At 30.0% G+C, this 57,122-nt stretch carries 64 protein-coding genes and 1 tRNA gene (2 of these 65 cut by a window edge); 28 read left to right on the top strand and 37 right to left on the bottom strand.

The window, feature by feature from the left end:
- The 9 genes from mgrA to HGB55_RS05970 form a co-directional block, all read left to right on the top strand.
- Positions 1 to 726, top strand: the 3' portion of a protein-coding gene (gene mgrA / locus HGB55_RS06010; RefSeq protein WP_168815634.1) for an L-glyceraldehyde 3-phosphate reductase. Its footprint begins 267 nt before the window's first position; 726 of the gene's 993 nt are visible here — the last part of the coding sequence; its start codon lies beyond the left edge, outside the window; the stop codon is at positions 724 to 726.
- Positions 727 to 733: 7 nt separating this feature from the next.
- Positions 734 to 2,110 carry a sialate O-acetylesterase gene (locus tag HGB55_RS06005; protein WP_168815632.1) on the top strand — a complete coding sequence of 459 codons (1,377 nt, stop codon included), beginning with the start codon at positions 734 to 736 and terminating at the stop codon, positions 2,108 to 2,110.
- Between the two features lie 137 nt (positions 2,111 to 2,247).
- Entirely contained in the window at positions 2,248 to 2,955 is a 708-nt protein-coding gene (pyrH, locus tag HGB55_RS06000; RefSeq protein WP_168815630.1) for a UMP kinase, read from the top strand.
- A 25-nt stretch (positions 2,956 to 2,980) separates the two neighbouring features.
- Entirely contained in the window at positions 2,981 to 3,535 is a 555-nt protein-coding gene (gene frr, locus HGB55_RS05995; RefSeq protein WP_168815628.1) for a ribosome recycling factor, read from the top strand.
- Positions 3,536 to 3,628: 93 nt separating this feature from the next.
- Positions 3,629 to 6,136 (top strand): DUF5686 and carboxypeptidase-like regulatory domain-containing protein, encoded by a 2,508-nt coding sequence (locus tag HGB55_RS05990; protein ID WP_168815626.1) that lies wholly within the window; start codon positions 3,629 to 3,631, stop codon positions 6,134 to 6,136.
- Between the two features lie 52 nt (positions 6,137 to 6,188).
- On the top strand, positions 6,189 to 8,564 hold the full coding sequence (locus HGB55_RS05985) for an RND family transporter (RefSeq protein WP_168815624.1): 2,376 nt from the start codon (positions 6,189 to 6,191) through the stop codon (positions 8,562 to 8,564).
- Positions 8,565 to 8,657: 93 nt separating this feature from the next.
- Complete coding sequence (gene asnS / locus HGB55_RS05980) at positions 8,658 to 10,091, top strand: asparagine--tRNA ligase (RefSeq protein ID WP_168815622.1); 1,434 nt, start codon at positions 8,658 to 8,660, stop codon at positions 10,089 to 10,091.
- A gap of 81 nt (positions 10,092 to 10,172) precedes the next feature.
- Positions 10,173 to 11,630, top strand: a complete 1,458-nt coding sequence (rpoN, locus tag HGB55_RS05975) for an RNA polymerase factor sigma-54 (protein ID WP_168815620.1) — start codon at positions 10,173 to 10,175, stop codon at positions 11,628 to 11,630.
- Between the two features lie 208 nt (positions 11,631 to 11,838).
- Positions 11,839 to 12,261 carry a hypothetical protein gene (locus HGB55_RS05970; RefSeq protein WP_168815618.1) on the top strand — a complete coding sequence of 141 codons (423 nt, stop codon included), beginning with the start codon at positions 11,839 to 11,841 and terminating at the stop codon, positions 12,259 to 12,261.
- Here the strand turns inward: HGB55_RS05970 and HGB55_RS05965 are convergent.
- The 6 genes from HGB55_RS05965 to HGB55_RS05940 form a co-directional block, all read right to left on the bottom strand.
- On the bottom strand, positions 12,249 to 12,926 hold the full coding sequence (locus HGB55_RS05965) for a porin family protein (RefSeq protein ID WP_168815616.1): 678 nt from the start codon (positions 12,924 to 12,926) through the stop codon (positions 12,249 to 12,251). The two genes, HGB55_RS05970 and HGB55_RS05965, sit on opposite strands and share 13 nt — an antisense overlap.
- Positions 12,927 to 13,008: 82 nt before the next feature.
- Positions 13,009 to 13,482, bottom strand: a complete 474-nt coding sequence (locus HGB55_RS05960) for a biopolymer transporter ExbD (protein ID WP_168815614.1) — start codon at positions 13,480 to 13,482, stop codon at positions 13,009 to 13,011.
- A gap of 9 nt (positions 13,483 to 13,491) precedes the next feature.
- Positions 13,492 to 14,109: a biopolymer transporter ExbD gene (locus tag HGB55_RS05955; protein ID WP_168815612.1), complete on the bottom strand. Its 618-nt coding sequence runs from the start codon at positions 14,107 to 14,109 to the stop codon at positions 13,492 to 13,494.
- Between the two features lie 6 nt (positions 14,110 to 14,115).
- Positions 14,116 to 14,574 carry a hypothetical protein gene (locus HGB55_RS05950; RefSeq protein WP_168815610.1) on the bottom strand — a complete coding sequence of 153 codons (459 nt, stop codon included), beginning with the start codon at positions 14,572 to 14,574 and terminating at the stop codon, positions 14,116 to 14,118.
- 9 nt (positions 14,575 to 14,583) lie between these two features.
- Complete coding sequence (locus HGB55_RS05945) at positions 14,584 to 15,333, bottom strand: MotA/TolQ/ExbB proton channel family protein (protein ID WP_168815608.1); 750 nt, start codon at positions 15,331 to 15,333, stop codon at positions 14,584 to 14,586.
- A gap of 303 nt (positions 15,334 to 15,636) precedes the next feature.
- Positions 15,637 to 16,671 carry an asparaginase gene (locus HGB55_RS05940; RefSeq protein ID WP_168815606.1) on the bottom strand — a complete coding sequence of 345 codons (1,035 nt, stop codon included), beginning with the start codon at positions 16,669 to 16,671 and terminating at the stop codon, positions 15,637 to 15,639.
- A gap of 78 nt (positions 16,672 to 16,749) precedes the next feature.
- Here HGB55_RS05940 and HGB55_RS05935 point away from each other — a divergent pair, with 78 nt between their 5' ends.
- Positions 16,750 to 17,448 carry a zinc metallopeptidase gene (locus tag HGB55_RS05935; protein ID WP_168815604.1) on the top strand — a complete coding sequence of 233 codons (699 nt, stop codon included), beginning with the start codon at positions 16,750 to 16,752 and terminating at the stop codon, positions 17,446 to 17,448.
- A 40-nt stretch (positions 17,449 to 17,488) separates the two neighbouring features.
- Here the strand turns inward: HGB55_RS05935 and HGB55_RS05930 are convergent, their stop codons facing one another.
- The 7 genes from HGB55_RS05930 to pdxA all read right to left on the bottom strand — a co-directional run bounded on the left by HGB55_RS05930 (position 17,489) and on the right by pdxA (position 22,993).
- The gene (locus HGB55_RS05930; protein ID WP_168815602.1) at positions 17,489 to 17,953 is read right to left on the bottom strand and encodes an Lrp/AsnC ligand binding domain-containing protein; all 465 of its coding nucleotides are present in this window, start codon (positions 17,951 to 17,953) and stop codon (positions 17,489 to 17,491) included.
- A gap of 80 nt (positions 17,954 to 18,033) precedes the next feature.
- On the bottom strand, positions 18,034 to 19,386 hold the full coding sequence (accC, locus tag HGB55_RS05925) for an acetyl-CoA carboxylase biotin carboxylase subunit (RefSeq protein ID WP_168815600.1): 1,353 nt from the start codon (positions 19,384 to 19,386) through the stop codon (positions 18,034 to 18,036).
- An 81-nt stretch (positions 19,387 to 19,467) separates the two neighbouring features.
- Positions 19,468 to 19,947: an acetyl-CoA carboxylase biotin carboxyl carrier protein gene (gene accB / locus HGB55_RS05920; protein ID WP_168815598.1), complete on the bottom strand. Its 480-nt coding sequence runs from the start codon at positions 19,945 to 19,947 to the stop codon at positions 19,468 to 19,470.
- A gap of 27 nt (positions 19,948 to 19,974) precedes the next feature.
- Positions 19,975 to 20,970 (bottom strand): beta-ketoacyl-ACP synthase III, encoded by a 996-nt coding sequence (locus tag HGB55_RS05915; RefSeq protein ID WP_168815596.1) that lies wholly within the window; start codon positions 20,968 to 20,970, stop codon positions 19,975 to 19,977.
- A 152-nt stretch (positions 20,971 to 21,122) separates the two neighbouring features.
- The gene (rpmF, locus tag HGB55_RS05910; protein ID WP_168815594.1) at positions 21,123 to 21,317 is read right to left on the bottom strand and encodes a 50S ribosomal protein L32; all 195 of its coding nucleotides are present in this window, start codon (positions 21,315 to 21,317) and stop codon (positions 21,123 to 21,125) included.
- A complete protein-coding gene (locus tag HGB55_RS05905; RefSeq protein WP_168815592.1) occupies positions 21,304 to 21,870 on the bottom strand; it encodes a DUF177 domain-containing protein in 567 nt (188 codons plus the stop codon). The genes rpmF and HGB55_RS05905 overlap by 14 nt, the downstream gene beginning before the upstream one ends.
- Positions 21,871 to 21,949: 79 nt before the next feature.
- A complete protein-coding gene (gene pdxA / locus HGB55_RS05900) occupies positions 21,950 to 22,993 on the bottom strand; it encodes a 4-hydroxythreonine-4-phosphate dehydrogenase PdxA (protein ID WP_168815590.1) in 1,044 nt (347 codons plus the stop codon).
- A gap of 62 nt (positions 22,994 to 23,055) precedes the next feature.
- Here pdxA and HGB55_RS05895 point away from each other — a divergent pair, with 62 nt between their 5' ends.
- The gene (locus HGB55_RS05895; protein WP_168815589.1) at positions 23,056 to 23,640 is read left to right on the top strand and encodes a riboflavin synthase; all 585 of its coding nucleotides are present in this window, start codon (positions 23,056 to 23,058) and stop codon (positions 23,638 to 23,640) included.
- Here the strand turns inward: HGB55_RS05895 and HGB55_RS05890 are convergent, their stop codons facing one another.
- Positions 23,641 to 23,820, bottom strand: coding sequence for a PID-CTERM protein-sorting domain-containing protein (locus HGB55_RS05890; RefSeq protein WP_168815587.1), 180 nt, complete (start codon positions 23,818 to 23,820; stop codon positions 23,641 to 23,643).
- Positions 23,821 to 24,051: 231 nt separating this feature from the next.
- Positions 24,052 to 24,125: transfer RNA gene (locus tag HGB55_RS05885), tRNA-Ile, on the bottom strand.
- Positions 24,126 to 24,226: 101 nt separating this feature from the next.
- On the opposite strand from HGB55_RS05885, the gene HGB55_RS05880 reads away from it, so the two are divergent.
- Positions 24,227 to 24,745 (top strand): hypothetical protein, encoded by a 519-nt coding sequence (locus tag HGB55_RS05880; RefSeq protein WP_168815585.1) that lies wholly within the window; start codon positions 24,227 to 24,229, stop codon positions 24,743 to 24,745.
- Here HGB55_RS05880 and HGB55_RS05875 read toward each other — a convergent pair.
- Both HGB55_RS05875 and HGB55_RS05870 read right to left on the bottom strand, forming a co-directional pair.
- Entirely contained in the window at positions 24,729 to 24,905 is a 177-nt protein-coding gene (locus HGB55_RS05875; RefSeq protein WP_168815583.1) for a hypothetical protein, read from the bottom strand. The two genes, HGB55_RS05880 and HGB55_RS05875, sit on opposite strands and share 17 nt — an antisense overlap.
- A gap of 170 nt (positions 24,906 to 25,075) precedes the next feature.
- Positions 25,076 to 26,047, bottom strand: coding sequence for a polyprenyl synthetase family protein (locus HGB55_RS05870; RefSeq protein ID WP_168815581.1), 972 nt, complete (start codon positions 26,045 to 26,047; stop codon positions 25,076 to 25,078).
- A 138-nt stretch (positions 26,048 to 26,185) separates the two neighbouring features.
- On the opposite strand from HGB55_RS05870, the gene HGB55_RS05865 reads away from it, so the two are divergent.
- Both HGB55_RS05865 and HGB55_RS05860 read left to right on the top strand, forming a co-directional pair.
- Positions 26,186 to 26,656, top strand: a complete 471-nt coding sequence (locus HGB55_RS05865; RefSeq protein WP_168815579.1) for a regulatory protein RecX — start codon at positions 26,186 to 26,188, stop codon at positions 26,654 to 26,656.
- Between the two features lie 96 nt (positions 26,657 to 26,752).
- On the top strand, positions 26,753 to 27,112 hold the full coding sequence (locus tag HGB55_RS05860) for a toxin-antitoxin system YwqK family antitoxin (RefSeq protein ID WP_168815577.1): 360 nt from the start codon (positions 26,753 to 26,755) through the stop codon (positions 27,110 to 27,112).
- Here HGB55_RS05860 and HGB55_RS05855 read toward each other — a convergent pair.
- Together HGB55_RS05855 and HGB55_RS05850 are read right to left on the bottom strand one after the other, a co-directional pair.
- A complete protein-coding gene (locus HGB55_RS05855; RefSeq protein WP_168815575.1) occupies positions 27,109 to 27,636 on the bottom strand; it encodes a nuclear transport factor 2 family protein in 528 nt (175 codons plus the stop codon). The two genes, HGB55_RS05860 and HGB55_RS05855, sit on opposite strands and share 4 nt — an antisense overlap.
- A 3-nt stretch (positions 27,637 to 27,639) precedes the next feature.
- Positions 27,640 to 28,239, bottom strand: a complete 600-nt coding sequence (locus HGB55_RS05850) for a hypothetical protein (RefSeq protein WP_168815573.1) — start codon at positions 28,237 to 28,239, stop codon at positions 27,640 to 27,642.
- Positions 28,240 to 28,377: 138 nt separating this feature from the next.
- Here HGB55_RS05850 and HGB55_RS05845 point away from each other — a divergent pair, with 138 nt between their 5' ends.
- From HGB55_RS05845 to scpA, 9 genes are all read left to right on the top strand, one after another.
- Positions 28,378 to 29,334 carry an NAD-dependent epimerase/dehydratase family protein gene (locus tag HGB55_RS05845; RefSeq protein WP_168815571.1) on the top strand — a complete coding sequence of 319 codons (957 nt, stop codon included), beginning with the start codon at positions 28,378 to 28,380 and terminating at the stop codon, positions 29,332 to 29,334.
- Positions 29,335 to 29,703: 369 nt separating this feature from the next.
- Positions 29,704 to 30,111: a methylmalonyl-CoA epimerase gene (gene mce / locus HGB55_RS05840; protein ID WP_168815569.1), complete on the top strand. Its 408-nt coding sequence runs from the start codon at positions 29,704 to 29,706 to the stop codon at positions 30,109 to 30,111.
- 16 nt (positions 30,112 to 30,127) lie between these two features.
- Positions 30,128 to 31,687: an acyl-CoA carboxylase subunit beta gene (locus tag HGB55_RS05835; protein ID WP_168815567.1), complete on the top strand. Its 1,560-nt coding sequence runs from the start codon at positions 30,128 to 30,130 to the stop codon at positions 31,685 to 31,687.
- Positions 31,687 to 32,046, top strand: coding sequence for an OadG family protein (locus HGB55_RS05830; protein ID WP_168815565.1), 360 nt, complete (start codon positions 31,687 to 31,689; stop codon positions 32,044 to 32,046). Before HGB55_RS05835 ends, HGB55_RS05830 begins: the two co-directional genes overlap by 1 nt.
- Before the next feature lie 3 nt (positions 32,047 to 32,049).
- The gene (locus HGB55_RS05825; RefSeq protein ID WP_168815563.1) at positions 32,050 to 32,469 is read left to right on the top strand and encodes a biotin/lipoyl-containing protein; all 420 of its coding nucleotides are present in this window, start codon (positions 32,050 to 32,052) and stop codon (positions 32,467 to 32,469) included.
- 28 nt (positions 32,470 to 32,497) lie between these two features.
- A complete protein-coding gene (locus HGB55_RS05820) occupies positions 32,498 to 33,823 on the top strand; it encodes a sodium ion-translocating decarboxylase subunit beta (RefSeq protein WP_168815561.1) in 1,326 nt (441 codons plus the stop codon).
- Positions 33,824 to 33,879: 56 nt separating this feature from the next.
- Positions 33,880 to 35,169, top strand: a complete 1,290-nt coding sequence (locus HGB55_RS05815) for an acetyl-CoA hydrolase/transferase family protein (RefSeq protein ID WP_168815559.1) — start codon at positions 33,880 to 33,882, stop codon at positions 35,167 to 35,169.
- 67 nt (positions 35,170 to 35,236) lie between these two features.
- A complete protein-coding gene (locus tag HGB55_RS05810) occupies positions 35,237 to 37,045 on the top strand; it encodes a methylmalonyl-CoA mutase family protein (RefSeq protein ID WP_168815557.1) in 1,809 nt (602 codons plus the stop codon).
- A gap of 4 nt (positions 37,046 to 37,049) precedes the next feature.
- The gene (gene scpA, locus HGB55_RS05805; RefSeq protein ID WP_168815555.1) at positions 37,050 to 39,182 is read left to right on the top strand and encodes a methylmalonyl-CoA mutase; all 2,133 of its coding nucleotides are present in this window, start codon (positions 37,050 to 37,052) and stop codon (positions 39,180 to 39,182) included.
- An 80-nt stretch (positions 39,183 to 39,262) separates the two neighbouring features.
- Here scpA and HGB55_RS05800 read toward each other — a convergent pair whose 3' ends face one another.
- The 11 genes from HGB55_RS05800 to HGB55_RS05750 form a co-directional block, all read right to left on the bottom strand.
- Positions 39,263 to 39,517 carry a hypothetical protein gene (locus HGB55_RS05800; protein WP_168815553.1) on the bottom strand — a complete coding sequence of 85 codons (255 nt, stop codon included), beginning with the start codon at positions 39,515 to 39,517 and terminating at the stop codon, positions 39,263 to 39,265.
- Positions 39,518 to 39,584: 67 nt separating this feature from the next.
- Positions 39,585 to 39,779, bottom strand: a complete 195-nt coding sequence (locus HGB55_RS05795) for a hypothetical protein (RefSeq protein WP_168815551.1) — start codon at positions 39,777 to 39,779, stop codon at positions 39,585 to 39,587.
- A 41-nt stretch (positions 39,780 to 39,820) separates the two neighbouring features.
- Complete coding sequence (gene meaB / locus HGB55_RS05790; RefSeq protein WP_168815549.1) at positions 39,821 to 40,834, bottom strand: methylmalonyl Co-A mutase-associated GTPase MeaB; 1,014 nt, start codon at positions 40,832 to 40,834, stop codon at positions 39,821 to 39,823.
- A 141-nt stretch (positions 40,835 to 40,975) separates the two neighbouring features.
- Entirely contained in the window at positions 40,976 to 41,758 is a 783-nt protein-coding gene (locus tag HGB55_RS05785; protein WP_168815547.1) for an ABC transporter permease, read from the bottom strand.
- Positions 41,751 to 42,458, bottom strand: coding sequence for an ABC transporter ATP-binding protein (locus HGB55_RS05780; protein WP_168815545.1), 708 nt, complete (start codon positions 42,456 to 42,458; stop codon positions 41,751 to 41,753). The genes HGB55_RS05785 and HGB55_RS05780 overlap by 8 nt, the downstream gene beginning before the upstream one ends.
- On the bottom strand, positions 42,445 to 43,683 hold the full coding sequence (locus HGB55_RS05775; protein ID WP_168815543.1) for a nitrous oxide reductase family maturation protein NosD: 1,239 nt from the start codon (positions 43,681 to 43,683) through the stop codon (positions 42,445 to 42,447). The genes HGB55_RS05780 and HGB55_RS05775 overlap by 14 nt, the downstream gene beginning before the upstream one ends.
- Positions 43,684 to 43,685: 2 nt before the next feature.
- Complete coding sequence (locus HGB55_RS05770; RefSeq protein ID WP_168815542.1) at positions 43,686 to 44,132, bottom strand: nitrous oxide reductase accessory protein NosL; 447 nt, start codon at positions 44,130 to 44,132, stop codon at positions 43,686 to 43,688.
- Between the two features lie 91 nt (positions 44,133 to 44,223).
- Positions 44,224 to 44,811, bottom strand: coding sequence for a hypothetical protein (locus tag HGB55_RS05765; protein WP_168815540.1), 588 nt, complete (start codon positions 44,809 to 44,811; stop codon positions 44,224 to 44,226).
- A gap of 172 nt (positions 44,812 to 44,983) precedes the next feature.
- A complete protein-coding gene (gene nosZ / locus HGB55_RS05760) occupies positions 44,984 to 46,960 on the bottom strand; it encodes a Sec-dependent nitrous-oxide reductase (protein WP_168815538.1) in 1,977 nt (658 codons plus the stop codon).
- Positions 46,961 to 46,996: 36 nt separating this feature from the next.
- Positions 46,997 to 47,461: a cytochrome c gene (locus HGB55_RS05755; RefSeq protein ID WP_168815536.1), complete on the bottom strand. Its 465-nt coding sequence runs from the start codon at positions 47,459 to 47,461 to the stop codon at positions 46,997 to 46,999.
- Positions 47,462 to 47,490: 29 nt separating this feature from the next.
- Positions 47,491 to 48,069, bottom strand: a complete 579-nt coding sequence (locus tag HGB55_RS05750) for a fasciclin domain-containing protein (protein WP_168815534.1) — start codon at positions 48,067 to 48,069, stop codon at positions 47,491 to 47,493.
- A gap of 244 nt (positions 48,070 to 48,313) precedes the next feature.
- Between HGB55_RS05750 and HGB55_RS05745 the strand changes: the two genes are divergently transcribed.
- Positions 48,314 to 48,913, top strand: coding sequence for a thioredoxin family protein (locus tag HGB55_RS05745; protein WP_168815532.1), 600 nt, complete (start codon positions 48,314 to 48,316; stop codon positions 48,911 to 48,913).
- Positions 48,914 to 48,959: 46 nt separating this feature from the next.
- Complete coding sequence (locus HGB55_RS05740) at positions 48,960 to 49,442, top strand: ABC transporter ATPase (protein ID WP_168815530.1); 483 nt, start codon at positions 48,960 to 48,962, stop codon at positions 49,440 to 49,442.
- A gap of 7 nt (positions 49,443 to 49,449) precedes the next feature.
- Here the strand turns inward: HGB55_RS05740 and truB are convergent, their stop codons facing one another.
- The 5 genes from truB to mce (HGB55_RS05715) form a co-directional block, all read right to left on the bottom strand.
- Positions 49,450 to 50,133: a tRNA pseudouridine(55) synthase TruB gene (gene truB, locus HGB55_RS05735; RefSeq protein WP_168815528.1), complete on the bottom strand. Its 684-nt coding sequence runs from the start codon at positions 50,131 to 50,133 to the stop codon at positions 49,450 to 49,452.
- Positions 50,133 to 50,930: an undecaprenyl-diphosphate phosphatase gene (locus HGB55_RS05730; RefSeq protein ID WP_168815526.1), complete on the bottom strand. Its 798-nt coding sequence runs from the start codon at positions 50,928 to 50,930 to the stop codon at positions 50,133 to 50,135. The genes truB and HGB55_RS05730 overlap by 1 nt, the downstream gene beginning before the upstream one ends.
- A 2-nt stretch (positions 50,931 to 50,932) precedes the next feature.
- Positions 50,933 to 51,181 carry a DUF3098 domain-containing protein gene (locus tag HGB55_RS05725; protein WP_168815524.1) on the bottom strand — a complete coding sequence of 83 codons (249 nt, stop codon included), beginning with the start codon at positions 51,179 to 51,181 and terminating at the stop codon, positions 50,933 to 50,935.
- 1 nt (position 51,182) lies between these two features.
- Positions 51,183 to 52,061 carry an ABC transporter permease gene (locus tag HGB55_RS05720; protein ID WP_168815522.1) on the bottom strand — a complete coding sequence of 293 codons (879 nt, stop codon included), beginning with the start codon at positions 52,059 to 52,061 and terminating at the stop codon, positions 51,183 to 51,185.
- Between the two features lie 107 nt (positions 52,062 to 52,168).
- The gene (gene mce / locus HGB55_RS05715; protein WP_168815521.1) at positions 52,169 to 52,570 is read right to left on the bottom strand and encodes a methylmalonyl-CoA epimerase; all 402 of its coding nucleotides are present in this window, start codon (positions 52,568 to 52,570) and stop codon (positions 52,169 to 52,171) included.
- A 140-nt stretch (positions 52,571 to 52,710) separates the two neighbouring features.
- Here mce (HGB55_RS05715) and rbfA point away from each other — a divergent pair, with 140 nt between their 5' ends.
- Complete coding sequence (gene rbfA, locus HGB55_RS05710) at positions 52,711 to 53,103, top strand: 30S ribosome-binding factor RbfA (RefSeq protein ID WP_168815520.1); 393 nt, start codon at positions 52,711 to 52,713, stop codon at positions 53,101 to 53,103.
- 1 nt (position 53,104) lies between these two features.
- A complete protein-coding gene (locus HGB55_RS05705; protein ID WP_168815519.1) occupies positions 53,105 to 54,304 on the top strand; it encodes an ABC transporter permease in 1,200 nt (399 codons plus the stop codon).
- Between the two features lie 3 nt (positions 54,305 to 54,307).
- On the opposite strand, the gene HGB55_RS05700 is transcribed toward HGB55_RS05705, so the two are convergent.
- Both HGB55_RS05700 and dusB read right to left on the bottom strand, forming a co-directional pair.
- Positions 54,308 to 55,030, bottom strand: a complete 723-nt coding sequence (locus HGB55_RS05700; RefSeq protein WP_168815518.1) for an SdiA-regulated domain-containing protein — start codon at positions 55,028 to 55,030, stop codon at positions 54,308 to 54,310.
- Positions 55,031 to 55,039: 9 nt separating this feature from the next.
- Positions 55,040 to 56,020 carry a tRNA dihydrouridine synthase DusB gene (gene dusB, locus HGB55_RS05695; protein WP_168815517.1) on the bottom strand — a complete coding sequence of 327 codons (981 nt, stop codon included), beginning with the start codon at positions 56,018 to 56,020 and terminating at the stop codon, positions 55,040 to 55,042.
- Positions 56,021 to 56,323: 303 nt separating this feature from the next.
- On the opposite strand from dusB, the gene HGB55_RS05690 reads away from it, so the two are divergent.
- On the top strand, positions 56,324 to 57,122 hold the 5' portion of the coding sequence (locus HGB55_RS05690) for a PD40 domain-containing protein (protein WP_168815516.1). 302 nt of this gene lie beyond the right edge of the window; only the first 799 of its 1,101 coding nucleotides appear in the window; it begins with the start codon at positions 56,324 to 56,326; the stop codon falls past the right edge of the window.

The following is a 57,122-nucleotide window of genomic DNA, read 5'->3' as shown; positions in this document are numbered from 1 at the left end:
AGAGATGAACTCATCATTTCAACAAAGGCCGGTTGGGGAATGTGGCCAGGACCCTACGGAGATTTAGGCTCAAAAAAATACTTAGTTGCAAGTTTAGACCAAAGTTTACAACGTATGGGATTAGATTATGTTGATATTTTTTATCATCATAGACCGGACCCTTACACGCCTTTAGAAGAAACTATGAGTGCACTCGACTTAATTGTTAGGCAAGGAAAGGCATTGTATGTTGGAATTTCATCTTATAATACTGAAGATACCTTACGAGCTTCAAAAGTTTTAAAAGAACTTGGCACACCTTGTTTAATTCATCAACCACGTTATAGTATGTTAGATAGATGGGTAGAAAATGGTTTACTTGATGTTATTGAAGATGAAGGAATTGGCTCTATAGCTTTTTCTCCTTTAGAACAAGGTATTTTAACCAACAAATACTTAAAAGGCATCCCTGAGAACTCAAGAGCTGCTAAAAGCACCGGATTTTTACAAAAAGAACAAGTAACAAAAGAAGTTATACAAAAAGCGCAGCAGCTTAATGGAATAGCTCAAAAAAGAGGACAAAGTTTAGCGCAAATGGCAATTTCTTGGTTATTAAAAGATCATAGAATTACCTCTGTTTTAGTTGGCGTAAGTAGCGAAAAACAATTATTAGACAATTTAGGCGCTTTAACTAATTTAGAATTTTCGGTTTCAGAACTACAAGAAATTGAAACTATTTTAAAATAAACTACACATGAAAAAACTAACGTTTTATATATTTTTATTAATTGCAAACATTTCAATGGCAAATATATCATTACCATCTGTCTTTTCAGATAATATGGTACTTCAACGTAATTCAACAACCAAAATTTGGGGTTGGGCTTCTCCTGGTGAAGAAATTAGACTTGTTGCTTCTTGGAATCCAACTGATACTTTATCAACAAAAGGAAACAGACAAGCAAAATGGGAGTTAAAACTAAAAACACTTGAAGGTCCGGGACCTTTTACAATAACCATTTCAGGATACAACACTATTGAATTAAAAAATGTTTTGGTTGGTGAAGTTTGGCTAGCATCAGGGCAATCAAATATGGAATGGAGTGCTTCAGCAGGAATAATTAATGGTGAAGAGGCAATTAAAAATGCTAATAATCCTAATATTCGTTTTTTTGATGTACCACGTATAGCTGCAGAATATCCTCAAAACAATGTAAAATCAAATTGGGTAGAGTGTACTCCTGAAACAATGAAATATTTTAGTGCCATTGCTTATTTCTTCGGAAAAAAATTAGAAGAAAGCTTAAATGTTCCTATAGGAATTATTGGTTCTAATTGGGGAGGAACACCAGCTGAGATTTGGATACCAAAAAATGCTTTTGAAAAAGATGAAAAACTAACTGAAGCTGCCTCAAAACTTGTTAAAGAAGAATGGGGTCCAAACGAACCTTCAAGAGCATTCAACGGAATGATTCATCCTCTTGTACCGTACACTATTGCCGGGGTAATATGGTATCAAGGAGAAACCAATACTTCAAACCCTAAATATTATAAATATGTATTTTCATCATTGATAAAAAGTTGGAGAGAAAAATGGGACATTGATTTTCCTTTTTATTTTGCACAAATAGCTCCTTATAATTATGGAACAAATTATGCAGGAGTTCAAATTAGAGATGCTCAAAGAAGAACTTTAGATATACCAAATACCGGAATGGTAATAACCAGTGATTTTTGTGATGTGGAAGATATCCATCCTAAAAATAAAATACCAATTGGTTTACGCTTTGCAAACTTAGCTTTAAAAAATCATTACAAACTAAATACCAATTTAGTTGAAGGCCCATTATTTGATAAAGTTGTTTTTGAAAATAAAAAAGCTAAGGTTTATTTTAAAAATTCGGAAGGTCTTTATTTTAAGCCCGAAAAAATATCATTATTTGAAATTTCAGGTGAAGATTTGATTTTTTATCCGGCAAAAGCTACAATTAAAAACAATACAATTATTGCTTATTCAAAAAAAGTAACCAATCCAAAATATATCCGCTTTGCATGGGGAAACACCAGTATTTCAAACTTGTTTAATACTGCCAATATACCCGCGTCAAGTTTTACAACAAAGAATTACTAATTTAAAATAGTCCAAATTTAATCAGATGATTTTTAACAGTAGAATTACACATCATGCATATTTAGTGTAATTCTACATTAACATAGCATTTATTCTAATAAAGTATTTCTTATATTTGCATAACTTTTAAAAAAATTATGGCTTATAAAAGAATTTTATTAAAATTAAGTGGTGAAGCACTTATGGGCACTCGCCAATATGGAATAGATCCTAAACGTTTAGCTGAATACGCTGAAGAAATTAAAAAAATTGTTGATAAAGGTATTGAAGTTGCTATAGTTATTGGTGGTGGAAATATATTTAGAGGAGTTGCCGGAGCCAGTAACGGTATTGATAGAGTTCAGGCGGACTATATGGGCATGCTTGCTACAGTAATTAATGGTTTAGCCCTACAAAGTGCACTTGAAGATGCCGAAATACAAACAAGGCTGCTTACCGCAATTAAAATGGAACAAGTTGCTGAACCTTTTATTAAAAGAAGAGCCGTGCGACATTTAGAAAAAGGAAGAGTTGTTATTTTTGGAGGTGGTACAGGAAACCCTTACTTTACAACTGATACTGCTGCAGTTTTACGTGCAATTGAAATAAATGCTGATGTTATTTTAAAAGGAACTCGAGTTGATGGGATTTATACTTCAGATCCGGAAAAAAATGAAAATGCTATCAAATTTGATTCAATTACCTATAAAGATGTAATGAACAAAGGTCTTAAAGTAATGGATATGACAGCATTCGCTTTAAGTCACGAAAATAATTTACCAATAATTGTATTTGATATGAACACTAAAGGAAATCTTGTAAAAGTAGTTGACGGTGAGAATATTGGAACAATTGTTGATAAATAACAGTCTAATTTAAACGTTTTAAATTATGAATGAAGAATTAAAATTTATTGTAGATAGCACTAAAGAATTAATGCAAAATGCAATTGCGCATTTAGAAAAAGAGTTTAGAAACATTAGGGCCGGTAAAGCAAGCCCTGCAATGTTGGGAAATGTTACTGTTGATTATTATGGTTCTCAAACTCCATTAACACAAGTAGCAAATGTAAGCACTATGGATGCACATACAATTACAGTTCAACCATGGGAAAAACATATGCTTCATGAAATTGAAAAAGCTATAATGATAGCTAATTTAGGTTTCAACCCAATGAACAATGGCGAAGTTATTATTATTAATGTTCCTGTTTTAACAGAAGAAAGACGTAAAGAACTTTCAAAACAAGCAAAAGCTGCTGCAGAAGCTGCAAAAATAGGCATTAGAAACGACCGTAAGGAAGCGATGCATGAAATTAAAAAAACGGATGCCTCTGAAGATATGAAAGCCAATGCTGAAATTGACATTCAAAAATTAACAGATAAGTTTATTCTTGAAGTTGATGAGCATTACAAAGTAAAAGATCAAGAAATTATGAAAGTTTAATATAAAAGTTAAACTTATCAAAAAACTAAAAGCGCTCATACGAGTGCTTTTTTATTATAGTATATTTGTTACACTTTGTGATAACCATTTTAAATGAAAAAAATACTTTTTTTATTATTTCTTAGTCCATTCTTATTATTTTCACAAAACTATGTTCAAGGAATTGTAATTGACAGTAAAACCAAACAACCCTTGGCGTTTGCATCAATAATTACCAATACAAACTTTGGTACATTAACAGATGTTGAAGGTAAATTTGAGATAACAACCCAAAAACCTTTTGATGAAATTTCTGTATCGTATGTTGGTTATACACCTACAAACATAGTTTTAAACAATCAAAAATTTATCAGTATAAAATTAAAATCAAAAGTTGAAAATTTAAATGAAGTTCTAATTATAGCAAAAGAAAATCCGGCAAATAAAATTATCAAAAATGCGATAGCAAATAAAGAAAAAAATGATATCGAAAAAGCTCTAAATTCATTTAAATTCAATTCATACAACAAAAAATTAGTTACTGCAAATCCAGATTCTATTAGTGGAACAATAGATACTATTTTTGTGCTTAAAAACGGGAAAAAAGAATTTAAAAAACTAGACTCCTCAAATTATCAATTCAAAAAGGAAATTACAGAACATCACCTATATATCACAGAGAAAATTTCAGAATTTAATTTTCAAAAAGGGAAAAAGAAAAAAGAAATTATTTTAGCATCGAGAATGGCAGGTCTTAAACAACCTATTTATGAAATTTTAGCAATTACTATTCAAGATTTTTCTTTTTACAATGAGTACTATACAATTGCAGGCACAAAATACACAAGCCCGATTGCAAATAATGCACTTAAAAAATATAATTATAAAATATTAGATACCGTAAAAAATTCTAACGGAAACGCAATTCTAATCTATTTTAAACCAAAAAAGAAAATAGACGTTGCTGGTGTTGAGGGAGTAATGTACATTGATGATAAAACTTACGCAATAACTAAAGCAGTATCAGAAGTAAAAGGATCAATTAATATTAAATCAACTCAAAACTTTGAATATATTAATAACTATGGAATTTGGTTTCCAAGCAATATGGATTTGGTTATTAAAAAAGGTACGAATAACGAAAACATAGAACTATTTGGAGGTGTTGTAAAAATTTCAGAAAACAAAAAAAACGACTCAATAATTAAATCTAAAACTAAACAACCATCAGATATTGTTTATTTTATATCTAAAACCGAAAATTCAAATATTGAAATAAATACACCTGTTGTAGTAAAAAAATCGTCTTCAACAATACAATTCAATGAAGATGCTCATAAACAATCTTTAGATTTTTGGAACAAATACAGAACAGATTCTTTAACTAAACGAGGAGAAACAGCATATAAAAAGCTAGACAGTATTGCAGAAAGCGAAGGTGTAGAGAAAAAAATAAACATTGCCAGAAACGTTTTAAAAGGCTACTACCCTACAAAATACATAAACCTTAATTTGGGTAAAATAATTAACCTTAATAATTACGAAGGCTTAAGAATTGGTTTTGGTGGTGTAACCAACACCAATTTTTCTAATAAATATAAAATTGAATCTTACATAGCATACGGCACAAAAGATGAAGATATTAAATATAGCATTGGAGCCTCTACCAGACTCAATAAAGACACCAACACTTGGTTGGGAGCAAATTACACAAACGATTTAAAAGAAGCTGCTTCATTAGATTTTATTGCTGAAAACACCTCTTTTTCACCTATAAATCCTCGAAATTTAAACATCAGTAAATTTTATAATTATAAAACCGCAAGCATTTATCTTGAACATGATATTCAGCCAAATTTAGAAGCAAAACTTCAATTAAGTTCTGGTGATTATAAACCTGTTTTTGATTATCAATATATTACTTCCGGTAAAATTACAACCAATTATACACTAACAACTGCTGCTTTAGGTTTACAATACAACCCTAAAAACGAATATATGAATTCACCTTTAGGAAAATTGAAAATTAAAAACGATTACCCCCAAATTACTTTTCAAATAACTAAAAGTTTTAAAAATGTTTTTAGCAGTGATTTTGACTTTACACAAGTTAATTTAAGGTTACTTCATGAAATAAAAAGATTGAGAAAAGCGACTACCGAAATTTTGGTTGAAGGTGGTATTGTTTTAGGAGATGCTCCTATTTCTCATCTTTTTAATTCAACACCAAACTACACCTTTAAAAGTCCTTGGCTAAAACGTGTAACTTTTGCCGGTAAAAACAGCTTTGAAACTATGGGTTATAACGAGTTTATTTCAGATAAGTTTGGTGCAATTCACATTAGGCATCAACTACGGTATTTTAGAATTGGCTCTAAGTTTAAACCACAAGTTACTTTGGTAACAAGAGCAGCAATTGGAAACTTAGAAAACCCTTCAAATCATAAAGGATTAGAGTTTAAAAGTTTACAAAATGGTTACTTTGAAAGCGGTATAGAATTCAACAGTATTTTTAAAGGTTTTGGTTTAAGCTCATTTTACAGGTATGGCTCTTATCAAAATTCTAGATTTAGCGATAATATTGCCCTAAAATTAACATACCAGTTAAGACTAGGTTTTTAAAATTTAGAACTCAAAACTCAACTATTTTTATACCTTTGCAAAAAATTTTTGGATGAATTTTTGGACTCGGATTTCTAGACTTATTTTAAAGGGAAGATTTGTTATTTTAATTGCCATAGCTGCAATTACGTACTTTTTAGCTTCACAAATGCAATACATGCGTTTTTCTTATACTGAAGCTAACTTATTACCTGAAAATCACATAATAAATGTTGAATATGACAGATTTTTAGAAATTTTTGGAGAAGAAGGTAATTTAATAATTTTGGCCACCAATGATTCTACTGTTTTTACTCCTAAAAAATTTAACGATTGGAATAACTTATCAAAACAATTAAACAGTTTTCCTGAAGTTGATTTTACAATGTCTGTTGGTGATATTAAAAAACTTAGTAAAAATACTAAAGAACAGAGGTTTGATTTAGAACCTATTTATAATAAAGCTCCTGAAACTATAGAAGAAGTTCAAAAAATTAAAACTGAACTTTTTGACAACCTTCCATTTTTTGATAATTTCTTGTATAATAAAAAAACAGGTACTATTAGAACGGTTGTGTATTTAAATAAAGAAATTGTTAATACATCAGTACGTAAAGACTTTGTTTTTAATACCCTAAATCCTGCTATTGATCAATTTGAAAAAGAAAATAATATAGATGTTAAAGTATCTGGTATGCCATATATACGTACCATGAACGCCCAAAATATTATTGATGAAATTGGAATGTTTGTAGCACTTGCTTTAGGTATAACTGCTTTAATTTTCTTTTTCTTTTTCCGTTCATTTAGAGCAACATTCATTACTCTTTTAGTTGTAAGTATTGGTGTTATTTGGGCTTTTGGATTTATAGGTTTGTTTAGATATGAAATTACGGTTTTAATGGCTATGATTCCTCCTTTAATTATTGTAATTGGAGTACCTAATGCCATATTTTTAATAAATAAATATCAACAGGAAGTAAAAAAACACGGCAATCAGGCAAAATCATTACAAAGAGTTATTACTAAAATTGGGAATGCTACTTTAATGACAAACGTTACTACGGCTTCCGGATTTGCAACATTTATTTTTACTAAAAGTCAGCTTTTAAGAGAATTTGGTACCATTGCTTCAATTAACATTTTAGCAATATTTATTTTGGCATTATTAATAATACCAATTATTTACAGTTTTATGCCCTTGCCAAAAGAGAAACACTTAAAACACCTTGAACGCAAATGGATTGAAGCTATTGTAAATTGGATGGAATCAATAGTAAGGCACCATAGATTTGCTGTATATGCTGCTACAATTGTATTAATAATAATTAGTATGATTGGTATTTATAAGATTAAGGTATCGGGCAGTTTAATTGAAGATATGCCTAAAGGAAAACAATTTTATAAGGATATAGTTTTCTTTGAAGATGAGTTTGGCGGTATTATGCCTCTCGAAATTTTGATTGATACCAAAGCTGAAAAAGGTGTGATGAAACTATCAACTTTAAAGCGTATGAACGAGCTTGATGAAACTATAGAAGAAATTCCTCAATTATCTAAGCCAATCTCCGTTTTAAACATGGTAAAATACTCTAAACAAGCTTTTTATAGTGGAAAACCAAAATATTATCAATTACCAAATAGTCAAGAAAAAAATTGGATTTTATCTTATACTAAAAATTCAGCAGGAAATACCAATCTCTTAAACAATTTTGTTGATTCTACCGGAAGATATGCTCGTATAACAACATTTATGAAAGATATTGGTACTGATAAAATGGAAATTATTGAAGAACGATTACAACAAAAAATTGATAAAGAATTTCCAAAAGAAAATTACGATGTTTCAATGACAGGAAAAGCCTTGGTATTTTTAAAAGGAACCAATTTTTTAATTAATAATTTAGCCATATCACTTTCACTTGCTATATTATTAATCGCAATTTTTATGGCTTTCATGTTTCGTTCTTTTAGAATGATTATAATATCATTAGTGCCAAACATATTTCCATTACTAATAACAGCTGGTTTAATGGGGTATTTAGGAGTTCCTCTAAAACCATCAACAATTTTAGTATTTAGTATAGCCTTTGGTATTTCGGTTGATGATACCATTCACTTTTTAGCAAAATACAGGCAAGAATTAATAGCAAATAATTGGAGAATAAAACATTCAGTTTACGCTGCTCTTCGTGAAACCGGTGTTAGTATGTTCTATACATCTATAGTTTTATTTTTTGGATTTTTAGTGTTTACTGTTTCAAGTTTTGGGGGTACAATTGCACTTGGAGGTTTAGTTTCAATAACTCTATTATTTGCAATGGTTTCTAACTTATTATTATTACCGTCGCTATTGCTTTCTTTAGAAAAAAGTATAGCTAATAAAAAAGTATTTAAAGAACCTACTTTAGACATCCTTACTCCAGATGATGAAAATGTAGACAAATAAATGAATTATTACCTAAAAAACTTCAAATTTAATTGAAGGTTATCCAAATTTTTTAATTCAATATGTATCTTTGCAACTCTTAAAATTTAGAATATGATAAGAACTAATGTAGCAGAACTTTTAAGTTCAGACAATTTTTTACATGAAATTATAGTAAAAGGTTGGGTTAGAACATTTAGAGCTAACAGATTTATTGCTTTAAATGATGGTTCAACCATAAATAATATACAGTGTGTTGTTGATTTTGAAAATACTGATGAAACCATTTTAAAACGAATAACTACGGGTGCTGCAATTTCTGTAAAAGGGACATTGATTGAAAGTTTAGGAAAAGGTCAAAGTGTTGAGATTCAAGTTTCTGAAATTGAAATTTTAGGCGATTCCAATCCTGAAGAATATCCTATTCAACCTAAAAAACACAGTCTTGAGTTTTTAAGAGAAAATGCACATTTACGTATTAGAACAAACACTTTTAGTGCAGTAATGCGAGTTAGATCTGCATTATCTTTTGCAATACATAAATATTTTACCGAAAACGGGTTTTATAATTTTCACGCTCCAATAATTACAGGCTCTGATGCTGAAGGTGCTGGAGAAATGTTTACAGTAACTACACTTAATCCTGAAAATCCTCCAAAAAATGAAGATGGCACCATTGATTATAGTAAAGATTTTTTTGGAAAAAACACCAATTTAACTGTATCCGGACAATTAGAAGCTGAAACTTATGCAATGGCTTTAGGTAAAGTATATACTTTTGGCCCTACATTTAGAGCTGAAAATTCAAATACCACAAGGCATTTAGCAGAGTTTTGGATGATTGAACCCGAAGTTGCTTTTAACAATTTAGATGACAATATGGACTTAGCTGAAGATTTTATAAAATCAGTTATTTCATACATTTTACAAAATTGTAAAGACGACCTTGAGTTTCTTGATAATAGATTAACGCAAGAAGAAAAATCTAAACCTGCTGCCGAAAGAAGTGAGATGTCTCTTATCGAGAAGTTAAAATTTGTTGTAGAAAACAATTTTATTCGCGTTAGTTATACTGAAGCTATAGATATTTTAAAGAATTCTAAACCAAACAAAAAGAAAAAATTTCAATTTTTAATTGATGAATGGGGCGCTGATCTTCAAAGTGAACATGAACGCTATTTAGTGGAAAAACATTTTAAATCTCCGGTTATTTTATTTGATTATCCTGCAAGTATTAAAGCTTTTTACATGCGTTTGAATGATGACGGTAAAACCGTAAGAGCAATGGATGTTTTATTCCCGGGAATTGGCGAAATTGTTGGAGGAAGTCAACGAGAAGAAAGATTAGATATCTTAAAACAAAAAATAAAAGAACTAAATATCGACGAAAAAGAATTATGGTGGTATTTAGACACTCGAAAATTTGGAACAGCTGTACATAGTGGTTTTGGCTTAGGATTTGAGCGCTTGGTTCAATTTACAACTGGTATGAGTAATATTAGAGATGTTATACCTTATCCAAGAACACCACAAAATGCAGAATTTTAATAAATTTAAATCATAAAAACATAGTTATTCAACATACTATGTTTTTTTGTATTTTTATTCAAAATCCCGTTTAATCAATATATGTTAAAACAGAGTTTACAATATAAACTTTTACAAAAATTATCTCCTCAACAAATTCAATTGATGAAATTGATTCAATTGCCTACACAGGCATTTGAACAACGTTTAAAACAAGAATTAGAAGAAAATCCTGCTTTAGAAAGCGGTAAAGAGAATGTAGATGATTATGACAACTCTCAAATTGATAATGATTATGATGAAACTGGAAATGAAAGTATAAGTGCTGAAGATATAAATATTGATGAATATTTGAGTGATGATGAAATTCCTAATTACAAAACTCAAACAAATAATTATTCATCGGATGACGAAGATAAACACATACCTTATGCCTCCGGAACTTCATTTACACAGCATTTAAAAAATCAAATACATACCTATCGATTAAATGATGATGAAGAAATAATTACAGATTTTTTAATTGGAAGTATTGATGAAAGCGGTTATATAAGAAGAGACTTAGAAGATATTTTAGACGATTTGGCATTTACTCAAGGTATTTTTACAACACAAGAAGAACTCGAACGCCTTTTAAAAATTGTTCAGGATTTGGATCCTGCCGGTGTGGGTGCACGCGACTTAAAAGAATGTTTATTAATTCAATTAAAACGAAAAGAAGAGCATCCAAGCAGAAATTTAGCAATTAATATATTAGAAAATTCTTTTGACCATTTTGTAAAAAAACATTATTCTAAACTAACACAAAAATTTCATGTTAGTGAAAACGAATTAAAAGAAGCTATTAAGCAAATTGAGAAGTTAAATCCAAAACCTGGCGGATCTTATGTTGGTAATAATAAATTAGCCGAACAAATTGTTCCTGATTTTACAATTCGAATTGTTGAAGGAGAATTAGAGCTTACATTAAATTCTAGAAATGCTCCTGAACTTCATATATCTAAAGAATATAACGATTTGTTACAAGGTTATAAAGATACAAAAGACAAGTCAAAATCTCAAAAAGATGCTGTTGTATTCATCAAACAAAAATTAGATGCAGCTAAATGGTTTATTGACGCCATAAAACAACGCCAGCAAACTCTTTTGTTAAATATGAATGCTATAATGCACCATCAAAAAGAATATTTTTTAACCGGAGACGAAAGAAAATTGAAACCCATGATTTTAAAAGATATTGCAGATGCTATTGATATGGATGTTTCAACAGTTTCTAGAGTTGCAAACAGCAAATATGTAACAACACCTTATGGAACAAAATTAATTAAAGAATTCTTTTCCGAATCAATGAAAAACGATCAAGGTGAAGATGTTTCAACAATTGAAATCAAAAACATTTTAGCTTCCGTAATAAAAAAAGAGGATAAAAAGAAACCCTTAACAGATGATAAGCTATCTAATCTATTAAAAGAAAAAGGCTATCCTATTGCAAGAAGAACTGTTGCTAAATATAGAGAGCAATTAGATATTCCGGTTGCTCGATTAAGAAAAGAAATTTAGCCTTAGGTTTAAAATTACTATGAAATTTTCAAAATATATATCTTACTTTTTTCACCCAATTAATTTTCCAATTATAGGTGCTTTGCTTTATTTTATTTTTGTTCCGGAGTTTATATTTAAACCTCAGGAATATATGATGTTATTAGTAATTTTTATAGGCACATATATTTTTCCTTTGTTTCTAACTTATCTTCTGAAAAGATTTGAAATGATAAAAACCTATCATATGGTAACAATTGAAGAAAGAAAATTTCCAACTTTACTCTTTATTGGTATTTCTTACATTATAGGAAACTGGCTCTATAAATCAACAATAGTCGATTTATTAGCTCTTTTCTACTTTGGCTATGGATTATGCTTAATTTTTTCTTATATTCTTTTACATTTAAAGTATAAAATAAGCTTGCATACTGCTGCAATTTCAGGCTTAATAGGTTTTTTAATTTGTTTTAGTCACTATTATAAAATTAATTTAATAATAATTTTAGCAGTATTGTTTATAATAGGAGGTGTAATATCTTCAACAAGATTAAAATTAAAAGCACATCAATTAAATGAAATTTCTTTAGGTTTTATTTTTGGGTTAGTAAGTCAATTTATAGTATACTATATTTACATTTACATGATGTAAAATTTTAGCCCTACATTAAACTCATTCAGTTTAAGGTTTTCATTCTCAAATTTTACAGTATCTTTAAACAAAGTATTTAAGCCATAATACAAATATATATTCCAAGTACTATAACCTGTAGCTAAAGTTATACCATATTGCAACTTATTAAATTCAGGTATATTTTTAGTAGTTATTATTCCATTGGTATCTTCATATTTAGATTTAATTGAAAATAAATAAGAAAATTTAAACCCTCCGTAAATACGCCAAAACCTATACTTAACTGGCGTAGAGTTTCTCCACCTAATTTCTATTGGCAATTCAAGCGAATGCATTACAAGCCTGTTAGTATCATAGTCTTGTGCTAATTCAAATACAGTTTGCTTGTTTTCTCTTGAAATTTTTAAATTTTGTATAGCTGCATTATACGCATATCCCAATCCAATGCCTAAACCATAATTTCTTTTAGAATTAAAAGGAATGTCTTTTATAAAACCAACTGATATACCTCCGGAAAATCCATTTTGCGAAATATCTTTTGGCTTGTTAGTTAAAATATTATAGGTTAATGAAACATAAATCTGATCTTCTAAATATTTTAAATCTACAGTATCAATTTTTGTTTGGGCTTCAATTTTAATTAAGCCAAAGAAGAAGAAAATCAAAAAGAAATATTTTCCCATATAACAAATATACTTTATAAAACTAAAAAAGACAATCTACACTAGTTAGATTGCCTTTTTATTTTATTATAGAAAATATAAATTATTTATAGTTACTTTTTATGTCAGAACCTTTTCTGGTTGAAAAACTAACTTTTAAAGCATTTATATCTCTTAATTGTTCTTTGATATCCAAAATGGTACCTACACTTGCATCTTTATCGGCCTTAATTGAAGTAGTCATAAATTTAACTTCTTCTTCTTTTCTTAAAGCTCTTTCAGAAAATATAAAATTAGGTACATCTTTTACATCTATAATCTTATCATTCGCTTGTATTTTATCACCAGCTATTCTTTTATCTTTTGATTTACCAACATAAATAGTACTTACCAAACTTTTAAGTTCTAATTTTTTCACCTCACTTGCAGTTGGAAGATTTGGTTTTTTAATTAATAAATCAGTTTCTCGCATAGTTGTTGAAACCATAAAAAAGAACAATAGCATAAATACAATATCAGGTAATGATGCTGTAGAAATAGCAGGTAACCCTTTTTTCTTCTTTTTAAACTTACTCATAATCTGATACTATTTTATTGGTTCAGGTTCAGAGATAATTTGAGGGTAACTATCCTTCAAATAATCTATTTTCTCTTTAAGGCTTTCAGTAGGGTTATCATTATAATCATCTAACAAATCATTATAAGATCTTCCATATTTTTCAACAGCCAATCTGTTTCTTAACTCATTGTAAGCAGCTTCAATTTCGTTTTGAATTGAAACATACATACCATAAGTTGTTCCTCTATCGCTTTGTAAAGATATAATAGCCTTCGATGGATGATCTGATGATTCAGGATCTCTTCTACCTTTACAATAATCGCAAGGTTCTCCTGGTTTTCCTTCTTTTGGTGCTCCTATACCTCCACCATTATCGATGAATTCCATTGCTAGTCTTTTTATGTCGGTAACTTGAACAAATTCATTTTCAACTAAAAGTTGATTGTTTCTGTTAACAACAATATCTAACACATTTTTTTCTTTGATAGTTACTTGAACATCTTGTGGCGTTTTTTCCGGTAATTTACGTGCAATTCCAGAATCAACATCCATAGTTGTAGTTACTAAGAAAAATATTAGAAGCAAGAACGCAATGTCTGCCATTGAACTAGCACTAAAATCACCGCCGCTTTCTCTTCTTGCCATAATATATTAGTTTTTTATTAATGATTTCATAAAATCAAACACGAAGAATATTAAGCCAATTGTTCCTAAAATAAAAGTATAGTTTATTAGAGTACTAACCCATTTAGAAACACTTCCAGCCTCGCTTAAAACTTTTCCTGCCGAGTTTAATACTTGATCTCCAGAAGATATTACATAAGCCAAAACTAAAAGTACACATAATATTACTAAAGAAATTAAGCTTCTTTTTAATGCTTGTGGATTTTTAATTAGATTTAATAAGGAACTAATTATTGCAACCGCAGATACTGCAATTAGCAAATATACTGCGTAAGTTATAAATGGTGATACAACACTAGATTGAACAGCTACATCAGTTTCAATAACTTCATCTCCTGCCATTAAAACTCTAATGAAAAAAAAGAAGCCAATTAAACCCAACGCTCCCGTTGCTAATGTTAATATTTTTGATACATTCTTATTCATAATAAGCTCTTATTTTTTGTATTTAACCATAAGATCTACTAAAGAAATAGAAGCATCTTCCATACTGTTAACAATGCTGTCTACTTTAGAAATAATATAGTTATAGAAAATTTGTAGGATAATCGCTACAACCAATCCAAATACTGTTGTTAATAACGCTACTTTAATACCTCCCGCTACAACTGTTGGAGAGATATCACCCGCTTGCTCAATTGAGTCAAAAGCTCCAATCATACCAATTACTGTCCCCATGAAACCAAGCATTGGCGCTAAAGCAATAAATAATGATAGCCAGGAAATATTTTTCTCTAATAATCCCATTTGAACACCTCCGTATGAAACAACTGCTTTTTCAGCTGCGTCAATACCTTCATCTTCTATTCTATCTAATCCTTGATAAAATATTGAAGCTACAGGACCTTTTGTATTTCTACAAACCTCTTTAGCTGCTTCTATTCCTCCTGATGCTAAAGCGTCATCAAGGTTAGAAACTAATTTTTTGGTATTAGTTGTAGCCATATTAAGATAAATAATTCTTTCAATAGCTATTGCTAAACCTAAAATTAAGCAGACTAATACAATTCCCATAAAGAAAGGCCCACCTTCAATAAAACGCTGCTTTAACTCTTGGTGAAATGTTTTTGATTCTGTTGCATCTGCAACTTGCTCAGTTTTTGCTGCATCTTGTGCTATAGCCTTAGGTGCTGCTCCAAATAACAATAATCCTGTAATTGCAAGGATAGTAAATACTCTTTTCATTGTGTAATAGTTAATTTATTAATTTTTATACGGGTTAAATATATAATAATTTTTAAAAACAAATTTAGTCTAAGTAAGGAGAAAAATATAAAGTCATCAACCTATCTAATATCTCTATAATTAGACGTCTTTTGCGAATGCCAAGTAACGAAAAAATGTTGAGTTCTGAAAATTTTAGACCTACTTTAAATTATTTTTTTAGAATGTCTTATTTTTTTTTAGAAATTACTAAAAATAAATTGAATTTAAGCAAATTTATTAAAAATTAACCTAATAAACTGATGATTAATTATAAAAAATATACTAATCTTCAGTAATTTCACCTCTAATTTGTGTTTCAAAAACTGATTTAAATTTATTTTTTGGAATTTTTTCTCCTAACAGATACATAAGTTTAGCTAAAGCTGACTCTGTTGTGATATCTTTTCCGCTAATTATTCCCAAATTTTTTAGTTCAATACTAGTTTCATACTGTCCCATTTGTACATTTCCTCCTGCACACTGGGTTACATTTATAATATATATATTTTTATCAATTGCTTCTTTTAATAATTCAACAAACCACTTTTCTGTTGGAGCATTTCCCGATCCAAATGTTTCCATAACCACACCCTTTAGTCCTTTTATTTCAAGAATACTTTTTACAACAGCTTTAGTAATTCCTGGAAATATTTTAAGTATTACTATATTATTATCCAGTTTCTTTCTAACTTTTAAATAACTATTTTTTAATGGTTTTTGAATTAATTGTTTGGAAAATTTCAAGTAAACACCACTTTCTCCTAATGGAGGAAAATTTGGAGATGTAAACGCTTCAAATTGCTCTGCATTAATTTTTGTAGTTCTGTTAGCTCTATATAATTTATATTCAAAATATAAACATACTTCAGTTATAATTGGTTTACCATTGTCTTGGGCAGAAGCAATTTCTATTGATGTAATCAAATTTTCTTTTGCATCTGTTCTTAAATCGCCAATTGGTAATTGTGAACCTGTAAAAATGATAGGTTTTGACAAATTTTCAAACATAAAACTTATTGCCGATGAAGTATATGACATTGTATCAGAACCATGTAATATCACAAATCCATCAAAAGCATTATAATTATCCTCAATAATTTCAGCTATTAAAACCCATTTTTCAGGATTCATATTTGAAGAATCTATTGGTTCTTTTAATGAGATACTCTGAATTTTACAATTTAAATGGTTAATTTCAGGAATGTGTTTTAATAATTTATCAAAATTAAACGTATGTAACGCTCCTGTTTTGTAATCTTTAACCATACCAATGGTACCTCCTGTATAAATTAAAAGTATATGAGGAATTTTTGTCATTTTGTCTGTCACTTCTATTTTGGAATAATTTATGTTGTAAATTTACCAAATAAAAAACATTAACTAAAAAAGAAATCTATGACAGGGTATTATATTTTAATAGGAATTATATCATTGGTAAGTTGGCTTGTAAGTCAACGTTTAAAAAGTAAATTTAAATACTATTCTAATGTTCATTTACAAAACGGTTTAAGCGGAAAAGAAATAGCTGAAAAAATGTTACGAGATAACGGAATTTTTGATGTTCAAGTAATTTCAACTCCGGGCAGATTAACAGATCACTACAATCCTGCAAACAAAACAGTAAATTTAAGTGAAGAAGTTTACAATCAAAGAAATGCTTCAGCGGCAGCTGTTGCAGCTCATGAAGTTGGTCATGCTGTTCAACATGCACAAGCATATCAATGGCTGGAAATGCGTTCTAAATTAGTTCCTGCAGTTAATATTTCATCTAAATTTTCAATATGGTTAGTTTTTGGAGGTTTAGCTTTGGGCGCAGCTTCAGGAAGTACTGGTATGGGATTTACAGTAGCAATTATAGGACTAGCAATGATGGCCTTGGCAACTATATTTAGCTTTATTACACTTCCTGTTGAGTATGATGCAAGTAACAGGGCTTTAGCTTGGTTAAAAACAAATAACATGCTTACTAATGCAGAGCAAGATGGCGCTAAAGACGCATTAAAATGGGCTGCAAGAACTTATTTAGTAGCTGCAATAGGGTCATTAGCAATGCTATTTTATTGGGGTCTTAGAATTTTAGGTTCAAGAGATTAAATAAATTTGAAATAAAAAAAGCCGTTTAAAACGGCTTTTTTTATAATTTTATCTGTCTGTCAATTTGCTGATCTAACGAAATAAAAGTTTCTGTTCTGGCAACACCTTTAATTGATTGTATTTCTAAGTTGAGAAGTTTCATTAAATGTTCGTTATCTTTACAAAGTATTTTAATAAATATCGCCCAGTTCCCAGTAGTATAGTGGCTTTCAATTACTTCCGGTATTTCTTTCAATCTTGTCAAAGCCGCTGAGTATTTACTTGCCGAATCTAAAAATATACCTACAAAAGCAAGGGTTTTATACCCTAAAACTTTAGGGTTAATAATAAATTTAGACCCTGAAATTAAACCTGCTGATTCTAACTTTCTAAGTCTTTGATGTATTGCTGCTCCAGATATTCCAATTTCTCTTGCAATACTTAAAATAGGAGTTCTTGCATCTTCCATTAAATGCTTTAATATAATTTTATCTATACCATCAATATGTAACTCCTTTTCCTTCATAAAAATATTATATAAAGTAAATTTAAAAAAATAAAGGATATGAAAATTCATATCCTTTATTTTTATTTCAATTTGAGATTTTATTTATCCTCCTCTGGTAAAATTTTAAATACCTCCATAAATTTAGTAGTATAATTTCCTGCTATATAATCCGGACTATCCATCAACTGTCTATGGAAAGGTATGGTTGTTTTTATACCCTCTATCACAAACTCATCTAATGCTCTTCTCATTTTTGCTATTGCTTCTTCTCTTGTTTGAGCGGTTGTTATCAGTTTAGCAATCATAGAATCATAATTAGGAGGTATTGTATAACCTGCATAAACATGCGTATCAACCCTAACTCCATGTCCACCCGGAATATGCAATGTTGCTATTTTACCGGGAGAAGGTCTAAAATCATTAAACGGATCTTCAGCATTAATTCTACACTCAATAGAATGTAATTTTGGTGTATAATTTTTACCTGAGATAGGAATTCCTGCAGCTACTTTAATTTGTTCATAAATTAAATCGTGGTCTATAACCTGCTCTGTTATTGGATGTTCTACTTGAATACGAGTATTCATTTCCATAAAGTAGAAATTTTTATCCTTATCAACTAAAAACTCAACAGTTCCTGCTCCTTCGTATTTTATATATTCAGCAGCTTTTATTGCAGCTTCACCCATTTTTTTTCTAAGCTGAGGAGTCATAAATGGAGACGGAGCTTCTTCAGTCAATTTTTGATGACGACGTTGAATAGAACAGTCTCTTTCTGATAAATGACACGCTTTTCCATAAGCATCACCTACAACTTGAATTTCTATATGTCGAGGCTCTTCAATAAGCTTTTCCAAATACATTCCGTTGTTTCCAAAAGCAGCTTGCGCTTCTTGACGTGCAGATTCCCAAGCATTTTTTAAGTTTTCCTTCTTCCAAACAGCTCGCATTCCTTTACCTCCACCTCCTGCAGTAGCTTTTAACATTACAGGATATTTCATGTCTTCAGCTAATTTTTCGGCTTCTTCATACGTTTCAATTATACCTTCAGAACCTGGTATTGTTGGTACACCTGCAGCTTTCATTGTAGCTCTGGCAGATGCTTTATCTCCCATTTTATTAATCATATCAGCTGTAGCGCCAATAAATTTAATTCCGTGTTCTTCACATAATTTAGAAAATTTAGCATTTTCTGCTAAAAATCCATATCCCGGATGAATTGCATCAGCATTCGTAATTTCTGCAGCAGACAATATAGCCGACATTTTTAAGTAGGAATCACTGCTTGCAGCCGGACCTATACATACTGCTTCATCTGCAAAACGTACATGTAAGCTTTCAGAATCTACAGTAGAATAAACTGCTACAGTTTTAACTCCAATTTCTCTACAAGTCCTTATAACTCGTAAAGCTATTTCACCTCTGTTGGCAACTAATATTTTTTTAAACATAATGCACTTTCGAATTAAAAAATACAATTGGGCAAAATTTCAATTTATTTTGAAATTTCAAATTGAACTTTGGATTAAACTTTACGATGGGTCAACTAAAAATAACGGCTGACCAAACTCAACTGGTGTTCCGTCTTCAACTAGTATTTTAACTATTTTTCCTGATACTTCAGACTCAATTTCATTGAATAATTTCATTGCTTCTACTATACAAACTACTGTATCCTTATTTACGGTATCACCTACTTCAACAAAAACAGGTTTGTCTGGTGATGGTTTTCTATAAAAAGTACCTATTATTGGGGATTTAATTTCTATATATTTTGAATTTTCATCTTTAGAAGCAGTTTCAACATTTATAGTCTCAGTTGGTAAATTACCTGAAGTTGCTCCTAAAGGCATTTGAGGAATCCCTAAAGGTGCTTGCTGCACTATAGTAGTTTCTGTTTTATCTGAGCCAGTTTTAATGGTAATTTTTATATCTTCCATTTCTAACTTAACTTCACTTGCACCCGATTTGGCTACAAATTTTATCAGATTTTGAATATCTTTCAAGTCCATATTCATTTGGTTTTAGTTGTTAATTTATTAAGAATTATATGCCCATTTGAAATAGATTGATCCCCAAGTGAAACCACCTCCAAATGCTGCAAAAATTATAGTATCTCCTTTTTTAAGTTGTTTTTCGTAATCTGCTAAAAGTAATGGTAATGTTGCTGAAGTAGTATTACCATAATTTTGAATGTTCATCATTACTTTTGAACTTTCGAGTTCTATTCTGTTAGCTGTAGCCTCAATAATGCGCTTATTTGCTTGATGAGCTGCTAACCAATTAATATTATCTTTAGTTATCTTGTTTCTTTCTAAAATTTTTACTGTTGCATCGGCCATATTAAATACAGCATTTTTAAAAACTGTTTTTCCATCTTGAAAAACAAAATTTTCTCTTTTATCAATTGCTTCCTTTGTTACCGGATACATTGAACCACTAGCTTTAACCTGTAAAAATTCTCTCCCGGAACCATCGCTTCTTAAATACTCGTCTTGTAGCCCCAAACCTTCTTCATTTGGCTCAAATAAAACTGCTCCTGCTCCATCTCCAAAAATTATACATGTAGCTCTGTCCGTATAATCAATCATAGAAGAACATTTATCGGCACCAATTAAAAGTACTTTTTTATACCTGCCAGACTCAATGTAACTAGCGGCTACTGACATTCCATATAAAAAACTTGAACATGCTGCTTCTAAATCAAACCCAAATGCATTTGTTGCTCCAATTTGATTTGCGACATATACAGAGGTTGCAGCAGCTTGCATATCGGGTGTTGCGGTGGCAACTATAACAAGTTCAATTTCTTTCGGATCTAAATGTTTCTTTTCGATTAATTGCTGAGCAGCTTTTATAGCCATGTATGAAGTACCCTTACCTTCTCCTTTTAAAATTCTTCGTTCTTTAATACCTGTTCTAGTAGTAATCCATTCATCATTTGTATCTACCATTTTCTCCAACATCGCATTTGTTAAAACGTCTTCAGGAACATATTTTCCAACGGCTGTTATTGCTGCGGTAATTTTAGTCATAAGTTGTTTTTCTTTTAGTAAAAAAAGAGGCTCAAAGTAATGAAATTTATTTTGATTTTTTAATGAAAATCGTCACTTTTTAGTCAATTTTAAGTCAAAAAATAAAAAAAACCCTCAAAATGAGAGTTTTTATGTTTTTTTAACTTGTAATATTAAGCTTGAGTTTCTTCAGAATCAATTACAATTTGCCCTTTATAATAAAGTTTACCTTCATGCCAGTGTGCTCTATGATATAAATGAGCTTCTCCAGTTGTTGGATCTACAGCTACTTGAGGAGCAACTGCTTTGTAATGAGTTCTTCTTTTATCTCTTCTGGTTTTTGATATTTTTCTTTTAGGATGTGCCATTACTCTTATTTTTATCTATTAGTATATCTTTTAATTTATTCCACCTTGGATCAATTTCCTTAGTATTTTCTTCTTCCTGTTCTTGTTCTTCTTTTATTTCAAATTCTTTTAATTTTTCTAATATGTCGGAGTGCAAAGTTCCATCTTCAACTCCCGGATGAATTCTTTTTAATGGAACTGCTAAAACAATAGCCTCATATATATATTGAGCTATATTGATTTTAAATTCTGAATGAGGAATTATTAATAATTCTTCATTCTCATCATTAAATTCATTACCAAACTTTACAATTAACTCAATGTTAGATTTTATTGGTTGTTTATAGAGCTCATTAGTAAGATCACATGCAACTTCTACCCAACCATTAAAATCAAAGTTTAATTCAAACATTGTAGTCTTTTTTAAAAAAGACAAATCAACTTTTACATTTGAATTATAAAACTCATCATATTCAAAAAAATCAAAGAACAGTTTCTCAATTTTATATTCAAATTGATGCATTCCTTCTTTTAAACCTATAAAAGATATATCAAATTCTTTTAAATCTTTCATATAGAACTTCAATTTGAGCGTGCAAAGATATAAAATTATAAATTTATTTTAAACAATAAATTTTGAAAAATTACTGTTTTTATTTTTGATGTGTTATTTTTAAAGTGTTTTCAGTCAAACTTTTATATTCTGTTCTGGTTTTAAAAATTTGAATTCCGGTAAAAACAGCTTCTTTAAACGAGTTTATATTCGCTTTATCTTTTCCGGCTAAATCGTATGCTGTTCCATGATCCGGTGAAGTTCTTACTTCATCTAAGCCTGCTGTATAATTAACCCCTTCACCAAAAGACAACGTTTTGAACGGTGCTAATCCTTGATCGTGATACATAGCTAATATGGCATCAAAATTTTTGTAATTCTCTGAACCAAAAAAACTATCGGCGGCATAAGGTCCGTAAACTAATTTTCCTGTATCTTGTATTTCAGCAATTGTTGGTCTAATAATTTCATCATCTTCTTTTCCTATAACACCATTATCGCCACAATGTGGATTTAATCCTAAAATTGCTATTTTAGGCTTTGGAATTGCAAAATCTTGAACAAGTGTTTTATGTAAAATACGTACTTTTTTCTTAATTAAATTAGGTGTAATTGCTTTTGGCACTTTAGAAACCGGAATATGACCTGTTATTAAGCCTACTCTTAAACTGTCAGTCATTAAAATCATTAAACTTTCACCTTTAACTTTAGATTCTAAATATTCGGTATGGCCGGGAAATTTAAATTCTTCAGACTGAATATTATCTTTATTAATTGGCGCCGTTACCAAAACATCAATCTCTTTTTTCACCAAAGAATTTGTAGCAGCTTCCAATGATTTAAAAGCGTATTTTCCCGAAATTTCAGTAGGCTTTCCTATTTCAACATTAATGTCTTCTTTCCAAAGATTCAAAATATTTATTTTACCATGTATTGCTTTGTCAATATTTTTAATTCCGTTATATGGTATATTTAAGTTTAAATTTTTTTTATAAGATGTAATCAGCTTTGTACTTCCAAAAATAATTGGTGTGCAAAAGTCTAGCATCCTTTTATCTAAAAATGTTTTCAAGATGATTTCTATACCAATACCATTAAAATCTCCAATAGAAATTCCCAGTTTTATTTTTTCAGATTTATTCATAAATAAGGTTTATTATGCTTAATTTTGAGACATCAAAAGTAATCAATTAAATTGAGAAAATTATGTTTACAGGTATAATAGAAAGTTTAGGTACAGTTAAAAATATTGTTAAAGAAGGTGAAAATATACATATTACGATTGAAAGTGATTTTACTTCAGAATTAAAAGTTGACCAAAGTATCGCTCACGATGGCGTTTGCTTAACCATTGTAAATATTAATAATAAAGAATATACTGTAACTGCAATTAAAGAAACTTTAGATAAATCAAACTTAAAACATTTAACTATTGGCAGTAAAATAAATTTAGAACGAGCAATGATTTTAGGGGCCAGGTTAGATGGACACATTGTTCAGGGTCATGTAGATCAAACAGCTGTTTGCACCAATATTATTGAAGAAGATGGCAGCTGGGTATTTAGTTTTAAATATGACAGTTCTTATAACAATATAACTATTGAAAAAGGATCTATAACAGTTAATGGAACAAGTTTAACCGTTGTAAATTCTAAAAAGAATAGCTTTTCTGTAGCTATAATTCCTTACACCTACGAGTACACTAATTTTCACACTTTTAAAATTGGAACCGAAGTTAATTTAGAGTTTGATGTTATAGGAAAATATGTAGCGAGATTATTAGAAAAATAATTATTTTCTTCTTTTTAACGTGTAAACTCCAAAAGCTATACCTGAAATAAGTAAATAAATAATATTTCCATCTATTGGAACCGGAAGACCTACAGGCGGCGGTGGCACTTGGGCAACTACTGTAACACAAAAAAACAGCAAGCAAAAACTTGCTAAATAAGTATATTTTTGTATTTTCATTTTTTGGGGTTGATTACAATAACTTATTGAAAATTAAAAAATTACCAATTAAAATTATGCTTTTTTAATACGTCATTAAATTTATGCTTAATTTTTAAAAAACGAAACAAAAAAGCAAGAATTTAATAGTCTGCAGTTTAAATCAGCTAAAAAATCGCATCAAACGATGTTATGAAATTCTATTAAATATAAAAAAAGTCTAGCAAGGTTTGTTAGACTTTTATAAACTTGTGGACCCAGAAGGGCTCGAACCTTCGACCCCCTGATTATGAGTCAGGTGCTCTAACCAGCTGAGCTATGGGTCCCTGAAACTGGACGCAAAAATACTATAATTTTATTTTACCTACAATATTTTTTTTGTAAAAAATTTCAGGAATATATTTTTATCTTAGCTAAAATACTTAATATGCACAAAACTATTTACTTATTGTTTCTATTTTTTTTAACAAATTCTAGTTTATGGTGTCAAAATTCTGAAACGGATAAGAAAACTTTTTTTGATGATGTGCGTTTTGGTGGTGGAGTAAATATTGGATTAGGAGATTCTCATTCCTCATTTTCTATTTCACCAAGTGCTATTTATGATTTTACGCCTGAATTTAGCGGAGGTTTAAGTTTTACTTATATGTACCTTAAAAATAAATCAACTATTGAGTCTACAACCAATCTTTATGGCGGAAGTATATTAGCATTGTACAAACCTGTGAGCTTTTTACAATTTTCTACAGAATATGAACAACTAAAGCTAAAGAAAAAATTTACTACTGAAGAAAATAATTCTACATGGCAATCTGCCTTTTATATTGGTATTGAGTATGTAACCGGTAATTTATCAATGGGTTTGCGTTATGATGTTTTATTTGATGAAAATGAGAATTTACTCTATTCATCTGGTTTATCTCCCATTTTTAGAGTGTATTTTTAAACCAAACCTTTTGATAAACTCTTTTTAAAATCAAAAAAGTAATTTGTTCAACTGTTTCGGTTAAATTATTGCCGGTTATTTTTGATAATTCTTTTTCTGAAACATCTATTCTGTATAATAAATTTAAATAGTTATCGTAATTATTTGTTATCAAATCCATTAAAATAATATCTAAAGAATTTTTAAGTGTAACAGGAGGTGTGTTTTTCTCAAAACTTATAGGTAAATGTACCTATTGAAAATCTTTATTTAATTGATTGATCAAATCATCATATAAATTTTCAACTTCAATTGTATTTAATAATTCTAAAGAATTGTTAGGTCTCAACATTAGATTGTACGCTTCATTAAACTTAATCCAAAATCTTTCAAAACAGTCTTATTAGCACTATCTATAGTAAGTTTATCTAAAACATCAAAAGCTTTGTTTGTATAAAGTTCTATTTCTTTCAATGTAATTTGAGGAATATTATTTCTTTCAAATATGTGTGTTACCTCTTCTATTTTTCTTTGATTTGATTTTTTGGTTTTATATAACGTCAATAACTTTTCTTTATCTGTTATATTGCAAACTTCAATCGTTTTTAAATACAAGTATGTTTTTTTATTTTCTGAAATATCGCCACCTATTTGCTTTCCAAAAAGTTTAGCATCGCCAAACGTGTCTAAATAATCATCTTGTAATTGAAATGCAATTCCCAGGTTTAACCCAAATTCATAAATTAAAGCTGCTTCATTTTCAGTAACATCGGCAATTATAGCTCCCATTTTCATCGCCGCCGCAACCAAAACCGACGTTTTATACGTTATCATTTTAGTATATTCTGAAATACTAACATCATTTCTATTTTCAAAATCAACATCCAATTGTTGTCCCTCACAAACTTCTATTGCTGTTTTATTAAATAATTGAAGTAGTTTTTTTAAGGTTGAAGGCTCATAATTTTCAAAACATTGATAGGCTAAAATCATCATAGCATCGCCCGATAAAATCCCGGTATTAATGTTCCACTTTTTATGTACTGTAGGCATACCTCTTCTTATTGGAGCGCTATCCATAATATCATCGTGTACTAATGTGAAATTATGAAAAACCTCAATTGCCAAAGCCGCGTTATAGGCTTGTTTAACTTCACCTTGAAACAAATCACAAATCATTAATGTTAAAACAGGGCGCAACCGCTTACCTCCTATTTGTAAAATATATTCAATAGGCTCATATAAATTGGTTGGTTCTTTAACTTTTATAATTTCAGTTAAATAATCTACAAACTGATTTTTATAAGTTTCAATACTATTCATTTAAATTAGATGTTTAAAATGTAAAAGTACATTTTTAGTCTATATTTTTATGAATAAACAAACTATAATCAAAAAAATAGTTCGTTAAATCTGTATAAATTTTAATTTAAGTTAAATTAAAATTTATACTTTTAATATGTGAAAAATCAAAAAACATATACAGTAGATGAAGCAACAAAAATTTTAGAAAATTACTGTGCCTACCAAGAACGATGTCATAAAGAAATAGAAAGTAAACTATATGATTTAAAAATGATTCCCGAAGCAAAAGAAAAAATAATACTTCACCTTTTAGATCATAATTTTTTAAATGAAGAGCGTTTTTCTAAAGCCTTTGCAAGAGGTAAATTTTATATGAAAAATTGGGGGAAAATTAAAATTAAAAACGAGCTTAAATTTAGAGACATTTCATCATACAATATTAATGTTGCCTTAAAAGAAATTGATGAGAACGATTATGTTAAAACCTTACAATCAATTGCTGAAAAAAAATTGGCAGTAATTAATGAAAAAAACATCTATAAAAAGAAACAAAAACTTATTACTTACCTTATCTCAAAAGGTTACGAAACAGACTTAATTTATAAAATCACCAATAATTTATTATAGATAAACCTTCTGTTTTAGTGATTATTATCATACTCTTTTAGCGTCAAATTTTATACTTTTATTATCAATTATTTTAGACTATATAATTTATTGATTATGAAAAATTTATTATTAACTTTTGTGACGTTATTTTCAACTTTTGTAGTATTTTCTCAAGAAAACGATATTAGAAAAATTGAAAAAAAAGGAGATTTATTAGAAGTTAAATTGTATTATGAAAACGGAAATATAATGCAACATGGCTTTTATACCGAAGATGGTAAATTACATGCAACTTGGGAAAGTTTTAATTTAGATGGAAGCAGAAAATGTATTGCTACTTATAACTATGGTGTAAAAGTTGGCACATGGACATATTGGAGTGAAAATAAAATAACTAAAATTGTTTACGACAATAATAACATTATAAGCATTGAAGAAACAGAACTTACCGAAAAAATTAAAAACACTTTTTAATTGCGTTTTTTTAATTTATTTAAAAAAATAGAATCTTTTTCTTTTTTCACTTTTATTACTTCATTAATATCTTCATTTGGAACAGTAACCGATAAAACATAATGTTCAATTTTCCATTGATCATCTTTTTTAATTAAAACACCCGAACCTCTGCAAATACCCATCCACGTATCTAACAATTCATCAAACCAAGCAAAATCACCTTCAGAATTTATATAAATATTACGCTGTACAGAAGTAAAATTCCATGCTTTTCCTCTAACAAAAAAAGGTTTACTAAAATCTTTAAACTCAGAATTTTTCCAATTCTCAGAAGCATCTGTTCCTATAAACACACTTTCTTTAGTCATAGCATTAAAATACTTTTCAAAATTAGTTTCAGCAGCATTTTTATGCCAATTATCTAAAACATCATTTATTGTATTTTTTTCAGCCGAAAAAGCAATTGTTTTTTCAACTTTTTGCTCTTTACAACAACTAATTAACACAATTAAAATAAAAAATAATACGCTTGTTTTTTTCATAAATTATTGTGTTTTTGATGACACTTTTCCTCTAAATTCTTTCTTTAATGGCTCCTTTTTTTCTTTCTCTAATTCAATAGGAGTTTCTGTATCAACCTCTAATGAATTTTGAATATCTTCGGCTTTATAAATTGTATTGATCTTGGAATTTAACGCCGAATAAACCTCTAAAATTTTTGTAACTTCTTCTTTAATTTCTTCATTTTTGATTGATGGTATTGTAGACATATCAACCAAACGCAAAGTTTCATTATGCAAAACATTAATACGAGCTGTAACATTTAATTGCTTTAATTTTTCAACTCTTACAGAGTCTTTCATCAATTTAACCAAATCCGATAGTTCCTGCGCATTATTAAGTGCCTCATAAGATGAAATGTTGTAATACTTCAATAAAAATTCATCAACATCATTATATTCTTTCCAATCTTTTAATGAAGTTTTCGCTTTAGGTATTAAAGTTTCTCCTAACGTATTTACAATACGATTAGAATTAACTTGAATTGTATCTTTTTTTTCAGAAACTTTCTCTATTTCCTTTTTTTGGTCACAAGAAAAATTTAGAAACAACACAATCAACAAAAAAACATATAAAAACTTCATACAAAAACTTATTGCTGTCAAAAATAGTAATAATTATACTGTTATATAAAAAAATGTTTCTTTGATATGGGAATTTATCATAAATATAAATTCAAAATTTAAGTATATTTGATAAATGATAAAATAAATTTTTATTTCATGAAAAAAAGCATATTAATAATTGGTGCTTGTGGCCAAATTGGAACTGAATTAACTCTAAAACTGCGTGAAATTAATGGCAAAAATAGTGTAATAGCTGCTGATATTAGAGAAGGTAACGAAGAGTTGATGCAATCCGGCCCATTTGAATCTATAAATGCTTTAGACTACCATAGTATTTTGTCTGTTATTGAAAAATATGCTATTACCGAAGTTTATTTAATGGCAGCAATGCTTTCCGCTACAGGAGAAAAATTTCCGGATAAAGCATGGGAATTAAATATGAATTCTCTTTTTAATGTTTTAAATTTAGCTAAGGAAGGTAAAATAAAAAAAGTTTTTTGGCCAAGTTCTATTGCCGTATTTGGACCTACTACTCCAAAAGAAAACACACCGCAAGAGACCATAATGGAACCTTCAACCGTTTACGGAATTAGCAAACAGGCCGGTGAACGTTGGTGTGAATATTATTTCAATAAATATGGTGTTGATGTTAGAAGTTTACGCTATCCGGGAATTATAAGCTGGAAAACCAATCCGGGTGGTGGCACAACTGATTATGCCGTAGAAATTTACCACAATGCGTTACTTTTAGGTAAATACGACTCCTTTTTAAATAAAGGTACTAAATTACCTATGATGTATATGGATGATGCTATTGATGCAACTATAAAAATAATGGATGCAAAACCTGAAGACATAAAAATACGTTCGTCATATAATTTAGCAGCAATGAGTTTTACTCCTGAAGAAATTGCTGAAGAAATTAGAACATTTATACCTGAATTTGAAATTTCTTATCATTCAGATTTCAGACAAAATATTGCAGATAGCTGGCCAAGAAGCATTGACGATTCTAGAGCAAGAGAAGATTGGGGATGGAAACATAAATTCGACCTAAAAAAAATGTCGAAAAATATGTTAAACAGTTTACATGCAAAATACGAAGAATTATAATTATCATTCAAAAATGTGTAAAACACTAAGATTCGTTATAAGTACCCTGTTATTAAAACACTTAAAGTTTATTATAAGCTCCCAGTAAAATTAATCCAAAATTTATTTAGTAAAGTACTGAAAACAAGCACTTTAAAATTAAACATCCCTGAAATATCTTTTTTTAATAAAGTTAATACCAGGATTGTCTTCTAAATTAAAAGGTCTTCAAAACTACTAAAACGTTTTAGTAGTTTAATCCAATATATGACATCTGTCATCTTTTTAAGAATTGCTATATTCTAATTTTGTTCTCTAACTTAAAATAATTAAAACTTCACACTCTTTTTAGAACTAATTGAGAGAATAAAATTTAAAAACATCCTAATTATGAATATATCTCATATTGAACACATTGGAATTGCAGTAGATAATTTAGAAGAATCAATTAAATACTATGAAAAAATCTTAGGGCTAAAATGCTACGCTATAGAAGAGGTTGTTGATCAAAAAGTGAAAACAGCCTTTTTTTTGGTAGGTACTACAAAAATTGAGTTATTGGAAAGTACTTCACCTGAAGGTCCTATAGGTAAGTTTATTGCTAAAAAAGGTCAAGGAATTCATCACATTGCTTTTGCTGTGAAAAATGCTACTGAAGCTTTAAAATTAGCAGAAAAACGTGGAGTAACACTAATTGACAAGGAATCACGCAAAGGAGCTGAAGGATTAGATATTGGTTTTCTTCATCCAAAATCAACAAATGGGGTACTTACAGAACTTTGCTCTAAACAAGAATAGCTAAATAAATATAATTATGGCAAATCAAGATAAAATTAATGAACTCATTGAAAAAAGAGTTCAAGCCAAACTAGGTGGAGGTGAAAAACGTATTGAATCACAACACGCTAAAGGAAAATTAACTGCTCGTGAACGAATAGAAATACTTTTAGACGAAGATAGTTTTGAAGAGTTTGATATGTTTGTAACTCACAGAACAAAATCTTTTGGACTAGATAAAGAAATTTATCTTTCTGATGGTGTTGTAACAGGACACGGAACAATTGATGGGAGAGTTGTTTACCTTTTCGCTCAAGACTTTACGGTATTTGGAGGTTCATTATCTGAAACTTATGCGATGAAAATATGTAAAATTATGGATATGGCAATGAAAATTGGAGTTCCGGTAATTGGTTTAAATGATTCTGGTGGAGCACGTATTCAAGAAGGAGTAAGATCATTAGCCGGTTATGCTGAAATTTTCCAAAGAAATATTATGGCTTCCGGTGTAATACCTCAAATTTCTTCAATTTTAGGACCTTGTGCCGGTGGAGCGGTTTATTCACCTGCTTTAACAGATTTTACAATTATGACAGATCAAACAAGTTATATGTTTGTAACCGGACCTAAAGTGGTGCAAACTGTAACTGGTGAAGTAGTAACTACTGAACAATTAGGTGGTGCTAACATACATTCAACAAGATCAGGTGTTTCACATTTCTTAGCAGAAAATGATGAAGAAAACTTATTATTAGTTCGTAAAATATTAAGTTACTTACCATCAAACAATTTAGAAGAAGCACCAATTATTACTTGTGATGATCCTATCGATAGATTAGAAGATGCGTTAAATGAAATAATTCCTGAAAACCCAAATCAACCTTATGATATTGTTGATGTAATTTCAATTATAACTGATAATGGAGAATTTACGGAAGTTCATAGAAATTATGCTAGAAACATTTGTGTAGGTTTTGCAAGATTTAATGGTCACCCTGTTGGTATTGTTGCCAATCAACCAAAATATTATGCTGGTGTATTAGATATTGAAGCATCAAGAAAAGCTGCGCGTTTTGTTCGTTTCTGTGATGCATTCAACATCCCAATTGTAACCCTTGTTGATGTACCTGGATTTTTACCTGGAACAGGACAAGAATATGGCGGAATTATTCTTCACGGAGCAAAATTATTATTTGCATACGGAGAAGCAACTGTTCCAAAAGTTACCATTACACTCCGTAAATCTTATGGTGGCGCACATGATGTAATGAGTTGTAAACAATTACGTGGAGACTTAAATTATGCTTGGCCAACAGCAGAAATTGCTGTTATGGGAGCTAAAGGAGCTGTTGAAGTTTTAGAAGGATCTAATATTAGAAAAATAGAAGATGCTGAAGAAAAACTAGATTATATAGAGCAAAAAGAGGATGAATACAATGCAAAATTTGCAAATCCTTATGTTGCTGCTAAATATGGTTTTATTGATGATGTTATTGAGCCTAGAAACACACGTTTCAGAATTATTAGAGCATTGCAATTACTTCAAAATAAAAAGGAAATAAATCCTCCTAAAAAACACTCAAACATACCTCTATAATGATGTTTCTACCTTTATTTACAGATCAAATTAGCGAAGGATACGTTATCTTGATTACAGGATTGATAATTGTTTTTAGCGCTTTAATTTTACTTTCATTATTCTTCAAATATGCATTACCAATTATGTTATACATATATAAAGTAATAACAAGAAGAAAAGATAAAAAAATTACCGAAATTTCATTAAAATCTGACCGCAATTTTACCGGTGAAATTGCTGCGGCAATTGGTGCTGCTGTTCATATGTATATGAATGAACAACACGATCACGAAAGCGCAATTTTAACAATTAAACAAGTTAAAAAAACATATTCACCTTGGAGTTCTAAAATTTATGGAACACATAATAGATTATAAAATATGAAAACTTATAAATTCAAAGTAAACGAAACTGGGTACACAGTTAATATAAAATCTCACGAAGATAACATCATTAATTTAGAAGTAAATGGTACTTCTTATGATGTAGAACTAAAGCAGGAAATTAAGAAAACAAAAACTCCAACACTTGTTCGTGCAGCTTCAAAAAGGCCTGCGGAACCATTAAAAGTAAATCCAAAATCTCAAACAACTAAAATTGTTGCTCCAATTCCAGGTATTGTTTTATCAATTGATGTTAAAGTTGGTGATACAATAAAAGTTGGTGATCGCATGTTAGTTTTAGAAGCTATGAAAATGGAAAACAATATTGTTTGTGAAAAACCAGGTACCATTACTGCCATTAATATTAGTGTTGGACAACAAGTATTACAAAACGAATTAATGATTGAATTAGAATAGGACATTCTCATTTATAAAAAAGAAAAAAATGAAGAAAATATTATTAATATTTAGTGTTCTATCGCTACTGATTTTTATAAGACCTGCACTTGGCTTAAATTCTAATAAAAGTGCTGAAAATATAACTACGTCAGTTTCTGTTGAACAAAATAATCAAATAGAAGAAGTAAATTCTTATAATGGTGCTTTTGAAGGAATTAAACAATTTTATAATTATACAGGTTTCGCAAATGCTACTTCCGGTAATTTAATTATGATTATTATTGGAATTATATTTATCTTTTTAGGAATAAAATATGATTATGAACCTCTACTTCTAATACCAATAGGTATAGGTGTAATACTTGGTAATATTCCATTTGTTGCAGGAAATCAAACAGGTATTTACGAAACCGGTTCTGTATTAAACTATCTGTATTTTGGTGTGGTAAAAGGTATTTATCCGCCACTTATATTTTTAGGTATTGGAGCTATGACGGATTTTTCTTCGTTAATAGCCAATCCAAAATTAATGCTTTTAGGAGCAGCTGCACAAATTGGTGTTTTTGCTACATTTTTAGGAGCTCTTTATTTAGGGTTCAACCTTCCGGAAGCCGGCGCTATTGGAATAATTGGTGGAGCAGACGGCCCTACCGCAATTTTCCTTTCATCTAAACTTGCAAATGGCATAAATATATTACCAGATGGCACAACTGTAAAAAACTTAATTGGCCCAATTGCAATTGCAGCTTATTCTTATATGGCATTGGTTCCGGTTATTCAACCGCCTATAATGAGATTATTAATCTCTAAGAAAGATAGAAAAATAAGAATGAAACCACCAAGGGCGGTATCTCAAAAAGAAAAAATGATATTTCCTGTTGCAGCATTAATACTAACAACATTTATTTCACCAAGTTCATTACCTTTATTAGGTATGTTATTTTTTGGAAATTTACTAAAAGAATCCGGTAGAACAGAAAGACTTGCAGATACTGCACGTACCAAATTAATTGATATAGTTACCATTCTTTTAGGAGTTACTGTAGGAGCATCAACACAAGCAGATATTTTTATAACAAAAGATTCTTTATTAATATTTGGACTTGGAGCTATTTCTTTTGTTATAGCAACAATGGGCGGTTTACTTTTTGCCAAATTAATGAACTTATTTCTTAAAGGAGATAATAAAATCAATCCACTAATTGGTGCGGCAGGAGTTTCTGCTGTTCCGGATAGTGCGAGAGTTGTACATACCGAAGGTTTAAAGTCTGATCCACACAATTATTTATTAATGCACGCAATGGCACCTAACGTTTCCGGTGTAATTGGATCAGCTATAGCTGCGGGTATTATATTAAGTTTTTTAGGATAATTAATTATTAGTTGTTTAAAACCAACATAACAACAAATTTTAAATTTTAAATAAATATGAACATACCAAATATAATGACAGCCCAAGAAGCTGTTAAACTAATAAAATCAGGAGATAGAGTATTAATTCAAGGAGGGTCGGCTACGCCACAAACTTTAGTTAAAGCAATGGTTGAACGTGCTCCTGAATTAAAAGGAGTAGAAATTGTACACCTTCACACTGAAGGAGAGTGTGGATATACTAAACCTGAATTTAGAGATAGTTTCCATACAAACGCATTTTTTATTGGAGGAAATATCAGAAAAATGGTTGGAGATACCGCTGATTATATTCCAATTTTCTTAAGTGATATTCCAAGTTTATTCCGTCAAGGATATATGGATTTAGATGTTGTTTTAGTAAATGTATCTCCACCGGATAAACATGGATTTTGTTCCTTAGGAGTTTCTGTAGATATTGTAATCTCAGGAATTGAACAAGGAAAAACTGTAATTGCACAAATAAACTCTCATATGCCTCGTACTTTTGGAGATGCATTAGTTCACTTAAATAATTTTAGTGCTTGTGTATTAGTGGAAGAGGAAATTCATGAAATGAAATTTGTTGCACCTTCTGAAGAAGAAAAAGCAATTGGTAAAAATATTGCCGAAATAATTGATGATGGCGCTACGCTTCAAATGGGTATTGGAGGTATTCCAAATGCGGTATTAACTTTTTTGACCAATCATAAAAATTTAGGTGTTCATACTGAAATGTTTTCAGAAGGAATTGTTGATTTAGTTGAAAAAGGTGTGGTAAACGGATCACAAAAAAAAGTAAATCCTTATAAAATAGTATCTGGTTTTGCTATGGGTACGCGTCGATTATACGATTTTATGGATGACAATCCTGAAATTGAAATGAAAGATATTGCCTATGTTAATGATACTGCTATTATTCGTCAAAATCCAAAAGCAACTGCAATTAATTCAGCTATTGAAATTGACATCACAGGACAAGTTTGTGCCGATTCAATTGGAACAAGAATGTTTTCTGGAGTTGGAGGGCAAATGGATTTTATGCGAGGAGCTGCTTTATCAATAGGAGGAAAACCAATTATTGCGATAACTTCTACAACATTAAAAGGAGTTTCAAAAATTGTTCCTATGCTAAAACAAGGTGCTGGAGTTGTAACAACTCGTGCACATGCAAGATTTGTAGCAACAGAATACGGTGTTGCTGAATTGTTTGGAAGAAACCTAAAACAACGCGCACAATCACTAAGAGACATTGCTCACCCAGATCATAGAGAAGAACTAGACAAAGCTATTTTTGATAGATTTGGAAGTAGTTTAATGGTTAAATAATTTTAGTTAGACTTGCTTGATGTAAAATTATCAGTAAGTATTGATATCTAAATTAATGTAAAATATTATGAATGATAAAAATAAACCGCTTTTTTCAGATTTCGGACCTGTTACAAAACAGGAATGGATAGAAAAAGTGAACATTGACTTAAAAGGAGCCGATTTCAACAGAAAACTTGTTTGGAAAAACTTGAGCAAAATTGACATTCAACCTTTTTACAATGCAGAAGACAAAAAAGAATATTTAAAAAACACCGGAGAAAATTCTCAATCTTTGATTAACTACAGATGTATTACCACAACATCAGAGAAAAGTGGAAATACATTAGCTTTAAAAGCTATTGAAGAAGGAATTAACGGATTACTTTTTGATATAAAACAAAACGTATCAGCAAAAAACCTTTTAAAAGGTATTGACTTAACTAAAATAGCTGTTTCATTTATTTTAACAACTGGTGAAGTTGCTTTTGCTACCGATTTCTTTGCTTTTATAAAAGAAAGTAACCTCAATAAAAAAAGCCTTAAAGGTTATTTTGATTTAAAATTAATCTCAGATTATGTAACCAAAGGAAATTTAGATGAAACTCAATTTGACAAAGTTGTAGAACTTGTAAAATTAAGTGCAGAGTATCCAAACTTTAAATCTGTTTCAATTTCGGGTAGAGAATATTTAGATTCTGGTGCAAATCAAGTACAAGAAATTGCATATACATTAAATTCTTTGGTTTTTTTAATTGAAAAATTAACAACTAAAGAAATTGCTGTTCAAACTATTTTTGACAATCTGCATTTTCAATTAGCAATTGGTTCTGAATATTTTATTGAAATAGGAAAATTTAGAGCTTTTAACAATTTATTGCATGAAGTTGCTAAAAAATACAATCTTACAATTTTTTCACATTCATTAACTGCTAAAACTTCTATTTGGAGTAAATCAATTACAGATGCCAATACAAATATGCTTCGTTCAACAACAGAAGCAATGTCAGCAATTTTAGGAAATGTTGATGGTGTTTTAATTGATGCTTATGATAAAGAATTTAATGATTCAACAGATTTTTCAAGCAGAATAGCCGGAAATATAACAACAATACTAAAAGAAGAATCTTATTTTGGAAAAGTTTCAAATCCGGTTGACGGTTCTTATTATATTGAAGAAGTAAGTATTAAAATCGCAGAAAAAGCATTAGAACTTTTTAAAGAAATTGAAGCAAAAGGAGGTTTTTATGAAGCTTTTGAAAGCGAGTTAATTCAAAGCCAAATTGCCGAAATACGCTTAGAAAAACTAAAACTATTAAGTCAACGAAGACTTGCAATGGTTGGAGTTAACAAATATCCAAATTTAATGGAAACTGTTGCTGCCGGTATTTTATCTGACATGCCTTCGGCATCTAATAGCAAACTTTTAAAACCAAGAAGAGCCACATTAGAAATTGAAGCTTTACGAAAAGTTACAGAAAACATTGTTGCGCAAACAAACCACCGACCAATAGTTGAACTTTCAAGTTTTGGTAATTTAACAATGCGTAAGGCAAGAGCTGCTTTTGCATATGATTTTATTGGAGTAAGTGGTTTTAATGTTCAGCAAGAAAAAAGCTATGCATCTGCAATAGAAGCTGCTGAAACAAGTGCTAAATCTGAAGCTGCTGTTGTAGTTATTTGTAGTTCAGATGAAGATTATGATGAAAGTGCAATGTCTTTTGTAAAAACATTTAGGGCACTAAACAGTGATAAAGTTCTGCTATTGGCAGGAGCGCCATCAAATATGGATGAATTAACAAAAGCTGGTTTAAACGGTTGTGTAAATATGCGATCAGATGTTATTGAAACAATAGCAAGTATTCAGCAAAAAATTCAACAAACAATTAAAGCTTAAACAGATGAAACCAGATTTTTCAGATATAACATTAAATTCAGCAGTAAAACAAACTGTTGCAAAATCAGAGAATCAAGATGTTTGGAATACACCTGAAGGAATTCCAGTAAAAAAGCATTTTTCAAAAGAAGATATTTCAAAAGCTGAGCATTTAGGATTTGCTGCTGGTGTTCCTCCTTTTTTAAGAGGACCTTACAGCACAATGTATGTTTCACGCCCTTGGACTGTACGTCAATATGCAGGTTTTTCAACTGCCGAAGAATCAAATGCTTTTTACAGAAGAAACCTAGCGGCAGGTCAAAAAGGGTTGTCTGTTGCTTTTGATTTAGCTACACATCGTGGTTACGATTCCGATCATCCACGTGTAACAGGTGATGTTGGTAAAGCCGGTGTTGCCATAGATTCTATTTTAGATATGGAAATTTTGTTCGATCAAATTCCGCTAGATAAAATGTCGGTTTCTATGACAATGAACGGTGCTGTGTTGCCAATTATGGCATTTTACATTGCTGCTGCCAAAAAACAAGGTGTTTCTTTAGATAAACTTTCTGGAACCATCCAAAATGACATTTTAAAGGAATTTATGGTGCGTAACACATACATTTATCCACCATTACCTTCAATGAAAATTATTGGTGATATTTTTGAGTACACCACCAACAATATGCCTAAATTCAACTCCATTTCAATTAGTGGTTACCATATGCAAGAAGCTGGTGCAACTGCGGATATTGAGTTAGCTTATACCTTGGCCGATGGTATGGAGTACATTAGAACCGGATTAAAATCGGGTTTAAAAATAGATGAATTTGCACCTAGATTATCTTTCTTCTGGGCAGTTGGAATGAACCACTTTATGGAAATTGCAAAAATGCGTGCTGCACGTATGCTTTGGGCAAAAATCATAAAATCATTCAATCCACAAAACCCAAAATCAATGGCGTTGCGTACGCACAGTCAAACTTCTGGATGGAGTTTAAGTGAACAAGATCCTTTTAATAATGTGGCTCGTACGTGTATTGAAGCAATGGCTGCAGGTTTAGGAGGAACTCAAAGTTTACATACAAATGCATTGGATGAAGCAATTGCATTGCCAACAGATTTCTCGGCTCGCATTGCACGTAATACGCAAATTTTCATTCAAGATGAAACGCAAATTACAAAAGCGGTTGATCCTTGGGCTGGAAGTTATTATGTTGAATATTTAACACAAGAAATTGCTAAAAAAGCCTGGAAATTAATTGAAGAAGTTGAAGAACTAGGTGGAATGGCAAAAGCCATTGAAACTGGAGTTCCAAAAATGCGTATTGAAGAAGCTTCGGCTCGTAAACAAGCACGTTTAGACTCGGGTCAAGATATTTTAGTTGGCGTAAATAAATTTCAAACTGCTGAAAAATCAGACATTGAAATTTTAGAAGTTGATAATACAGTAGTTAGAAATTCACAAATTGAACGTTTGAAAAAACTAAGAGCAAATAGAGATCAAGCTGTAGTTGATACAAATATAGCAGCATTAACTAAATGTGCAGAAACTGGAAAAGGAAATTTATTAGCCTTGGCAGTTGAAGCAGCTGAAAATTTTGCTACTTTAGGCGAAATTTCCGATGCTTTAGAAGTTCATTTTGGTCGTCATAAAGCAGATACTAATTTAATAAGTGGTGTGTATAGTAAAGAGGTAAATAACGATAGTATTTTTGTAAAAGCTCAAAAATTGGCAGATAAATTTGCTGAAATTGAAGGGCGTAGACCAAGAGTAATGATTGCAAAAATGGGGCAAGATGGTCACGATAGAGGTGCCAAAGTTGTTGCGTCAAGTTTTGCAGATTTAGGTTTTGATGTTGATATGGGATCTTTGTTCCAAACTCCTGAAGAAGTTGCAAAACAAGCCATTGAAAACGATGTGCATTTTGTAGGAGCTTCAAGTTTAGCAGCAGGTCATAAAACCTTAATTCCTCAATTAATTGAAGAGTTAGAAAAATTAGGAAGACCAGATATAATGGTTTTTGCAGGTGGAGTTATTCCTGCGCAAGACTATGATTATTTATTAGAAAGAAAAGTAGCAGCTATTTTTGGTCCAGGTACTGTTATTTCTGAAGCAGCCATTACTATTATGGATAAGTATTTAGAGCAAGAATAAAATATCTAAATAGAGAATATATTAAAAAGCCTACATTTTAAATGTAGGCTTTTTTTAGTTTTATGTAAATTCAAATCTTTTTAAAAAACATATCCTTCTGCAATAGCACCAACTGCTAATGTTACCCAAATAATAAAAAGGGCTAAAACTATTTTTAAAGAATAGTGAATTGAAAATCCAAATTTGTTTTTAAGAAATTTATTTATTGGCAGAAGGTAAATAAATGAAAGAAAAATAAAAAAAACTCCCAAGCCAAAATCATTTCCGTAAAATAAATTTAGCAAACCCGTCAAGAAAAACAATAATCCCAAAAAGCCAACTAATACTATATCCAAAAGAGAATCTTTTATTCAAAATAATAAGTTTTAATTAATTATTAATCTCTTGATTACATTGTTGAGTTTATTTTTTTCCACTGTAACCAAATAATAATCCTACCATTGAGCCAAAGAATAATGCTATAAAATAATTTTCTTTAAAAATGAGCCAAATAATTAAAGCTGTTATTTGACCAACTATAATTGCTATTATCATAGAATAGGTAAAGGCTTTTTTCTCTGTTTTATTTTTGAAATTTACTTTGTCAATTAATTTCATTTCAATTTTTAATTATGAACATCCCTTTAAATATAGTAATCTTATTTTTTATTAAATGACTTTTTAAATTCTTCAATAATGTGTTGTGCAGCTTTTACAGGTGATATTTTTGCAGTTATAATATCTTTTTCTAAAGAGGTAAGTTGTGTAGAAATATTTTTTGAACCGTAAAACAAGCGTTTTAATTCTTCATTAATATTATTGTACATCCATTGAATTTGTTGATGATTTCTATTCTTATCAAAATAGCCGTTTTCTTTTACCAAATTTTTAAACTTAGTAATTTCTTTCCAAACGTTGTCAATTCCAATATTTTTTATTGCGGATGCAGTACTAACCACAGGACTCCAACCAGATTCTGATTGCGGGAAAATATGCAATGCGTTTTGGTATTGTATTTTTGCTTGTTCACTTTTTCTGACATTATCTCCATCGGCCTTGTTAATAACTACCATATCGGCCATTTCCATAATTCCTTTTTTAATACCTTGCAATTCGTCACCAGCACCAGAAAGCATTAACAGTAAAAAGAAATCCGTCATTCCGTGTACAGCAGTTTCAGATTGACCAACGCCAACAGTTTCAATTAAAATTACATCGTAACCAGCAGCTTCGCAAAGCAACATAGTTTCGCCTGTTTTATTGGCAACTCCACCTAATGTATCTCCAGAAGCTGAAGGTCTAATATAAGCTTCTTCGGCATTTGCCAACTCTTCCATCCGTGTTTTATCGCCTAAAATACTTCCTTTTGAGCGTTGGCTACTAGGATCAATAGATAAAATGGCAACTTTATGTTTTTTGGTAATCAAATGTTTTCCGAAAGCTTCAATAAATGTACTTTTTCCAACACCGGGAACTCCTGTTATTCCAATTCTGATAGAGTTTCCTGATTTTGGTAAAATTGCTTGAATTATTTCTTTTGCTAGTAGTTTATCACTTTCTAAATTACTTTCAATAATTGTAATAGCTCTTGAAAGTAATACTCTATCACCTTTTAAAATACCTTCAATATAGGTTTTTGCGGACAATCTGTTTTTGGGTTTGTAATTCTTCATTAATTACTAGCTAATTGTTTAATTTTCTATTCAAAGATAACAATATTGATAAAATGAACCATTGTAAAAAAAGGGTTTTTAACAAAAAACAACTTGTTAAAAACCCTTCCAATATAAATTTTATAAAACTTAAAAAGTAACTTAAAAATCTTTTCGTTTTAATTTTCTATTCATTCTAAAAATCGGAAAAATTACCCATAAAACTAAAATGGACATTGAAATTAGCATTCCAAAATTGGTTCCAAAAAATTTTCTAAATACAGCTCCTGTATAACCTAATAAAGCTGAAATATCGAGTTTTAATAAAATTAAAATTCTAGATAAATCTATAGGATTTAGCATTGTTGCAATTAATGAAAATTTATCTAACGGATATTCATCAAACATTACAAGCGAAATTAAGAAAACGCCGTCATAAATTACTGCTAAAAATAGCCACATTAAAATAGCATAACCAAAGCCTTTAATTTTATTTTCGGTAGAAAGTGCAATATTATACGATAGTGCTACAAAAATAAAGTTTAAAAAAGAACCGACAATTAATAGTAATGTAAAGTTAAAAATGGCAGTAGATTTAAATAAACCATATAATATAAATGGTATTCCTAAACCTAGTACCAAACTAAGTGTCAGGGATAATGAAATACCAACATATTGCCCCATAAATATTTTTTTTCTATTGATGGGTTGTGCTAATAAAAGTTCAGTAAATTCCTTTGAATTGTAGTAATACATTACACCAAAAATGGTTCCAATTAGTGGTGTTAAAACAATTATAATATTCATTAATGTAATTACTGCTTTGTTTACATCGTTGTTTAAAAATAGCAATACAAAACCAAGTAATAGATAAAATAAAAAGTATACGTAACTCCAGCGGCTACGCATTAAATCGTAAAAACTATATTTTAATATTTTAAGCATATTGTTTAGATATTAAATTAGCAATTGCGTGTTCCAAATTGTTGTTGTTGGTTTGTTTTTTAAGCTCATCTATACTTCCTTTAAAATATATTTTTCCATCTAACAAGAACACAATTTCATCGGCAACTTCATTAACAAAACTCATAATATGAGTGGTAATTAAAATAGTTTTACCCTTTTCTTTTTCTTTTTGAATTAGTTCTTTTAAATGAATTAAAGAAATTGGATCTAAGCCTGTAGTTGGTTCATCTAAAATAATTAAATCACTATCAAACATAAATGTAAGAACAAGATTTACCTTTTGTTTTGTTCCGCCTGAAAGGTTTCCTAATTTTTTATTTAAAAAACTTTTTAAACCAAAAAGCTGAATTAATTCTTGTTCGTTTGAACTTTTAGGGCGAAGATTTTTCACCATATTAATCAACTCAATAACAGTTAAGTTAGGAGGGAAGTTTGCTATTTGAGGCAAGTAATTTAAATTGTTACGGTATTCCCATTTTTTTAGCACACTTTTTCCTTCAAATGTAATGTCGCCTTTATTAGGAATTACCATTCCTAATAAACATTTTATCAAAGTAGTTTTTCCTGATCCATTTGGACCTAAAATGGCAAAAATTCCACCTTTTTTAATATCCAAATCCAAACCATCTAACACCGTTAATTTGCCAAAACGTTTATGTATATTTTTAAATTGAATCATTGTTTTTTTTCATTTTAGGATTTTTATCCATTAAATCATTAGGAGTAAAAACCGGTGAAACTTTCTCTGAAAAGTTGATAATATCAACAAACAAACTTCTTAATAAAACAAGTGCTTCAGGAGTTTTATTAACAACGTACGAAAATAATTTAACAGGTCGGTAAGGAACATCTCCAATACCGTCATTATCTAAATCATATCCAGTATATTCACTCCAATAATTATTTTCAAAACGGTTGTCGTTTACTTTTGTGTTATAAGCTAAATCCAACGAGTTATGCATAAAATCGTTGTTCTCAAAAATATTTGTATAACAAGCACCTGCAATTTTAATTGCCCATCCGTTTCTTAAAAATGTATTGTTTTTGTAGTTAATTCGTGTGCAACCTTCACCTTTAATTCCAATGGTGTTTTCTTGGAAAAGGTTGTTATAAATTTGAGTGTCGTAAATTTCTTTCAGTAACAAACCGTAGGATGCCGAGCCCCAATTGTGTAAAAATTTGTTTTGATACATGGTTATGAATTTTGAAAACATAACTGCAACACCTGCACCATTATTTTTAAATTCATTATTGTAATAGGTGTCGTTATTGGAAAACATAAAATGTAATCCGTAACGTATATTGTCGTGACTTAAATTGTTGTGAATTTTACTTTCAGTCACAAATTCAAAATAGATTCCGTCACGCATTCCGAAAACTTCATTTCCTTCCACTTCCATATTTGAACTGTGCCAAATATGAATACCATTTCCTGAATTTGCTTCGTCTTTTGCAGTGCTTGATAATGTGTTATTTAGAATTTTACCATAATGAGATTTTTCAATTAAAATACCAAAAAATATCTGGTCAAGAACAACATTTTCAATTGTGAAATTCTCGCATCTAACTACTTTAATTGCAGCAAAATCTTTGGTGTAACTTACACCAACATTTATAATTTTTATGTTTTTAATAGCAAAATTGTTAGCTGTTACATGAAGAACACTTCCGTTATTTGTGCCATCTAAAATAGTTCCTTCTTCACCATAAATAGTTATTTCTTTGTTAACCTCAATATCATTTTCTTTATAAACACCTTTTTTTATAAATATTTCATCACCATTTTCAGCCAATTCTATAGCTTTTTTAATGGTTGAAATTTCACAAGTATTACAAACTTCAATTTGTTTGGCTTGTGAAAATGAAATAGTAAACAAAAAAAGGAGAAGGCTAATTTTATTCATAATTATTTGTCAGAAAGTCTTTCTTTTAATGTTTCCCAAGTATATAATTCACCTGTATGTTTTTGTTGAAGTTCTTTCGCTTTTTCCAAAGTTGACAGCGCTGAAAGATTTGCGCCCATTGGGCTTTTTATTTCTATGCTAATTAAATAAGTTGCAGTTTTAGCTTCAATCATGTTTCCAGGGTTTCCGTAATCTGAAACTAAAATAATGGCTAATTCATCTTCGTTTTTTTCACTTAAATCGTTTACTAAACACTCAATAGCATCAAATTTAAATTGTTTCCCTTTTTTGGTAACGTATTGTGCTGCATGTGTTTTATCAACAATATTCATTACACAAAAACTACATTGATCTTTTCCAAACTCAATAGGTTGAGGTTCAACTTTACACGAAATTGTAAGCAAAAGTATAATTATGCCAATAAATGGCTGAAGAAATTTTGTATTCATTATTTTTTGATTTTAATAGTATTGTAAATATACATTAAAACGGATATATTTTGAAAGTTATATCCGTTTTGAAATTTAAGTAAAATTTTAATTAGGATTTTGGTTCTTTTTTCCCAATGAAAAAGGCTGTTAAAGTCATAAACATTCCAACAAATAAAAAGTACGCTCCTAATCTTGGATATGAATGCGCTTTAAAATTCAAAATATCTTTTGAACCAAATAATGGAGGTTGAAATCCCATTACAGAACCATCCGGATTTTTAAAAGTCATAATTGCTTTTGGATCTAAATTATGACCATAATCGTATTCCCATAAATAAAAATCATACATACCTGCAACTCCTAGTAGAGCCATTACTACAAACCACACTAAAAATAGTTTGTGATTACCTAAAAAACCAATAATAACTCCTAAAGCAGACATAACCAATATAGCTATTGGAAATATTTTAAACTCTGGAATGGTTTCAGGGATGTATTGCATTCCAACATAATGATTCATTAAGTTGATGTTTTTAATATCAAATTCGTGTGTATCAGCAAATTTGTTTATATAAATATCCATTCCTAAAGGTGTAGGATATTGAGGCGCTTCTAAAGTTATATTCCATAAAGGAAATACAAACAAACCTAATAATAGAAGCGAACCTATTATCATTAATAATTTAGATTTTTTCATTACTTATTTTTAAGTTTTAATATTAATTTAAAATCTGCTGAAAGTTAATTTTAAAAACTTATGTTGAAAATTATTAGATTTTCGTTTTTTTTATGACAGTTTATTATAAACGGACAAGTAGTTTTAATTCCTTGCCCGTTTAAAATTGCTTTTTAATAATTCATTTTATTTATTACTCTGCATCTACAGGGTCACCATCCAATGTATAAGTAATTGGAACATCAGATCCTTTTGGAGAGACTCTCACATAACCTTGCATTTCTTGGTGTAATGCTGAACAGAAATCTGTACAATAGAATGGCCATACACCAACTTGCTTAGGTTCCCAAACAAATGTTTCAGTTTGTCCTGGCATAATTAATAGTTCAGATGTGTTAGCTCCAATCATAGAAATTCCGTGAGGAACATCGTAATCTTGTTCTAAGTTTGTTACGTGGAAATATACTTTATCACCAACTTGAACTCCTTCAATATTATCTGGTGCAAAGTGAGAACGAATCATAGTCATATAAATATGAACTTCGTTACCATTTCTAACAACCTTTGTTTCAGCTTCACTCTTAACAGCAAATTCGTGTTTGTTATCTTCTAATTTGTATATTTTTTTAGAATTAGGCTTTATTAAATCTGCTGGAATACCTGCAGCATAATGTGGCTCACCAATTGTTGGAAAATCTAACAATAGCTCCATTTTTTCACCTGTGATATCATATAATTGTGCAGATTGTGTTACTTCAGGACCAGTAGGTAAATAACGGTCTTTAGTAATTTTATTCATTGCTAATACATATTTACCAAATGGTTTTCTTGAATTTCCTCCAGGAACCATTAAGTGACCTACAGAATAGTACGTTGGTTTTCTGTCAATTACTTCCCAAGTTCCTAATTTCCATTTTACAACTTCTGAAGAAATAAAGAATGTAGTATATGCATTACCTTGTCCGTCAAATTCTGTATGTAATGGGCCTAAACCAGGTTGTTTTACAGCACCTGCTAAAATTTCGTCGTATTGTAAAATAGGAATTCCGTATGCATCTCCATCAAATTTCTTACCTTCAATAGCTGCTAACATTTTTGTAAATGAATGTGCTGTTAATTCAGCTGCTAATTTACCACTACCAATAATATATTCACCAGAAGGATCAACATCACAACCGTGAGGAGATTTTGGTGTTGGTAAGAAATAAATTGCTCCAGGAACATCAGATGGGTTTACGACAACTACTTCTTCTTTTATAGTTGATGTAGCAGTATGTGTATGCTCGTCATAAACGTTATGTGCGTATTTAGTTGGGGCTTTTGTTCCTCCACCATTATTCACATATTCTTCAATTTTTTTCCAGTTAATAGCTGCAATAAAATCTTTATCGTTTTGAGAAGCGTTTACTTCTAATAATGAGTTAGCTTCTTCAGTATTATATGTTGTAAAGAAAAACCATCCGTGAGATTTTCCTCTTCCTGGGTGCGATAAGTCGTAGTTAAAACCAGGCATCATTATTTGGAATTTTAAATCCATTCCACCATCTTCAGGGTCAACAGAAATAAAAGTTAAAGCACCTTTAAAGTTTCCTTTGTACTCATCAATTGGCATATCTCTTTGAGGGTAAGGTACAGAAAAACGCGTACCAGCAACAACATATTCAGTGTTTTCAGTTACAAAAGATGAACTGTGGTTACCTGCTGAATTTGGAATTTCAATAATCTCTGTAGTTTCAAAAGTTGTTAAATCAATTTTAGCAATACGAGGTGTATTGTTACCATTAATAAATACCCAACGGCCGTCTAATTCACCTGCAGTTTGCGAAATGTCTGGATGGTGAGAGTCATCCCAAGGAATAAATCCGTGAGAAGTATTTAACATTGGTTTTGTTTCTTCGTTAAAACCATACGCTTTTTCAGCATCAACTGAAAAAACAGGAATTACTTTAAATAAACGTCCAGATGGAAGACCATAAACCGCTAATTGTCCACTAAAACCTCCTGATACAAAAGCATAAAATTCATCATGTTCACCTGGAGCTACATAAACTTTCTCTGCAGCACTACTTGATAGTGCACCTTGAGATCCTTTATTTGAACCTCCATTACCACAACTATATACTATTGAAAGTACTGTAATTGCAAGTAAAGACTTAAAAATTGTTTTCATATTATTAATTGTTTGTTTTATAGTTTGTGTTAATGCTTATTCAGCTTTTACTGTTCTAAAGTATTCTAAAATTAATCTAGCTTCTTTTTCCGTTAAACTTTGGTTTGCCATTGGAGATAAATACTCAGCTAATAATTGTTTTGCTATTGGGTTTTTTTCAACCATTTCTTCAGGATTTAGAATCATGTTCATTATCCATTCAGGAGTTCTTCTTTCTGTAACTCCTGCCAAACCAGGTCCAACAAAACGTTTGCTCATTTTATGACAAGCAGAACATTTTGAAGTAAATATTGCTTTACCTTCCTCGGCCATTGCCTCGTCAATTTCAGCAAGAGTAATACTTGTTATAGGTCCTATACCTTTGTCTTTCATTGGGTCAACTTCAACTACTTCTTTTTGTTCTTGGTTAGGAGTTGTTGATTTTTCCTCTTTTTTTCCATCACTTCCGCAGCTAGATACAATTGCTACAACTAATGCTACTACTAATACTTTTAATTTCATTTTTTAGTTATTATTTATTCTTAAATTAATTATTCGGCTGGAACTAAAACGTTGTCAATTACGTGAATCCAACCATTACTTACTTGTACTGTTTTTAATACTTTTGTTCCACCAACATAAATACCATCTTCCTTATTTTCAACAACTAAATATTTTCCAGAAGCCATATATAACTTACGTCCTTTTTTAGCTTCTTTTTTAAGTTGTGTATCAGGATAGTTTGCTGGAGCTACATGATTTTTTAATATAAACGCCAATTTTTCTTTGTTTTCAGGTTGTAACAAAGATTCCACAGTTCCTTCTGGTAACTTGTCGAAAGCGGCATTTACTGGTGCAAATATTGTAAGCGGGCCTACATTTACAACGGCATCTTCTACGCCGGCAGCCTCAATTGCTACAACTAATGTTTTAAAATCATCTAGAGATTTTGCTACTTGTAAAGCGTTTGCTGCTGAAACGTTGTCTACAACTGTAGATTGTCCTTTTTCTTCTGGAACTGCTTCTGTTGAAGTTTCCTTAACTTCTTGTTTTTTTTCATTTCCGCCGCAGGAGACTAAAAAAAGTGCCAATACTGCTAAAATTGGAAAGATTAGTTTGATTTTTTTCATTGTTTTTGTTTGTTTGTTAAGTTTGTTAATCGCAAAAGTACTATTGTACAAGCATTTAAAATATGATAAAAATCACCTTTTAAAGATTAAAAGACTTTTTTATCTTTTATTATTTGTAACAATAATTACATTTGCACTTGAATTACTAAGTTTATCTTTGCATTCACTTTAATAATGTTGTTTAAAGTAAGTATTTACAAAATTAATCGTCAATAATTAAAGTAATAAAAATAATAAAAAAATAATGAATAATACAATAATAACCAATAGTTTAGAACAAGGAATTAATTATAATGAATACCGTTTGTTAATAAAAAAACTATTGTTAGAAGAAAAATCTACAGGATTAGAACAGTCTGAATTTTTATTAGAATATAGTTTGTTGAATGATAAAAGAATGGATAGGTTAGATAAAACTTTAAAGATTTCAGAAGAAACTCAGAATTCTTTAAATGAAATGACTAATAAAATTACTTTTTTAGTAATTGCTGAAGGTTGGTGTGGAGATGCTGCTCAAGTTGTTCCAATATTAAATAAAATAGCAGAGGCTTCAGATAAAATTGATTTGAAAATTGTGTTGAGAGATGAGAACGAAGATTTAATGAATCAGTTTTTAACTAACGGAAGCAAATCTATTCCAAAAACTATTTTAGTAGATTCAGAAAATAATGTAATTACTTCTTGGGGGCCAAGACCTTCTATCGCAACAAAAATGGTGCAAGATTATAAAGATAAAAATGGTAGTTTGGATGCCGAATTTAAAAAGGATTTACAAATTTGGTACAATAAAGACAAAGGTTTAAGTACTCAAAAAGACATATTAGATATATTAAAAGCTTCTTAACATTTCAATAAATAATTTGAATATCTTTGAGCATTAAATTATCTCAATGATTATAGATTTTAATAACATTCCTGATTACTCGAAAATTTGGATATTCCCATCTAGCAGAAAATTTTACGAAAAAGAAATTTCTGAAATACATAAAAGTTTAGAGAAATTTTTAACCAATTGGGAAGATAAAAACACGCCTGTTACTTGTGCTTACTCGTTAAAATACGACAGGTTTATTATTATAACCGTTGATGATGCTGAAAACAGCTTAAGCATAGAAGCTCACAACAAATTAACAGATTTTATACAATCCTTAGAAAAGCAATACGAAGTCATTTTACTTGATAAAATTAACGTATGCTTTAAACAAGGTGAGTTTGTACAATATAAAGAATTGATAGAATTTAAAAAACTTATTAAAAATAAGGCTGTTTCAACCAATGCCACTATTTTTAATAATTTAATTACCACAAAAGAAGAATTGGAATACGACTGGGAAATTAATATAATGGATAGTTGGTTGGGTAAACTTTTATAACTATACTTTATAAATTATCAATAAAATCATCAACAGTAACTGCATTATCAACTTTAAAATCACCTATTTTAGTCCGTCTTAATTCAGATAAGTGAGCACCTGAGTTCAGTTGTTTCCCAAAATCGTATGCTAAAGAACGAATATATGTGCCTTTACTGCAAACCACTCTAAATTTTACTTTCGGAAGATTTATATCCGTAATTTCAAACTGGTTAATAGTAATTTTTCTTGATTTTATTTCTGTAGTTCCACCTTCTCTAGCGATATCATACAATCGTCTTCCTTCTTTTTTTATGGCTGAAAATATAGGAGGTTTTTGATCAATTTCACCAATAAATTTTTTAGCAGTATTATAAATTAACTCTTCGGTTATATGCTCTATAGGAAAAGTTTGATCAACTTCAGTCTCTAAATCGTAACTGGGTGTTGTAGCACCTAAAGTAATTTCTCCTGTATACTCTTTAACTTGAGCTTGATATTCGTCAATTTTTTTTGTGAATTTACCAGTACAAATTATTAATAATCCTGTTGCTAGCGGATCTAAAGTTCCGGCATGACCTACTTTAATTTTTTTAATATTGAATTTTTGTCTGATATTCCACCTAAGTTTATTTACTACTTGAAAGGAAGTCCACTCTAAAGGCTTATCAATTAAAATAACTTGTCCGTTTTTAAAATCGTCTAAGGTCATTAATTTTGATAAAAGGTTATAACTACGGCAATTACACCCACAATAAAACAATATAAGGCAAAATACGAAAGTTTACTTTTTTTAACCAAAGTAATCATCCATTTACAAGCAAATAAACCCGATAAAAATGCAGCAATAAAACCTACACTTAGAACTCCAAATTTTGAACTGTGAAAATCAATAGAGCCAGACATTATATCCTTTCCAATTTTTCCAAAAATAAGAGGCACAACCATTAAAAATGAAAAACGTGCAGCTTTGGTTCTGTCAATTCCCAATAAAACCGAAGACGATATTGTAGCTCCTGATCTTGATATACCGGGTAAAATAGCCAATGCCTGTGAAACACCTACAACTATTGCGTTAAAAAAGGATACGTCTTTTGTGGTATTTTTTGCTTTATCGGCAAATAATAAAAGTAAGGAGGTTATTACAAGCATAAAACCTACTAACAAAATATTACCTCCAAAAAAAGACTCTAACTCTTTCTCAAACAACAAGCCAACGCATACTGCAGGTATCATTGAAAGAATTATTTTTATTGAAAATCTAAATTCTTCATTCCATTTAAACTGAAATAAACCTGTAATAATTTCCCATAAATCTTTTCTGAAAATTACAATTGTACTTAATGCCGTTGCAAAATGTAACACTACTGTAACCATTAAACTTTCTTCCGGCACTGAGGTATCTCCTAAAATTGCCTTTGCTAATTCCAAATGCCCACTTGATGACACAGGTAAAAATTCGGTAAGTCCTTGAATTATTCCTAAAATAATCGCTTCAATATAATTCATGCTTATTTTTTCGATTTAGCCATTATAGCATAAATTTCTATAGCTAAACCAATTATAACCAAAGTTGGTGCTAAACGTATTCTTCTAAAATTGTATATTTCTTCGTTAAAAACTTCAGGATTATCGCTTCCGCCACCTGCCATTAATATAAATCCTAAAGCAATAAAAGCTACACCAATTAGCATAATTATATAGTTTTTCTTAGTAAAAAGAAATTCGCTTTTATTTCCTTGTTTTTTTTCTTTTGCCATTTTAATAATAAAGTTCGTCTGTTCTTAAATTTAAAAAGCGTTGAGTTGCAAAAAATGTACTTATCCAGGTAATTAGTATTCCCAAAGCTATAATACCTGCAAATAAAATTCCTAAAATTTTATAGCTGCTTAACAATTCCAATTCAGGAATAGTTTTGTTAACATACATTATAAACACTATTAAACCTGCTATTGCCACCAATGCACCTATAATTCCTAATTGAATGCTTTTCCATATAAAAGGTACTCTAATAAACTGTTTGGTAGCACCCACCATTTGCATTGTTTTTAGCGTAAACCTTTTTGAATATACCGAAAGCCTTATGGAACTATTAATTAAAACTACTGCAATTAAAGCAAAAAGTGCACTAAATAACAACATCCAAAAACTTAACCTGCTAATGTTTTTGGTGAGTAGTTCTATTAAAGGTTTATCATAAGTAACTTCGGAAACAATGCTTCTTATCAACATATTTTTCTCAATATCAGCCATTTTTTCGGGAGTTACATAGTCCGATTTTAAGGAAAGATCAATGGCGTTTTTTAACGGATTTTCCCCTAAAAATTCCAGAAAATTCTCACCTATATCTTCGCTATATTTTTTAGCAGCCTCTTCTTTTGAAATATAAATTACATCTTTGGTATATTCAGCTTTTTTTAATTCGGCTTGTAAAATTTCAACATCACTACTTTTAGCGTTGTCTTTTAAAAAAATGGTAATTGCAACTTTCTCTTTAAAGTGCTCTGATATACTCTTTGTTTTTATTACAATTAAACCTAAAATGCCTACTAAAAACAATACCAAAGCAATACTTATAACTACAGAAAAGTATGATGAACGCAGTCTTCTTTTTTGATATTTTTCAAATGAATTGTCCAAAAGCAATGTTTATTAAAGAGTTTGCAATATACAAATTACTTGTTAGTTGTTAATTACTGAATTTTAGTTTTTTTACAGTGCATTTTACCTATGAAATTTGCATTATTTTAATTTGCATCCTGACAAAGTTCAATTAAAACACCATTAGTTGATTTTGGGTGTAAAAAAACCACAAGTTTGTTATCTGCTCCTTTTTTTGGAGTTTCATTCAACACTATAAAACCTTCATTTTTTAAACGTTTCACTTCACTTAAAATATCTTCAACAGCAAATGCAATATGATGGATTCCTTCTCCTTTTTTCTCAATAAATTTTGTTATTGGGCTATTTTCATTTGTGCCCTCTAACAATTCAATTTTATTAGGTCCAACTTCAAAAAAAGATGTTTTAACGCCTTCACTTTCAACTTCTTCAACCTTGTAATGAGATTTTCCAAAAATTCCTTTAAAAAGTTCGTTAGATTTCTCCAGGTCTTTAACTGCTATACCAATGTGTTCTATTTTTTCCATTTTAACAATCATTATTAATCAAATTTACTGAATTTAAAACGCAATAAAACCGTTAGCCTTATTTTTTAGGTTGAAATAATTTTATTTCAGCAAAAAAACAAAAACAAAATTTGTGTACATTTAACTATTATCTTTGCATTATGGAAACAAACAGACAAAAAAAAATAGCAGGTGTTTTACAAAAAGACTTAGCTGAAGTTTTACAACAAGCCGCACGTGATGGGATGAAAGGAGTTATAATATCTGTTACCAAAGTTCTTGTAACTTCCGATTTATCACAAGCAAAAGTATATCTTAGTATTTTTCCGCAGTTAAAAAGAGAAATTTTAATTGAAGGTATTAAAGATAATACTTCTGCAATTAGACACGAAATGGCTAAACGAACTCGTGATCAATTAAGGCGTATGCCCGATTTATCTTTTTATATTGATGATAGTTTAGATTATATTGAAGATATTGACAGTGCTTTAAAAGGCGAAAAAGAAAATCCAATAAAACATCCGGAAATATTAGATAAACGTCAAAAACGATAGCTTGAATTTCCCTTTATACATAGCTAAACGATATTTATTTTCTAAAAGCAGCAACAATACCATAAATATTATAACTTTAATTGCAACTATAGGAGTTATTGTTGGTACGTTAGCTTTATTTATCGTGCTTTCCGGGTTTTCGGGGTTACGTACTTTTAGTGTCAGTTTTTTAAATACCTCAGATCCTGATATTAAAATTAGCTTGGCTAAAGGAAAATCTTTTTTGTTTAATGAGAAAATCAAGAATATTCTAAACAATCAAAGTGGTATTGTTTCATATTCAAAGGTTATTGAAGAGCGTGCTTTTTTTGATTTTAATGATAGAACTCATATTGCTTATATTAAAGGTGTTGACACTAACTACACTTATGTAAATAGAATGGATACCACTGTTTATACCGGAACGTGGTTAGATAAAAAAATTCCGAATGGTTCTGTAGTTGGTAACGGAATCTCTAATTTACTTTCGGTTGGTGTATTTGATTTTTTAGAACCTTTAAAAATATATGTTCCTAAACCGGGCAGCGGTTATATTGATCCTAAAAATGCTTTTAATAAAATAAATACGCAACCAATAGGTGTTTTTTCGCTTACTGAAGAAATTGACAAAAAATTCACATTTACTTCATTAGAATTGGCTCAAGATTTGCTCAATTACACTCCTAATCAAATTTCAGCAATTGAATTAAAAGTTAATAATATAAACGAACGAGAAAAAATTATTAGCGAACTTCAAACCAAACTAGGCAGCCAGTTCAATTTAAAAACACGAGAACAACTAAACGCTGTTTTTTATAAAATGCTAAATACCGAGAATTTAGTATCGTACTTGGTATTTACACTTATTTTAATTATTGCTTTATTCAATGTAATTGGAGCAATTATTATGATGATTTTAGATAAAAGAGATAATTTAAAAACATTATATAGTTTGGGTACTACCGTTAAAGATATTAAACGAGTGTTTATTTATCAGGGTTTTTTGCTCTCACTATTCGGACTTTTTATTGGGCTTTCAATAGGTATATTACTTGTGTTGTTGCAAAAAAAATATCATTTTTTTATGATAACTCAACATTTAGCGTATCCGGTTGAACTTACATTCAGTAATATAATTGCTGTTATTTTTACCATTATAATTTTAGGGTATTTAGCAGCTAAAATTGCAAGTAGCAGAATTACTCAAAAATTAGTTGAATAATTTTTATAAAGGTTTTTTGAAGATATATAAAACCTCTGCACTATCGCTTACCACATAAATTTCATCATTATAAATAACAATTCCTTCTGCTTTGTTTACAGGAATTTTATAGCTATTAATTAGTTTTCCATTTTTTTCGATATGGTAAATAGCATAAGACTCATCACTAACCAACCATAAAGTATCAGTTGTATTATCAACACAAATCCCTGATAAATCTTTTGCAAAATTTAATGTAACAGCTTCTATAATTTCTCCTTCAGAATTTACTTTTAATAACTGTGTTGGGCTTTTTTCATTAATCACATAAAAAGAATACTCTAACTTACTAAAACAAATGCCTTCCAAGCCACTATTATTAAATTTTTGTTTTCCTTTTATCTTAAATTTGTCAATAAGTTTACCTTTAGCATCTAATTTAATAATTCTTCTTTTAGCTTCATCAACTATAAAAAAATCGCCTTTATCACTTACAGTAACACCTTCAATATCAGTATATTTTGTTTTAATTTTTGATACAATTTCCCCATCCAATCCTGTTTTGTAAATATTCCCTGTTTGGTCACTTACAATATATAATTGATTGTTAAAAACAGTAATTCCTGATGGTTCCGATATATTTAACGAAATAACATGAATAGGTTTTAACGTATTTTGAGAATGCGTTTTTAATTTGCAGCTAACAAAAGCTACAACTATAAAAGTTAGAAGGAGTAATTTTTTCACAATCTAAATTTATGAAAATTTTTGTAGTACCTCATCAAATACATTATATACTTCTTGAGCAGAATCTGAAGTAACCATTTTTAAACGGTATTCTTTAAAATGCGGAATTCCTCTAAAGTAATTGCTGTAATGACGGCGTGTTTCCATAACACCAACAATTTCACTTTCTTTCCAATCAATCTCCATTTGCAAATGTCTTTTCGCCATTTCAACACGTTCAGCAATGGTAATTTCAGGTAAATGCTCTCCTGTTTCAAAAAAGTGTTTCACTTGTTTAAAAAACCAAGGATTTCCAATACTTGCTCTACCAATCATTGCGCCATCCAAACCGTATTTATCACGCATTTCCATAGCTTTTTCAGGTGTGTTTACATCACCATTTCCAAAAACAGGAATATGCATTCTCGAATTATTTTTTACTTCAGCTATTGGTGCCCAATCAGCTTCACCTTTATACATTTGAGCACGCGTACGTCCATGAATTGAAATAGCTTTACAACCAACATCTTGTAACCGTTCAGCAACCTCAACAATTTTAATAGAATCCGTATCCCAACCCAAACGTGTTTTAACAGTAACAGGCAATTTGGTATGTTTTACCATAGCTTCCGTAAGGCTTACCATCAAATCAATATCTTTTAAAATTCCTGCTCCGGCTCCTTTACTTACTACTTTTTTTACCGGACAACCAAAATTTATATCAATTATATCAGGATTCGATTTTTCAACAATTTCAACAGTTTGCAACATCGATTCGAGGTTTGCACCAAAAATTTGAATTCCAACCGGACGTTCTTTTTCATAAATATCCAGCTTCTTCACACTTTTTGCGGCATCGCGTATCAAACCTTCCGAAGAAATAAATTCAGTAAACACCACATCAGCGCCTTGCTCTTTACACAATGCTCTAAATGGCGGATCACTTACATCTTCCATCGGCGCTAATAAAAGCGGAAAATCAGTTAATTCTATGTCTCCAATTTTAACCAAATCAAAATTTTAGGTTCGCAAAATTACTAATTATTTTTAACACTAACTATATTTGGGCGTTCCCTTACAGGTCGGGCTTTTCACTATATCTTTTTTATTCTACTGCGTTTCATAAAAAAGGATGCCGTTTCAATCCCTAACGCAATTTCAATTAAGAATTGATAATTAAAAATGTACAATTACTTGTCAAGAAGCTAAGTTTGTCTAAGTTTCAAATCTAAATTAACTTTTCAATTCCAAGAGCAAACTAATAACTTTTAACTTCAAAATAAATTGTATTTTTGATTTTATAAAATTTTACTAATGAAACTAAAATTATCGCTACTAATTGTATCTGTACTTTTTTTAGGGTGCAAATCATCTCAAAATAAATCATACGACGCTAAATCCGGAGCAACAAAAATTGTAAATATGTTGCATTATCCACAAGAAAAACATTTAAAAAATATAAAACAACTAACCTTTGGAGGCGATAATGCAGAAGCTTACTGGAGTTTTGACGGAAAAAAATTAGTTTTTCAGGCTAGTAATGTTTGGGGGTTGGAATGCGACCAAATTTTTACTATGAATATTGATGATGATTTAAGTAAAGGACAAAAACCTCAACTGGTAAGTACAGGTTTAGGCAGAACAACTTGTAGTTATTTTTTACCGGGAGATTCTACAATTATTTATTCTTCTACTCATTTAGCCGATAAAAACTGTCCTCCTGTTCCAAATAAAGAAGATTATGGAAATAAATATATTTGGCCTATTTATGAAGGGTATGATATTTTTGCAGCTGATACAAAAGGTAATCAATTAAAACAATTGACCTTTGAAAAGGGTTATGATGCCGAGCCAACTGTTTCTCCTAAAGGTGATAAAATTGTGTTTACTTCAACTAGAACAGGTGATTTAGAATTATTTACTATGAATATTGATGGAACCGATATTAAACAAGTAACTCACGAGTTAGGCTACGATGGTGGAGCTTTCTTTTCTCCTGATGGAACTAAATTAATCTTCCGTTCTTCGCGCCCAAAAACCGCCGAAGAAATAAAAGAGTACAAAGATTTATTAGCTGAAGGATTGGTACAACCTACAAATATGGAACTGTATA

It is taken from the genome of Lutibacter sp. B1 (genome assembly GCF_012524075.1).
Lineage (GTDB): Bacteria > Bacteroidota > Bacteroidia > Flavobacteriales > Flavobacteriaceae > Lutibacter.
The sequence above is the reverse complement of the archived record's forward strand: the minus strand, read 5'-3'. Positions and strand labels throughout refer to the sequence as shown.

What these genes read in the sequence shown, in the direction of transcription:
- HGB55_RS05765 (WP_168815540.1), bottom strand. Translation starts at nt 44,811, where the DNA reads ATGAAAAAATCTAAATTATTAATGATAATAGGTTCGCTTCTATTATTA.
- HGB55_RS05775 (WP_168815543.1), bottom strand. Translation starts at nt 43,683, where the DNA reads ATGAATAAAATTAGCCTTCTCCTTTTTTTGTTTACTATTTCATTTTCA.
- HGB55_RS05740 (WP_168815530.1), top strand. Translation starts at nt 48,960, where the DNA reads ATGATTATAGATTTTAATAACATTCCTGATTACTCGAAAATTTGGATA.
- HGB55_RS05755 (WP_168815536.1), bottom strand. Translation starts at nt 47,461, where the DNA reads ATGAAATTAAAAGTATTAGTAGTAGCATTAGTTGTAGCAATTGTATCT.
- HGB55_RS05750 (WP_168815534.1), bottom strand. Translation starts at nt 48,069, where the DNA reads ATGAAAAAAATCAAACTAATCTTTCCAATTTTAGCAGTATTGGCACTT.
- HGB55_RS05955 (WP_168815612.1), bottom strand. Translation starts at nt 14,109, where the DNA reads ATGGCAAGAAGAGAAAGCGGCGGTGATTTTAGTGCTAGTTCAATGGCA.
- HGB55_RS05945 (WP_168815608.1), bottom strand. Translation starts at nt 15,333, where the DNA reads ATGAAAAGAGTATTTACTATCCTTGCAATTACAGGATTATTGTTATTT.
- HGB55_RS05730 (WP_168815526.1), bottom strand. Translation starts at nt 50,930, where the DNA reads ATGAATTATATTGAAGCGATTATTTTAGGAATAATTCAAGGACTTACC.
- HGB55_RS06005 (WP_168815632.1), top strand. Translation starts at nt 734, where the DNA reads ATGAAAAAACTAACGTTTTATATATTTTTATTAATTGCAAACATTTCA.
- HGB55_RS05855 (WP_168815575.1), bottom strand. Translation starts at nt 27,636, where the DNA reads ATGAAAAAAACAAGCGTATTATTTTTTATTTTAATTGTGTTAATTAGT.
- HGB55_RS05785 (WP_168815547.1), bottom strand. Translation starts at nt 41,758, where the DNA reads ATGCTTAAAATATTAAAATATAGTTTTTACGATTTAATGCGTAGCCGC.
- HGB55_RS05850 (WP_168815573.1), bottom strand. Translation starts at nt 28,239, where the DNA reads ATGAAGTTTTTATATGTTTTTTTGTTGATTGTGTTGTTTCTAAATTTT.
- HGB55_RS05905 (WP_168815592.1), bottom strand. Translation starts at nt 21,870, where the DNA reads ATGAAAGATTTAAAAGAATTTGATATATCTTTTATAGGTTTAAAAGAA.
- HGB55_RS05965 (WP_168815616.1), bottom strand. Translation starts at nt 12,926, where the DNA reads ATGGGAAAATATTTCTTTTTGATTTTCTTCTTCTTTGGCTTAATTAAA.
- HGB55_RS05970 (WP_168815618.1), top strand. Translation starts at nt 11,839, where the DNA reads ATGATAAAAACCTATCATATGGTAACAATTGAAGAAAGAAAATTTCCA.
- HGB55_RS05810 (WP_168815557.1), top strand. Translation starts at nt 35,237, where the DNA reads ATGAATGATAAAAATAAACCGCTTTTTTCAGATTTCGGACCTGTTACA.
- HGB55_RS05890 (WP_168815587.1), bottom strand. Translation starts at nt 23,820, where the DNA reads ATGAAAATACAAAAATATACTTATTTAGCAAGTTTTTGCTTGCTGTTT.
- HGB55_RS05825 (WP_168815563.1), top strand. Translation starts at nt 32,050, where the DNA reads ATGAAAACTTATAAATTCAAAGTAAACGAAACTGGGTACACAGTTAAT.
- HGB55_RS05875 (WP_168815583.1), bottom strand. Translation starts at nt 24,905, where the DNA reads ATGGATTTGATAACAAATAATTACGATAACTATTTAAATTTATTATAC.
- nosZ (WP_168815538.1), bottom strand. Translation starts at nt 46,960, where the DNA reads ATGAAAACAATTTTTAAGTCTTTACTTGCAATTACAGTACTTTCAATA.
- scpA (WP_168815555.1), top strand. Translation starts at nt 37,050, where the DNA reads ATGAAACCAGATTTTTCAGATATAACATTAAATTCAGCAGTAAAACAA.
- HGB55_RS05830 (WP_168815565.1), top strand. Translation starts at nt 31,687, where the DNA reads ATGATGTTTCTACCTTTATTTACAGATCAAATTAGCGAAGGATACGTT.
- HGB55_RS05895 (WP_168815589.1), top strand. Translation starts at nt 23,056, where the DNA reads ATGTTTACAGGTATAATAGAAAGTTTAGGTACAGTTAAAAATATTGTT.
- HGB55_RS05985 (WP_168815624.1), top strand. Translation starts at nt 6,189, where the DNA reads ATGAATTTTTGGACTCGGATTTCTAGACTTATTTTAAAGGGAAGATTT.
- accC (WP_168815600.1), bottom strand. Translation starts at nt 19,386, where the DNA reads ATGTTTAAAAAAATATTAGTTGCCAACAGAGGTGAAATAGCTTTACGA.
- HGB55_RS05815 (WP_168815559.1), top strand. Translation starts at nt 33,880, where the DNA reads ATGAACATACCAAATATAATGACAGCCCAAGAAGCTGTTAAACTAATA.
- frr (WP_168815628.1), top strand. Translation starts at nt 2,981, where the DNA reads ATGAATGAAGAATTAAAATTTATTGTAGATAGCACTAAAGAATTAATG.
- HGB55_RS05745 (WP_168815532.1), top strand. Translation starts at nt 48,314, where the DNA reads ATGAATAATACAATAATAACCAATAGTTTAGAACAAGGAATTAATTAT.
- HGB55_RS05915 (WP_168815596.1), bottom strand. Translation starts at nt 20,970, where the DNA reads ATGACTAAAATTACCGCAGCAATAACAGCCGTTGGAAAATATGTTCCT.
- meaB (WP_168815549.1), bottom strand. Translation starts at nt 40,834, where the DNA reads ATGAAGAATTACAAACCCAAAAACAGATTGTCCGCAAAAACCTATATT.
- rpoN (WP_168815620.1), top strand. Translation starts at nt 10,173, where the DNA reads ATGTTAAAACAGAGTTTACAATATAAACTTTTACAAAAATTATCTCCT.
- HGB55_RS05990 (WP_168815626.1), top strand. Translation starts at nt 3,629, where the DNA reads ATGAAAAAAATACTTTTTTTATTATTTCTTAGTCCATTCTTATTATTT.
- HGB55_RS05940 (WP_168815606.1), bottom strand. Translation starts at nt 16,671, where the DNA reads ATGACAAAAATTCCTCATATACTTTTAATTTATACAGGAGGTACCATT.
- asnS (WP_168815622.1), top strand. Translation starts at nt 8,658, where the DNA reads ATGATAAGAACTAATGTAGCAGAACTTTTAAGTTCAGACAATTTTTTA.
- mce (WP_168815569.1), top strand. Translation starts at nt 29,704, where the DNA reads ATGAATATATCTCATATTGAACACATTGGAATTGCAGTAGATAATTTA.
- HGB55_RS05935 (WP_168815604.1), top strand. Translation starts at nt 16,750, where the DNA reads ATGACAGGGTATTATATTTTAATAGGAATTATATCATTGGTAAGTTGG.
- pyrH (WP_168815630.1), top strand. Translation starts at nt 2,248, where the DNA reads ATGGCTTATAAAAGAATTTTATTAAAATTAAGTGGTGAAGCACTTATG.
- HGB55_RS05870 (WP_168815581.1), bottom strand. Translation starts at nt 26,047, where the DNA reads ATGAATAGTATTGAAACTTATAAAAATCAGTTTGTAGATTATTTAACT.
- HGB55_RS05795 (WP_168815551.1), bottom strand. Translation starts at nt 39,779, where the DNA reads ATGAAATTAATTGACAAAGTAAATTTCAAAAATAAAACAGAGAAAAAA.
- HGB55_RS05770 (WP_168815542.1), bottom strand. Translation starts at nt 44,132, where the DNA reads ATGAATACAAAATTTCTTCAGCCATTTATTGGCATAATTATACTTTTG.
- HGB55_RS05950 (WP_168815610.1), bottom strand. Translation starts at nt 14,574, where the DNA reads ATGAATAAGAATGTATCAAAAATATTAACATTAGCAACGGGAGCGTTG.
- rpmF (WP_168815594.1), bottom strand. Translation starts at nt 21,317, where the DNA reads ATGGCACATCCTAAAAGAAAAATATCAAAAACCAGAAGAGATAAAAGA.
- HGB55_RS05725 (WP_168815524.1), bottom strand. Translation starts at nt 51,181, where the DNA reads ATGGCAAAAGAAAAAAAACAAGGAAATAAAAGCGAATTTCTTTTTACT.
- accB (WP_168815598.1), bottom strand. Translation starts at nt 19,947, where the DNA reads ATGGACTTGAAAGATATTCAAAATCTGATAAAATTTGTAGCCAAATCG.
- truB (WP_168815528.1), bottom strand. Translation starts at nt 50,133, where the DNA reads ATGACCTTAGACGATTTTAAAAACGGACAAGTTATTTTAATTGATAAG.
- HGB55_RS05835 (WP_168815567.1), top strand. Translation starts at nt 30,128, where the DNA reads ATGGCAAATCAAGATAAAATTAATGAACTCATTGAAAAAAGAGTTCAA.
- HGB55_RS05860 (WP_168815577.1), top strand. Translation starts at nt 26,753, where the DNA reads ATGAAAAATTTATTATTAACTTTTGTGACGTTATTTTCAACTTTTGTA.
- mce (WP_168815521.1), bottom strand. Translation starts at nt 52,570, where the DNA reads ATGGAAAAAATAGAACACATTGGTATAGCAGTTAAAGACCTGGAGAAA.
- HGB55_RS05780 (WP_168815545.1), bottom strand. Translation starts at nt 42,458, where the DNA reads ATGATTCAATTTAAAAATATACATAAACGTTTTGGCAAATTAACGGTG.
- rbfA (WP_168815520.1), top strand. Translation starts at nt 52,711, where the DNA reads ATGGAAACAAACAGACAAAAAAAAATAGCAGGTGTTTTACAAAAAGAC.
- HGB55_RS05930 (WP_168815602.1), bottom strand. Translation starts at nt 17,953, where the DNA reads ATGAAGGAAAAGGAGTTACATATTGATGGTATAGATAAAATTATATTA.
- pdxA (WP_168815590.1), bottom strand. Translation starts at nt 22,993, where the DNA reads ATGAATAAATCTGAAAAAATAAAACTGGGAATTTCTATTGGAGATTTT.
- HGB55_RS05960 (WP_168815614.1), bottom strand. Translation starts at nt 13,482, where the DNA reads ATGAGTAAGTTTAAAAAGAAGAAAAAAGGGTTACCTGCTATTTCTACA.
- HGB55_RS05880 (WP_168815585.1), top strand. Translation starts at nt 24,227, where the DNA reads ATGCACAAAACTATTTACTTATTGTTTCTATTTTTTTTAACAAATTCT.
- HGB55_RS05845 (WP_168815571.1), top strand. Translation starts at nt 28,378, where the DNA reads ATGAAAAAAAGCATATTAATAATTGGTGCTTGTGGCCAAATTGGAACT.
- HGB55_RS05820 (WP_168815561.1), top strand. Translation starts at nt 32,498, where the DNA reads ATGAAGAAAATATTATTAATATTTAGTGTTCTATCGCTACTGATTTTT.